55 protein-coding genes (1 of these 55 running past the window's edge) are annotated in these 55,943 nt (G+C 64.4%); 22 read left to right on the top strand and 33 right to left on the bottom strand.

Going from position 1 to position 55,943, the window contains the following annotated elements:
* Positions 1-57: the beginning of a DUF4229 domain-containing protein gene (locus tag KNN17_RS12080; RefSeq protein ID WP_241709319.1), read on the bottom strand. The gene continues 252 nt to the left of window position 1, outside the view; the window shows 57 of its 309 coding nt (coding positions 1-57); the start codon lies at positions 55-57; its stop codon lies beyond the left edge, outside the window.
* 81 nt (positions 58-138) lie between these two features.
* Between KNN17_RS12080 and KNN17_RS12075 the strand changes: the two genes are divergently transcribed.
* Positions 139-516: a PLD nuclease N-terminal domain-containing protein gene (locus KNN17_RS12075; RefSeq protein WP_241709318.1), complete on the top strand. Its 378-nt coding sequence runs from the start codon at positions 139-141 to the stop codon at positions 514-516.
* A gap of 76 nt (positions 517-592) precedes the next feature.
* On the opposite strand, the gene ccsB is transcribed toward KNN17_RS12075, so the two are convergent.
* From ccsB to KNN17_RS12050, 5 genes are read right to left on the bottom strand one after another with little or no spacing between them, the layout of a single operon-like run.
* A complete protein-coding gene (ccsB, locus tag KNN17_RS12070; RefSeq protein WP_241709317.1) occupies positions 593-1,657 on the bottom strand; it encodes a c-type cytochrome biogenesis protein CcsB in 1,065 nt (354 codons plus the stop codon).
* On the bottom strand, positions 1,657-3,360 hold the full coding sequence (gene resB, locus KNN17_RS12065; RefSeq protein WP_241709316.1) for a cytochrome c biogenesis protein ResB: 1,704 nt from the start codon (positions 3,358-3,360) through the stop codon (positions 1,657-1,659). The genes ccsB and resB overlap by 1 nt, the downstream gene beginning before the upstream one ends.
* Positions 3,360-4,115, bottom strand: a complete 756-nt coding sequence (locus KNN17_RS12060) for a cytochrome c biogenesis CcdA family protein (RefSeq protein WP_078107682.1) — start codon at positions 4,113-4,115, stop codon at positions 3,360-3,362. The genes resB and KNN17_RS12060 overlap by 1 nt, the downstream gene beginning before the upstream one ends.
* 14 nt (positions 4,116-4,129) lie before the next feature.
* Complete coding sequence (locus KNN17_RS12055) at positions 4,130-4,780, bottom strand: TlpA family protein disulfide reductase (protein ID WP_139359661.1); 651 nt, start codon at positions 4,778-4,780, stop codon at positions 4,130-4,132.
* A gap of 2 nt (positions 4,781-4,782) precedes the next feature.
* On the bottom strand, positions 4,783-5,445 hold the full coding sequence (locus KNN17_RS12050; protein ID WP_241709315.1) for a histidine phosphatase family protein: 663 nt from the start codon (positions 5,443-5,445) through the stop codon (positions 4,783-4,785).
* A 203-nt stretch (positions 5,446-5,648) separates the two neighbouring features.
* On the opposite strand from KNN17_RS12050, the gene KNN17_RS12045 reads away from it, so the two are divergent.
* The 3 genes from KNN17_RS12045 (at position 5,649) to KNN17_RS12035 (ending at position 8,120) form a co-directional block, all read left to right on the top strand.
* Positions 5,649-6,197: a YceI family protein gene (locus KNN17_RS12045; protein WP_078107679.1), complete on the top strand. Its 549-nt coding sequence runs from the start codon at positions 5,649-5,651 to the stop codon at positions 6,195-6,197.
* Positions 6,198-6,381: 184 nt separating this feature from the next.
* Positions 6,382-7,044 carry a hypothetical protein gene (locus KNN17_RS12040; protein WP_241709314.1) on the top strand — a complete coding sequence of 221 codons (663 nt, stop codon included), beginning with the start codon at positions 6,382-6,384 and terminating at the stop codon, positions 7,042-7,044.
* A 233-nt stretch (positions 7,045-7,277) separates the two neighbouring features.
* On the top strand, positions 7,278-8,120 hold the full coding sequence (locus KNN17_RS12035; RefSeq protein WP_241709313.1) for a hypothetical protein: 843 nt from the start codon (positions 7,278-7,280) through the stop codon (positions 8,118-8,120).
* A gap of 67 nt (positions 8,121-8,187) precedes the next feature.
* On the opposite strand, the gene KNN17_RS12030 is transcribed toward KNN17_RS12035, so the two are convergent.
* Together KNN17_RS12030 and KNN17_RS12025 are read right to left on the bottom strand one after the other, a co-directional pair.
* Positions 8,188-8,895 carry a redox-sensing transcriptional repressor Rex gene (locus tag KNN17_RS12030; protein WP_078107676.1) on the bottom strand — a complete coding sequence of 236 codons (708 nt, stop codon included), beginning with the start codon at positions 8,893-8,895 and terminating at the stop codon, positions 8,188-8,190.
* A gap of 51 nt (positions 8,896-8,946) precedes the next feature.
* Complete coding sequence (locus tag KNN17_RS12025; protein WP_241709311.1) at positions 8,947-9,201, bottom strand: glutaredoxin family protein; 255 nt, start codon at positions 9,199-9,201, stop codon at positions 8,947-8,949.
* Positions 9,202-9,278: 77 nt separating this feature from the next.
* Between KNN17_RS12025 and KNN17_RS12020 the strand changes: the two genes are divergently transcribed.
* Positions 9,279-10,097, top strand: coding sequence for an HAD family hydrolase (locus KNN17_RS12020; RefSeq protein ID WP_241709310.1), 819 nt, complete (start codon positions 9,279-9,281; stop codon positions 10,095-10,097).
* 130 nt (positions 10,098-10,227) lie between these two features.
* Here the strand turns inward: KNN17_RS12020 and KNN17_RS12015 are convergent, their stop codons facing one another.
* From KNN17_RS12015 to KNN17_RS12005, 3 genes are all read right to left on the bottom strand, one after another.
* On the bottom strand, positions 10,228-10,326 hold the full coding sequence (locus tag KNN17_RS12015; protein ID WP_003792170.1) for a 30S ribosomal protein bS22: 99 nt from the start codon (positions 10,324-10,326) through the stop codon (positions 10,228-10,230).
* 173 nt (positions 10,327-10,499) lie between these two features.
* Positions 10,500-10,712, bottom strand: coding sequence for a helix-turn-helix domain-containing protein (locus tag KNN17_RS12010; RefSeq protein ID WP_078107672.1), 213 nt, complete (start codon positions 10,710-10,712; stop codon positions 10,500-10,502).
* A 158-nt stretch (positions 10,713-10,870) separates the two neighbouring features.
* On the bottom strand, positions 10,871-12,013 hold the full coding sequence (locus KNN17_RS12005) for a 3-deoxy-7-phosphoheptulonate synthase (RefSeq protein ID WP_241709309.1): 1,143 nt from the start codon (positions 12,011-12,013) through the stop codon (positions 10,871-10,873).
* 328 nt (positions 12,014-12,341) lie between these two features.
* Here KNN17_RS12005 and KNN17_RS12000 point away from each other — a divergent pair, with 328 nt between their 5' ends.
* Positions 12,342-13,355 (top strand): LacI family DNA-binding transcriptional regulator, encoded by a 1,014-nt coding sequence (locus KNN17_RS12000; protein WP_078107670.1) that lies wholly within the window; start codon positions 12,342-12,344, stop codon positions 13,353-13,355.
* On the opposite strand, the gene KNN17_RS11995 is transcribed toward KNN17_RS12000, so the two are convergent.
* Positions 13,345-14,049, bottom strand: coding sequence for a FadR/GntR family transcriptional regulator (locus tag KNN17_RS11995; RefSeq protein ID WP_241709308.1), 705 nt, complete (start codon positions 14,047-14,049; stop codon positions 13,345-13,347). The genes KNN17_RS12000 and KNN17_RS11995 overlap by 11 nt on opposite strands.
* A 79-nt stretch (positions 14,050-14,128) precedes the next feature.
* Between KNN17_RS11995 and KNN17_RS11990 the strand changes: the two genes are divergently transcribed.
* The gene (locus tag KNN17_RS11990; RefSeq protein WP_274619712.1) at positions 14,129-15,433 is read left to right on the top strand and encodes an alpha-hydroxy acid oxidase; all 1,305 of its coding nucleotides are present in this window, start codon (positions 14,129-14,131) and stop codon (positions 15,431-15,433) included.
* A gap of 89 nt (positions 15,434-15,522) precedes the next feature.
* Here KNN17_RS11990 and gdhA read toward each other — a convergent pair whose 3' ends face one another.
* The 3 genes from gdhA to KNN17_RS11975 all read right to left on the bottom strand — a co-directional run bounded on the left by gdhA (position 15,523) and on the right by KNN17_RS11975 (position 18,950).
* Positions 15,523-16,860, bottom strand: coding sequence for an NADP-specific glutamate dehydrogenase (gene gdhA / locus KNN17_RS11985; RefSeq protein ID WP_241709307.1), 1,338 nt, complete (start codon positions 16,858-16,860; stop codon positions 15,523-15,525).
* 198 nt (positions 16,861-17,058) lie between these two features.
* On the bottom strand, positions 17,059-17,643 hold the full coding sequence (locus KNN17_RS11980; RefSeq protein WP_241709306.1) for an ArsR/SmtB family transcription factor: 585 nt from the start codon (positions 17,641-17,643) through the stop codon (positions 17,059-17,061).
* A gap of 95 nt (positions 17,644-17,738) precedes the next feature.
* Positions 17,739-18,950 carry an acetoin utilization protein AcuC gene (locus KNN17_RS11975; protein ID WP_241709305.1) on the bottom strand — a complete coding sequence of 404 codons (1,212 nt, stop codon included), beginning with the start codon at positions 18,948-18,950 and terminating at the stop codon, positions 17,739-17,741.
* A gap of 110 nt (positions 18,951-19,060) precedes the next feature.
* On the opposite strand from KNN17_RS11975, the gene KNN17_RS11970 reads away from it, so the two are divergent.
* Positions 19,061-20,494, top strand: a complete 1,434-nt coding sequence (locus KNN17_RS11970; protein WP_241709304.1) for a TrkH family potassium uptake protein — start codon at positions 19,061-19,063, stop codon at positions 20,492-20,494.
* A gap of 40 nt (positions 20,495-20,534) precedes the next feature.
* On the top strand, positions 20,535-21,173 hold the full coding sequence (locus tag KNN17_RS11965) for a potassium channel family protein (RefSeq protein ID WP_171983496.1): 639 nt from the start codon (positions 20,535-20,537) through the stop codon (positions 21,171-21,173).
* A 30-nt stretch (positions 21,174-21,203) separates the two neighbouring features.
* On the opposite strand, the gene proC is transcribed toward KNN17_RS11965, so the two are convergent.
* The 7 genes from proC to KNN17_RS11930 form a co-directional block, all read right to left on the bottom strand.
* Positions 21,204-22,034, bottom strand: coding sequence for a pyrroline-5-carboxylate reductase (proC, locus tag KNN17_RS11960; protein ID WP_241709303.1), 831 nt, complete (start codon positions 22,032-22,034; stop codon positions 21,204-21,206).
* 253 nt (positions 22,035-22,287) lie between these two features.
* Complete coding sequence (locus tag KNN17_RS11955; RefSeq protein ID WP_241709302.1) at positions 22,288-23,124, bottom strand: sugar phosphate isomerase/epimerase family protein; 837 nt, start codon at positions 23,122-23,124, stop codon at positions 22,288-22,290.
* A 1-nt stretch (position 23,125) separates the two neighbouring features.
* Positions 23,126-24,190, bottom strand: a complete 1,065-nt coding sequence (locus KNN17_RS11950) for a Ppx/GppA phosphatase family protein (RefSeq protein ID WP_171983495.1) — start codon at positions 24,188-24,190, stop codon at positions 23,126-23,128.
* A gap of 71 nt (positions 24,191-24,261) precedes the next feature.
* Positions 24,262-24,744: an SseB family protein gene (locus KNN17_RS11945; protein ID WP_241709301.1), complete on the bottom strand. Its 483-nt coding sequence runs from the start codon at positions 24,742-24,744 to the stop codon at positions 24,262-24,264.
* Between the two features lie 145 nt (positions 24,745-24,889).
* Positions 24,890-27,616, bottom strand: coding sequence for a type I DNA topoisomerase (gene topA / locus KNN17_RS11940; RefSeq protein ID WP_241709300.1), 2,727 nt, complete (start codon positions 27,614-27,616; stop codon positions 24,890-24,892).
* Between the two features lie 120 nt (positions 27,617-27,736).
* Positions 27,737-28,378, bottom strand: coding sequence for an ArsR/SmtB family transcription factor (locus KNN17_RS11935; RefSeq protein WP_241709299.1), 642 nt, complete (start codon positions 28,376-28,378; stop codon positions 27,737-27,739).
* 36 nt (positions 28,379-28,414) lie between these two features.
* The gene (locus KNN17_RS11930) at positions 28,415-30,088 is read right to left on the bottom strand and encodes a DUF7059 domain-containing protein (RefSeq protein ID WP_241709298.1); all 1,674 of its coding nucleotides are present in this window, start codon (positions 30,086-30,088) and stop codon (positions 28,415-28,417) included.
* A 115-nt stretch (positions 30,089-30,203) separates the two neighbouring features.
* Here KNN17_RS11930 and KNN17_RS11925 point away from each other — a divergent pair, with 115 nt between their 5' ends.
* Both KNN17_RS11925 and KNN17_RS11920 read left to right on the top strand, forming a co-directional pair.
* Positions 30,204-30,641 carry a hypothetical protein gene (locus tag KNN17_RS11925; RefSeq protein WP_241709297.1) on the top strand — a complete coding sequence of 146 codons (438 nt, stop codon included), beginning with the start codon at positions 30,204-30,206 and terminating at the stop codon, positions 30,639-30,641.
* A 49-nt stretch (positions 30,642-30,690) separates the two neighbouring features.
* The gene (locus KNN17_RS11920; protein WP_241709296.1) at positions 30,691-30,954 is read left to right on the top strand and encodes a hypothetical protein; all 264 of its coding nucleotides are present in this window, start codon (positions 30,691-30,693) and stop codon (positions 30,952-30,954) included.
* Between the two features lie 6 nt (positions 30,955-30,960).
* Here KNN17_RS11920 and trhO read toward each other — a convergent pair whose 3' ends face one another.
* Positions 30,961-31,854 carry an oxygen-dependent tRNA uridine(34) hydroxylase TrhO gene (trhO, locus tag KNN17_RS11915; RefSeq protein WP_078107651.1) on the bottom strand — a complete coding sequence of 298 codons (894 nt, stop codon included), beginning with the start codon at positions 31,852-31,854 and terminating at the stop codon, positions 30,961-30,963.
* Positions 31,855-31,979: 125 nt separating this feature from the next.
* Here trhO and KNN17_RS11910 point away from each other — a divergent pair, with 125 nt between their 5' ends.
* Both KNN17_RS11910 and KNN17_RS11905 read left to right on the top strand, forming a co-directional pair.
* Positions 31,980-32,675 carry a GNAT family N-acetyltransferase gene (locus tag KNN17_RS11910; protein WP_078107650.1) on the top strand — a complete coding sequence of 232 codons (696 nt, stop codon included), beginning with the start codon at positions 31,980-31,982 and terminating at the stop codon, positions 32,673-32,675.
* Positions 32,676-32,780: 105 nt separating this feature from the next.
* Positions 32,781-35,105 (top strand): DEAD/DEAH box helicase, encoded by a 2,325-nt coding sequence (locus tag KNN17_RS11905; RefSeq protein ID WP_242598767.1) that lies wholly within the window; start codon positions 32,781-32,783, stop codon positions 35,103-35,105.
* Here the strand turns inward: KNN17_RS11905 and KNN17_RS11900 are convergent.
* The 7 genes from KNN17_RS11900 to ssd form a co-directional block, all read right to left on the bottom strand.
* Positions 35,102-35,479 (bottom strand): Rv3654c family TadE-like protein, encoded by a 378-nt coding sequence (locus KNN17_RS11900; RefSeq protein ID WP_241709294.1) that lies wholly within the window; start codon positions 35,477-35,479, stop codon positions 35,102-35,104. The two genes, KNN17_RS11905 and KNN17_RS11900, sit on opposite strands and share 4 nt — an antisense overlap.
* A complete protein-coding gene (locus tag KNN17_RS11895) occupies positions 35,476-35,994 on the bottom strand; it encodes a TadE family type IV pilus minor pilin (RefSeq protein WP_372489671.1) in 519 nt (172 codons plus the stop codon). The genes KNN17_RS11900 and KNN17_RS11895 overlap by 4 nt, the downstream gene beginning before the upstream one ends.
* A 38-nt stretch (positions 35,995-36,032) precedes the next feature.
* Positions 36,033-36,383 (bottom strand): DUF4244 domain-containing protein, encoded by a 351-nt coding sequence (locus KNN17_RS11890; RefSeq protein WP_241709292.1) that lies wholly within the window; start codon positions 36,381-36,383, stop codon positions 36,033-36,035.
* 762 nt (positions 36,384-37,145) lie between these two features.
* Positions 37,146-37,778, bottom strand: a complete 633-nt coding sequence (locus KNN17_RS11885) for a type II secretion system F family protein (protein ID WP_241709291.1) — start codon at positions 37,776-37,778, stop codon at positions 37,146-37,148.
* Entirely contained in the window at positions 37,778-38,194 is a 417-nt protein-coding gene (locus KNN17_RS22545) for a type II secretion system F family protein (protein ID WP_308196803.1), read from the bottom strand. Before KNN17_RS22545 ends, KNN17_RS11885 begins: the two co-directional genes overlap by 1 nt.
* 395 nt (positions 38,195-38,589) lie before the next feature.
* Positions 38,590-39,873, bottom strand: coding sequence for a TadA family conjugal transfer-associated ATPase (locus KNN17_RS11875; RefSeq protein WP_241709289.1), 1,284 nt, complete (start codon positions 39,871-39,873; stop codon positions 38,590-38,592).
* The gene (gene ssd, locus KNN17_RS11870) at positions 39,870-40,889 is read right to left on the bottom strand and encodes a septum site-determining protein Ssd (protein WP_241709288.1); all 1,020 of its coding nucleotides are present in this window, start codon (positions 40,887-40,889) and stop codon (positions 39,870-39,872) included. Before ssd ends, KNN17_RS11875 begins: the two co-directional genes overlap by 4 nt.
* Positions 40,890-41,341: 452 nt before the next feature.
* On the opposite strand from ssd, the gene KNN17_RS11865 reads away from it, so the two are divergent.
* From KNN17_RS11865 to KNN17_RS11855, 3 genes are all read left to right on the top strand, one after another.
* Positions 41,342-43,036 carry a bifunctional 3'-5' exonuclease/DNA polymerase gene (locus tag KNN17_RS11865; protein ID WP_241709287.1) on the top strand — a complete coding sequence of 565 codons (1,695 nt, stop codon included), beginning with the start codon at positions 41,342-41,344 and terminating at the stop codon, positions 43,034-43,036.
* A 44-nt stretch (positions 43,037-43,080) separates the two neighbouring features.
* Positions 43,081-43,944 carry a CHAD domain-containing protein gene (locus tag KNN17_RS11860; protein WP_241709286.1) on the top strand — a complete coding sequence of 288 codons (864 nt, stop codon included), beginning with the start codon at positions 43,081-43,083 and terminating at the stop codon, positions 43,942-43,944.
* Positions 43,945-44,183: 239 nt separating this feature from the next.
* Positions 44,184-44,384 carry a YegP family protein gene (locus KNN17_RS11855; RefSeq protein WP_078107639.1) on the top strand — a complete coding sequence of 67 codons (201 nt, stop codon included), beginning with the start codon at positions 44,184-44,186 and terminating at the stop codon, positions 44,382-44,384.
* 57 nt (positions 44,385-44,441) lie between these two features.
* Here KNN17_RS11855 and KNN17_RS11850 read toward each other — a convergent pair whose 3' ends face one another.
* Genes KNN17_RS11850 through KNN17_RS11840 form a run of 3 tightly spaced genes read right to left on the bottom strand, consistent with a single transcriptional unit; the run spans position 44,442 to position 47,148 of the window.
* Complete coding sequence (locus tag KNN17_RS11850; RefSeq protein WP_241709285.1) at positions 44,442-45,122, bottom strand: NUDIX hydrolase; 681 nt, start codon at positions 45,120-45,122, stop codon at positions 44,442-44,444.
* On the bottom strand, positions 45,119-45,910 hold the full coding sequence (nth, locus tag KNN17_RS11845; protein WP_241709284.1) for an endonuclease III: 792 nt from the start codon (positions 45,908-45,910) through the stop codon (positions 45,119-45,121). The genes KNN17_RS11850 and nth overlap by 4 nt, the downstream gene beginning before the upstream one ends.
* A gap of 11 nt (positions 45,911-45,921) precedes the next feature.
* Complete coding sequence (locus KNN17_RS11840; RefSeq protein WP_241709283.1) at positions 45,922-47,148, bottom strand: hypothetical protein; 1,227 nt, start codon at positions 47,146-47,148, stop codon at positions 45,922-45,924.
* Positions 47,149-47,575: 427 nt separating this feature from the next.
* Here KNN17_RS11840 and acs point away from each other — a divergent pair, with 427 nt between their 5' ends.
* From acs to KNN17_RS11810, 6 genes are all read left to right on the top strand, one after another.
* Positions 47,576-49,621, top strand: coding sequence for an acetate--CoA ligase (gene acs, locus KNN17_RS11835; protein WP_241709282.1), 2,046 nt, complete (start codon positions 47,576-47,578; stop codon positions 49,619-49,621).
* Between the two features lie 195 nt (positions 49,622-49,816).
* On the top strand, positions 49,817-51,133 hold the full coding sequence (locus KNN17_RS11830) for an ABC transporter substrate-binding protein (protein ID WP_241709281.1): 1,317 nt from the start codon (positions 49,817-49,819) through the stop codon (positions 51,131-51,133).
* A gap of 14 nt (positions 51,134-51,147) precedes the next feature.
* On the top strand, positions 51,148-52,152 hold the full coding sequence (locus tag KNN17_RS11825; RefSeq protein ID WP_241709280.1) for a carbohydrate ABC transporter permease: 1,005 nt from the start codon (positions 51,148-51,150) through the stop codon (positions 52,150-52,152).
* Positions 52,149-53,060: a carbohydrate ABC transporter permease gene (locus tag KNN17_RS11820; protein WP_241709279.1), complete on the top strand. Its 912-nt coding sequence runs from the start codon at positions 52,149-52,151 to the stop codon at positions 53,058-53,060. The genes KNN17_RS11825 and KNN17_RS11820 overlap by 4 nt, the downstream gene beginning before the upstream one ends.
* A 6-nt stretch (positions 53,061-53,066) precedes the next feature.
* A complete protein-coding gene (locus KNN17_RS11815) occupies positions 53,067-55,121 on the top strand; it encodes a beta-galactosidase (RefSeq protein ID WP_241709278.1) in 2,055 nt (684 codons plus the stop codon).
* 29 nt (positions 55,122-55,150) lie between these two features.
* Positions 55,151-55,930 (top strand): DeoR/GlpR family DNA-binding transcription regulator, encoded by a 780-nt coding sequence (locus tag KNN17_RS11810; RefSeq protein ID WP_241709277.1) that lies wholly within the window; start codon positions 55,151-55,153, stop codon positions 55,928-55,930.
* Positions 55,931-55,943: the final 13 nt, after the last annotated feature.

The raw sequence follows: 55,943 nt of genomic DNA, 5'->3' as shown, positions 1-55,943 counted from the left end.
GACGAAGAGCGGCACGAAGAGCGCCAAGCGGATCAGGGAGTATTTGAGGAAAGCCACGGATCAAGTTTAGCCTCACAGCCTGATCGCACTCTGTGCGCGCAGCTATCACCGGACCGCGCGGAGACTAGACTTGACGTTATGCTCCGCGTTGTTGCAGTTGTGGCCGTCCTGCTCGTATTCGTCTATGGGCTGGTGGATGCCATCCGCACCGACCGCCGCGCCACCCGCGGGATTTCCAAAACCGCGTGGATCGTGGTGATGATCCTGCTGCCGGTTCTCGGCGCGGTTCTTTGGTTCCTCATCGGCCGCCCGTACAACATCGGCCCCGCCCCGCAGCCCGCGAGCCACCCCACTGCACCCGACGACGACCCCGACTTTCTCCGCAACCTCGAGGCCCGCCGTCGCAAGCAGGCAGAAGCCGAACGGCTGAAGAAGCTCAAGGCCGAGCTCGAAGCGAAGGAACGCAAGCTCAAGGGCGAGTCCAAGGCCGACGACAGCGGCGACGTCAACAGCTGACGTTCCCTGAGCCATGGCACGAGCGGGCGTCCGGTGATGCCCGCGGACCCGGCCCGCGGACTTCAGCACGTTGAACTTACTGCGGGAGCCCCGAGTACGAGTGCAGGCCGTTGAAGAACACGTTGACCACGGTGAAGTTGAAGATCACGCACAGGTAGCCCGCAATCGACAACCAGGCTGCGCGGGTTCCTGTCCAGCCGCGGGTGGCGCGTGCGTGCAGGTATCCGGCATAGACCACCCAGATCACGAACGTCCAGACTTCCTTCGTGTCCCAACCCCAGAAGCGGCCCCAGGCTTTCTCGGCCCAGATGGCGCCGAACATGAGGGTGAAGGTCCAACCCACGAATCCCACGGTGTTGATGCGGTAGGACAGGTTCTCCAGGCTCAACGCGTTCGGTACGAGCCGCATGAAGCCCAGCCTGTCCACACCGCCGGCAGCCAGGGTCTTCTGGCGGTGTGATTGCAGCAGCTGCAGGGCTGACATGGCGAACGTCAAGGTGAACAAGGACGCGGACATCACTGCGATGGAAACGTGGATGACCAGCCAGTAGCTTTGGAGTGCAGGAACCAGGTGGCCCACCGGGGTCCAGTACGTCACCGATGCCGCCACCATCATGATCACGGCGAGGCCCAGCACGAAGGTGCCCAGGAAGCGCAGGTCGCGGCGGATGAGCGAGAGCAGGAAGACAGCCACCACCAGGAAAGCGCCGGTGGTCAGGAACTCGTACATGTTTCCCCACGGCACGCGGCCTGCGCCGAGCGCACGGGTGATGACCCCGGCACCGTGGATGACCACGCCGATGATCGCCACTGCCACCGCGACGCGGGCCGGAATGCGGCGCTCGGCGGCGTACTTCATGTCACCGCCGGCGGTCTGGCTGACGGAGGTGATCGCCGACGTCGGGCGCTCGGTACGGCCCGCAGGTCCCCCGACGTCGTTTCCACCGGCACGGCCGGCGGCGACCGGAACCTTGACCTCGGCTGCCACCGAAGAGGCCGCTTTCAGGTCCACCGCTTTCAGCATCTTGCTGCTCTTGGCGAGGTCCCACGCGAAAGCGATGAACGCCACCGTGTAGGTACCGGCCGCGAGCAGCATGAAAAGCTCGCTGTACTGGCCCATGGTTTCGTTGATGGGGAGCATTACTGGTCCTTCGAGGTTGAGGAAGAAACGGTTTCGGTGGACTGTTCGGTGGTGAGCAGCCATTCTCGTTGCAGCAGTTCGCGGATCGCGGCAGCCTCGCCGGCGAGCCTATGGTCCTCGCCGCGGGCAAGAAGGCCGTACTCCACCATTGTGCGCCCGTCCTCGTGGGTTCCGGTGCGGACCCAGACGCGGCGGCGGTTCAGGTAGAGGGAGAGAATCAATCCGGCGACCGCCAACAGGGCGAACACGAGCGCGGTGGCCTGCCCGGGATTGTGGTGGATGTCGACGCCAACGTACTTCTTGACGCCGTCGAAAGTGATGCTGCCCTTGCCGTCCGGAAGCGTGTATGTGCCTCCGGGCGCGATCGCGATGGCCTTGTTAGCCATTCCCCGGCCGTTGAGCGGGGTCAGCTTTGCGACGTCGAGCTCGAAGACGTTCTGCGGGGCACCCTTGTTCAGGCCAAGGTCGCCGTAGTACGAGTTGAGGTTCAACTGCGGGTTGATGAGCGAAGGATCGCCGCTGTAGGCGAGACCCTTGTCCGTGACCATCGCCGTGGGCAGGAAGAACCCCGCGAAGCCGAGCTGATCGGGCTTGGCATCGGGAACCTTGATGACCACCGACGAGTAGTAGTTGTCACCTTGCAGCTTGGCTACCACCGGCCCCTGCATGGCGATGTTTCCGGCGCCGTCGCGGACGGTGACTACTGGAGCGTAGCCGTTGCCCGTGAGGTAAATGCTGGTGTCGCCCAGGGAAACGGGATAGTTGACCTTGAGGACCTGCTTCTTGGCGGGCGAGTCCGGGGTTTCCTTGGTGGTGACGTCCGCCGTGAAGTCGATCGGCTGGCCGAAGTGCGCCGGCGATTCCCGGTCGAACTGGACGTCGAACTTGTCCAGCTGGATGGAGTACGGCTGCAGCCAGCTGCTCTGGAAGTTGGTGCCCGGACTGAATTGGTCATAGCCCACCAAGGTGTTGACGAAGGTATCGCCCTCAACGAGGATGCGCTGGCCGCTGTAGCCGAACAGTCCGCCGACCGCCACCGAAACCAACACTCCGATCAGCGAAGCGTGGAACACCAGGTTGCCCACTTCCTTGAGGAAGCCCCGCTCGGCGCCGAGGGAGGGCATGGCGCCGTCGGCGTCGCGCACCTCCACGCGGTAGCGGCGCTTCTTCAGCACGGCGGCGGCGTCCGCGATAGCCTTCGACGCCGGGATCCCGGCGTCGGCGGGCAGCACCAGCGTGCCGTATTCCGGGAGGCGGGAGAGACGCTTGGGGGTCCGCGGCGGTTGGGAGCGCATTGCCTTGTAGTGGGCGATGGCCCGCGGTGTCACACAGCCGATGAGGGAGATGAACAGAAGGATGTAGATCGCCGAGAACCAGGCCGAGGAGTACACGTCGTATAGCTGCACCGAGTCCAGGAGCTTGCCGTAATCCGGGTGGTCGCTGATGTACTGCGTCACGATCGAAGGGTTCGCCGGGCGCTGCGGGAAGAGCGAGCCGGGAACCGCCGCGACGGCGAGGAGCAGCAGCAGGAACAGCGCAGTACGCATGCTGGTCAGCTGGGTCCAGGCCCAGCGCAGCATGCCCATGATCCCCAGGACAGGCAGTGCTGCCTCGGCCTTGGCCTTATTGATCGCCTTGTCAGCTCCGGCAGGCTTGCTGGCGGACTTGTTGGACTTCTTTTTACCTTGCACGGGCTCGCTCATCAGATCGGCAACTTCACATCGGTTTGGAACCAGTACTGCAGCCCGGTGACCCAGGCGCCCCACACTCCCGTGGCCATCAGGATTCCCAGGAGGATCAAGATGCCCCCGCCAATGCGCTGGATGGCCAGGCGGTGCTTGCGGAAGAAGGACATCACACCCATCCCCCGGCGGACCGCGAGGGCTATCAACAGGAAGGGAATGCCAAGGCCAAGACTATAGACAAACGCCAGGAGGGCCCCCTTCGCCGCGGACGATCCCCCGGAAAGGCTCAGCAACTGGACTGCGGAATAGGTGGGGCCAATGCAGGGAGCCCAGCCGAGTCCGAACGTGATGCCCAGCAGCGGGGCACCCCACAGCCCGGCAGGCGGCTTGGCGTGGATTTTGGCGTCACGCTGCAACCAGCCGAAGCCACCCAGGAAGACGACTCCCATGATGATCACCAACACGCCCAGCAATTGAGTGACCCACGCGTTCTGCGGGCCGGTGATGAGGGTGCCCAATTGGCCGAAGGCGCCACCGAGCAGGACAAAAATCACGGAGAATCCGAGGACGAACAGGCCGATTCCGGCGAGCATGCGCCCGCGCCTTTGCTTCTGGAGGTCGACGCCGGTCAGCCCGGTCACGTAGCCAAGGTAGCCAGGCACCAAAGGCAGGACGCACGGCGACAGGAAAGACACGAGTCCTGCCAGCAAAGCCACGGGAATGGCCAGCAGCAAGGAACCGCTCAGGATGGTCTCGGCGAAAGGACTGTTCACGCTGTCGGGGCCACCTACTCGGCAACCGCGGTGGTGATGAGTGCCTTGAGCGTGCTCTTGTCGATCTCGCCCAGGACGCGGGCGGCAACCTTGCCTTCTTTGTCCAGGACCAGGGTGGTGGGCACCGCACCGGGAGGCACAATGCCGGAGACGGACAGCAGCACGGCGCCGTCTTTGTCGTTGAAGCTGGGGTACGTGAGCTTGAACGTCTGGTCGAACGCGTCGGCCGTGGCCTTCTCGTCCCGGAGGTTCACACCGTAGAACTGGACGCCCTTGCTCTTGAACTCCTGGTGCAGTTCCTCGAGAATCGGCGCTTCAACCCGGCACGGCGCACATGCGGCGAACCAGAAGTTGAGGACGGTTACCTTGCCAAGCAGGTCCTGCGGGGTCACGGCAGTTCCGTCGAACAAAGTGCCCTTGATCCCGACGGCGGCCTTGCGGTCCGCTTTGGCGAATTCGGTCACCGAGCCGTCCCCGGCGACGTAGTTCTTGTTGTCGCCCGCTTTGGCTTGCTGGGCCAGGGCGTCTTCCTGGGCACAGGCGGACAGGCCCATGGTCAGCGCAGAGAGTGCCACTCCCCCAACGGCGAGGAAGCCACGTCGCGAGGTCAGCGCTGCATTGAGCTTCTGGCCGCTGGTCTTGCGGCTGGTGGTGTTGCGGTCCATTGTCATGCTCCGGGGGTCCTGGCGGCACCAGGCAGCAGCACGGCGGCGGGCTCGCTGTACTCCACCCGCGCAACCTTGCCGTCGTCGAACACCAGGGAAGTCAGGGACGTCAGCGTGCACTCGCGCTTGCGCGGATCGTGCCACAGGCGGCGGCCCTCGGCGCTGAGGCGCGTGGCGTAGATGGGAAGCTGATGGCTGACGAGGATGGCTTCCGCGCCGTCGCCGCCAAGTTCGATCGCCTTCAGCCGGGCGTCCTCGACGGCGGCCCGCATGCGGGTCACCTGGGCCTGGTAGGACTCGCCCCAGGACGGACGCAGCGGGTTGCGGTACTCGATCCAGTGCTTGGGCTTGATGAATTCGGAGATGTTGGCCTTGAGCCCCTCGAAGTGGTTCTCGGCTTCGATGATCCGCGGTTCCGTGTGGATCTGGAGGTCCAACGCTTGGGAAGTGGGCAGGGCGGTTTCCTGCGCGCGGGTCAATGGTGAGGAGACAAGGTAGACGATGTTCGCCCCCTGTGCGACGCGGGCAGCGAAGTGGTCAGCGAGCATCTTGGCCATCTCGCGGCCGCGTTCGGAGAGGTGGAATTCGGGCAGTCTGCCGTACAGAATGCCGTCGGGATTGTAGACCTCGCCATGGCGGAGCAGATGGACAGTTGCTTGGGGCATGTTTACCAGTTTCTCAAAGAAGGCGGGCGATCTGAAATCTTCTACGTTTCGTAGAACTGAAAGTTTCTTCAGAATGTTCCCTGAAGGTGGAATAAAAGATGCATTTGCATGTTTATACTGGACACAAGGTTCGGTTGATACTTCAACTAAGTATCGCCGAACGACCGATGAAGCTACGATCACACCTTCCCAAGGAGAACCCCATGACCCTTCCCGCAAACGTCACCACCGGCGTCTGGACCCTCGACAACTCCCACAGCGAGATCGGCTTCACCGTCCGCCACGCAGGCATCAGCAAGGTCCGCGGCCAGTTCACCGAAGCCGAAGCGACCCTTGACCTCGGCAGCAGCCTGGCCGACTCCAAGGTCGCCGCAACCATCGCGACCGCCAGCTTCGACTCGGGCGACGCCAACCGCGACGGCCACGTGAAGGGCGAAGACTTCTTCGACGTGGAGAAGTTCCCCGAGATCACCTTCGTCTCCCGCCACGTCAAGGCCAATGGCGACAGCTTCGACCTCGTGGGCGATCTGACCATCAAGGGCGTTTCCAAAGAGGTCACCATCGAGACCGAGTTCAACGGCGTCGCCGTTGACCCGTTCGGCAACACCCGCGCGGGCGTCTCCGGTGAGACCACCATCAGCCGCAAGGACTTCGGCTTGACCTGGAACGCTGTGCTCGAAGCCGGCGGCGTGCTGGTCAGCGACAAGGTTGTCATCAACCTCGAACTGGCCTTCATCGCACCTGCCGCCTAGTCCACCGTTTTTCCGGACTGACCAGCGCCTTCGGGGCTGCACGCGATCCCGTGTGCTGCCCCGGAGGCGCCGTTTTTTTGCTTGCGGAATCACCCGCCCATTGTTCTCGGAAAAGCCGATGCTTAGCGGCGAATTAGCCAAGAATTTCCTATGAATCCTTAAACCTCAGGTCTAAAGTGAAGCCATGAGTAACCCAAACGAAGCTCCGCAGCCCCAGCAGCCCGGAGCCCAGCCACCGCAGCCCGGCAATGTCCCTCCTGCGGGTTACCAGCCTCCGCAGGGATACCAGCCACCTCCCTCCTACCAAGCACCCCCGTCCTACCAGCAGCCCGCCCCCGGCTACCAGCAGCCGGGTCAGCCCGCCTTTGGCGCGCCGGCAGGTCCCAACGCCGCCCCGCCGGCAGGGCTCGGCTACGCGGCGCCGGCGCGGAACACTTTCGGACTCCACTTCAACAACGTCGCGCAGCGCTTCCGGGACACCACCGGAGTGCCGCAACAACTGTCCATCTCCTACTGGTTGTGGGTCGCGGCTGCCGCTTTGGGTGTTCTTGCCAGCTTCATCAACATCTTCACGTTGCGCGATGTCTTCGGCGGGATGATGGTGGGCGCGGGCATTGTGGGCCTGATTTTCAGCCTGGTCTTCGCAGCCCTTTACGTCTTCATTGCCATTCGGCTCAAGGAAGGCTCGCGTTGGGCGCGACTGGTCCTGACCATCCTGGGAGCGTTTGCGGTAATTTCCCTTTTGCTCCAAGTGGTTACCCTCAACCTCAACTTCATCGGATCGGCAGTAGCCGTCGCGGCCGCCGTCCTGATGTGGCTTCCGGAGTCCCGGAAGCATTTCGTCTAACAACACCGCAGAACCACGGCTGAAGGCCGCGGCAGGTCCTCGGAGGACCCCGCGGCCTTCCCTTTGTCCCCCTAGGATTCGCGGGAGATCCGCCGGACCGCGTCAAGCCAGAATTCTTGGCACGAATCCTCATCAGCGCCGCGCCGTCGGGGTACGGTGGGATTAAGCCGAGCTGGGGGCAGGGCACGATGCACCCGGCAGCCGTATCTGCAGTCGACACGCAAAGGAATGCCATGAGCACCCCTCCGTACCCGCCGTCCACTCCGGGCGAAAATCCCACACCTGAGCAGCCGAAATACGGCCAACAGGCACCCCAGCCGGGTCAGCAGCCGCAATACGGGCAGCAAGCTCCGCAGTACGGCCAGCAGACGCCGCAGTACGGCCAGCAGTCACCGCAGCAGGGTCAGCAGCCCCCTTACGGCCAACCCTCCGCACCGCAGTACGGCCAGCCTTCCGCGCCCCAGTACGGCCAGCCTTCCGCGCCCCAGTATGGGCAGCAGCCGCAGTACGGGCAGCAGGCACCTCAGCATCCGCAGTACGGCCAGTCTCCCGTCCCGCAGTACGGGCAGGGCGGCCCCACCACGTGGCCGAGCCAGCAGCCTGCTGCGACCTCCGGAGTCCCCCAGTTGGTCAACATCTCCTTCTGGCTCATGATTGCCGCCGGTGTACTGACCTTGATCGGCATTCCCTTCACTATCGCGACGCTGAACTCGCCTGCAGGCAGGAGCATGTTCGATCAGGCCTTGGCGGCGCAGGGAAACAACGCTTCCGGCGTCGACACGAGCACCTTCATCAGCATTGCGATCACCTTCCTGGTTATTTTCTCGGTGGTCTTTGCCGGGCTCTACGCGCTGGTTGCGTTCAAGGTCCGCAAAGGCAAGAACTGGGCCCGCATCCTGGGCACGGTCTTTGCCGCAATTTCCCTGTTCGGGCTGACCCAGCTCGGCATGGGCACCATCACCATCCTCCTGGGCATCGCCGCGATCGTGCTGCTGTATTTGCCGGCTTCGGCACCCTATTTCCGGAAGGCCCAGCCGTTCGCCAACCCCTACGGCCAGCCGCCGTACGGCCGATAAGCACAGCGCCGTACGGCCGATAGGCCTATAGCTAAGAAACCAACAACGGGCGCAGACCCGGCTCGGCCTAAATGGCCTGGCCCGGGGTCTGTGCCCGTTGTGCGTGGTACGCCAGGATCTGAAGCTCAGTGGCCATGTCCACTTTGCGCAGGTTCACGTAAGGCGGCACCTGCAGCAGCACCGGAGCAAAGCTCAGGATGCTGCGGATGCCCGCGCTGATCACCCGGTCGCAGACGTCCTGTGCCACCGCGGCGGGAAGGGCCAGGACAACCATGTTGGTGCCGGTCCGCTGAAGGACCGCTTCAAGATTGGCGGCGTCGCTGACCCGCAGCCAGCCGACTTCGTTCCCGATGACCATGGGATCGGCGTCGAGGATTGCCACGACGTCGAAACCTCGGGACTCGAATCCGCCGTATCGTGCCAAGGCCTTGCCGAGGTTGCCGGCGCCCACAATGGCCACTTTCCAGTCGTGGGTCAGGCCGAGCGCCGCAGCGATGTGACGGCTCAGGTACTGGACCTCGTATCCCACGCCACGCGTTCCATAGGAGCCGACATAGGAGAGGTCCTTGCGCAAAGTGGACGAGCTGACTCCCGACGCCTCGGCCAACGCTTCGGAAGAAACCCGCTCCACGCCTTCGCCCAGCAGGGAGTTCAGGGCGCGCAGGTAAAGCGTCATCCGGGCCACAGCCGCGGGCGGTATCTGCTTCGCCGCAGAGTCCTTGTCCCCGGGAACAGCTTCGGCGGACGGTTCCAGCGCAGTCACGTTCTTCTCCATTGCGTCGCTTTGTTTTCCCACTCTATTGCCAACAAAGCACCGCACGCATGTTCAGGCTGCGATGGCCTTCTTCAGGAGCCGTACCAATCGTGCCTCATCGATTTTCCAGAAATCCCGCTGGATTCCGTCCACGAAGAGCACGGGGATCTCCTCGGCGTAGCGCTCGCGCAGTACCGGGTCGGTGTCGATCGATTGTTCCGTCCACGTGAGCCCGAGGCTTGAGGTCACGCGTTCGACGGCGTCACGCGCCTCGGCGCAAAGGTGGCAGTCAGCTTTGGTGAGGAGTACAACGTCGGGATTTGGCATGGTTCAACGGTATCGCTTCCGCGTCGACGGAGCCGTCGCGAACGGCAGGAGGCCGGGCGATTGACTAGACTCATGGCATGCCCGTCGAGAAGAACGCCGTTGTGGCCACCGCGCCGGCTGCAACGCAGCAACACGGCGAAGCCGCATTCTTCGACGTCGACAACACCCTCATGAAGGGTGCCAGCCTCTTCCATGTCGCCCGCAAAATGTACGAACGCAAGGCCTTCACGCTCTCCCAAGCCGCGGGTTTTGCCTGGAAGCAGTTCAAGTTCGTGCTGCGGGGCGAAAAAATGGAGGATGTCCATTCGGTCCGGGATTCCGCACTGGTCCTCGCCGCCGGCATCAAGGTGTCCGACATCAGGGAGCTGGGCGAAGAGGTCTACGACGAGATGATCGAGTCGCGGATCTGGCCGGGTACCAAGGCCTTGGCGGAACAGCACCTGCGGGTTGGCCGGAAGGTCTGGCTCGTGACCGCGACGCCCATCGAGGTTGCCACCGTCATCTCCACGCGGCTCGGCCTGACCGGCGCCCTGGGTACCGTGGGCGAGGTTGAAGACGGTGCCTATACGGGCAGGTTGGTGGGCGAGATCCTCCACGGGCCTGCCAAAGCCGTGGCTGTGCGGCGCGTAGCGGACGAAGAAGGCCTGGACCTGAAGCGATGCTGGGCCTACAGCGATTCACATAACGACATCCCGCTCCTCACTTTGGTGGGCCACCCGGTGTGCATCAATCCAGATTCCCGGTTGCGCCGCCACGCGCGGGAGAACAACTGGCCTGTTTATGACTTCCGTTCCGGCCGTCGGGCAGCGACGCTCGGCCTCAAGGCCGCGACTGTCGGAGGCGCCGTCTACGGTTTGTGGCGGGGTTTCTCCAAGTTCCGCGGCCCGCGGGGCTAACCCCCGCTCACATATACCCGCCTCCCCGGCAACCCCCGCTCACATACGTGAGCGGGCGTTACCGGGGCGTGGACGCAAAAATGCCCGCCGCCTCGGGAGGCAACGGGCATTCACGCTGGAGGAAGTATCTCTACTTCTTATTGCGACGCTGGTGGCGGGTCTTGCGAAGCAGTTTGCGGTGCTTCTTCTTGGCCATACGCTTGCGGCGCTTCTTAATAACTGAACCCACGTAAGTTCCTTACCAAACTAGATTGAGACTCTGTCTGCTGGGTGAGGTCCTTGAACTGAGCAACAGACTTTACAACTGACAGATTCTTACAATGACGTAAAACGTTCCTTAACAGGGTACCGCTTATCGGGGGCACCCAATGACCGCCGGCCCTTTCGGGAACCAGGCAGGACTCAAGCGGTCTCCGAGTGTCCGTCGACAACCGCGCCCTTGAGGTACTGGCTCACAGCTTCCTCGGGGACACGGAATGATCGTCCGAATCGGACGGCCGGCAATTCTCCCGAGTGAACCAGACGGTACACGGTCATTTTGGAAACCCGGAGGACTTCGGCAACTTCAGCCACGGTCATGAAACGCGCGTTCGAGAAGTTAGTCTCTGCGGACATTTCTCCATATTCCTTTGCTCTCAGCGGTTAGCGGCGAACCCCAGCATTCATTACCTGGTGTGCCGATGCTGAGCCATCAAACAACCATGTGCTAGATACTCTAGAGGCTGCTGGTACCAAAGTGAAAGTCTTTCGGCGAACTGGAGACGAGGATCTCCCTAGTTGGAACCAGCCAACCGACGCTTGCGCGCCGAGGCGGCCAGCTGGTTCAGGACGGACACCGTGATGTCCCACTCCATGCAGGCATCGGTGACGCTCTGGCCGTACACCAGCTCCTGTTCCCCAGCCGACTGCCGCTCCACATCCAGGTTCTGCGCCCCACCGACAAGGAAGCTTTCCAGCATGACGCCTGCGATCGGCGAAGCAACGTCATTTTCCACCTGCGCGCCGATCTCCAACGCGACTTCCGCCTGGCGATGGTGGCTCTTGCCGCTGTTGGCATGGCTCGCGTCAACGATCAGACGCGGGTTCAGCCCCTTCGCCGCGAGCTTCTTCGAGGCAGCAGCCACCTGGTCGGCGGCGTAGTTCGGACCCTTGCGGCCACCGCGCAGGATCACATGCGCGTCGGGGTTGCCCGACGTCGCCACCAGCGCGGCGCGACCGTCGCCGTCGATCCCCAGGAACGCCTGGGGTGCCGCGGAAGCACCGCAGGCATCGATCGCGACTTGGAGGTCGCCGTCGGTCCCGTTCTTGAAGCCGATGGGCATGGACAGTCCGGAGGCGAGCTGACGGTGGATCTGGCTCTCGGTGGTTCTCGCACCGATGGCGCCCCACGCCACGAGGTCGGCCATGTATTGCGGGCTGATGGGTTCCAGGAACTCGGTGGCGGTCGGCAGGCCCAAGGCTGTGACTTGCTGGAGGAAGCCACGCGCCGCCCGGAGCCCGGCCGCGATGTCGTGGCTGCCGTCCAGGTGGGGATCGTTGATGAGGCCCTTCCAGCCCACCGTGGTGCGCGGCTTCTCGAAGTACGCCCGCATGACGATGAGCAGGTCTTCCTTGTGCTTCTCCGCCTGGCTGACCAGCCTGCGTGCGTATTCCAGGCCCGCCTTCGGATCGTGGATGGAGCACGGGCCAACAATCACCAGGAGCCGATCGTCCACGCCGTCCATGATGGCGCGGACTCCGTCGCGTCCGCGCTCGACGACGGCGGAGGCCCTCGCGTCAAGCGGCAGTTCCGTGATGATTTCCTGCGGCGTGGGGAGCGGCTCGAAGCGGCTGACGCGCAGGTTCGACGTCGACTGCGCGCCGGTATTCTCGACGTCGGCACTTACTGTGGTGGGCTCTGCGGCGATGCTGGTCATGAAAGGGGTCCTGTTCCGAAAGAGGTGCGGACCCTGCTCAGAGCCCGCCTGGAAATGGCGAAGGGCAGAGAATGATCTCTGCCCTGTTGGCTCTGAAGGAAAGTTGGATGCGTGTCAGTTAGACGCGGGCCCCTCCAGAGCCAACGAAAAATACGCATACCAACGGTTAGTCATAGCGAAACCATAGCGCCAGGCTCCGGATGCCCGCAAATCGAAATGCAACGACATCAAGGGAAACCGTTTCCCCACGCACTATAAACTTCACCTCAGGACAAACGTCCCCGGGGAGCTGGGAACACAGCGCGGCCCCAACTCCAGGAAGGAAACCATGCCAGGCAGAAGGAACACCCGGCGGGTGGGCATCGCAGATGTGGCATCCATGGCCGGCGTTTCGCATGCCACCGTTTCCCGCGTCATGAACGGTAACACCACCGTGGACGCCGACATTGCCGCCCGCGTGCGCGCAGCCGCTTCGGAGCTGAAGTACAAGCCAAACCCGGTTGGCCGCAGCCTGGCCCTGGGAAAAACGGACACTATCGGAATCGTGGTGCCGGACCTGTCCAACCCCACGTTCCAGGCCATTCTCCGCGGGCTGAGCATTGCGGCCGCCCGCGACGGCTACCGCGTGCTGATAGCGGACTCGTCCGAAGTCTCCAGCGAAGAAGCGATCCTGGCCGGGGAAGCCCGGAGGCGATGCGACGGCGTCGTTCTGTGCGCCCCCCGCATGAGCGACGCCGAACTGGAAGAACTCGCTCCCTCGCTCTATCCGCTCGTCCTCATCAACCGGACCACCGAGTCTGTACCCACTCCCAGCCTCGTGGTGGATTACGGCCAAGGCATCCAGGAACTTGCCGCCCACTTGGTTGAACTGGGCCATCGCAAACTGGCGTACCTGACAGGACCGGACCGCAGCGCGTCAAACGTGCAGCGCCTGCGCGGGCTCGAGAAGTTCACCGCCGAGTTCCCGAACGTCGAATTGCAGTTCATTCCTGGAGGCAACACGTTCGACGCCGGTTTCGAGTCGAGCGATGCCGTCGCCTCGTGCGGCGCCACCGGAATCCTCGTCTTCAACGACGTCGCCGCGATGGGCCTCTTGAGCGGACTGAGCCAGCGCGGGATCCGCGTGCCGGAAGACTTGTCGCTCACCGGCTTCGACGACATGCCCTTCGCCCGGTACACCATGCCTCCGCTGACTACCGCCGCCGTGCCGATCTCCGACCTCGGCGACCTTGCGTGGCGCCGCATGCGCGAGCAGATCCAGACCAACGACGCCGTCTCCCCCACGAACTACTTCCCGCCGCGGATTGAGCTCAGGGGAAGCACCGGACCTGTCAAGGCCTAGTTTCCACCGGGGCCTTCCCCAGCCCCGCCTCCCTGTAGTACCCCTCGATGTGCGCGGCAACGAGCGTGGCCGCCCGGCCGCCGTCGCCGTCGTTGACCGCATCCAAAATGGCGCGGTGCTCGGACCGCAGGCGATGGGCGGTGCTGTCCCAATCCGGCAGGTTCGCCGTCAGCGCCGCGGCGTATCCCTCGATCGCTTCGCGGAGCGAGCCCATGATGGTGCTCACCACCGTATTCCCCGCAGCTTCCGCCAGCGCCAAGTGGAAGGCGACATCCAAGGCGAGGAAATCGTCGACGGCGGGGCTTGCGTCCATTTCGTCCAGGAGCCTCGCTGCTTCCTCGAGTTCCGGGGCGTCGGCCTTGGCGCGGGACACCGCCCACGACTCGAGCAGGACCCGGGTTTCCACGATGTCAGCGACCGGCAAATGCTGCGTGGCCACGTGGAGGCGTAGCGCGGAGCCGAGCGCCGTGGCCGGTTCCGCGATGACCACCGTCCCTGCGTCCTTGCCAGAACCGACACCTGCCCGTACCAAGCCCATGGCCTCCAGGATCCGGATGGCTTCGCGGACGGAGGTCCGGGATACTTCCAATTGTTCGGCCAGCGCCCGCTCGGCGGGGAGCCGCCCACCAAGGACCAAGTGCCCATCGGACAATTGCTTTTCGATCCAACTCAGGACGAGCTCGTGCGTTCGCATGGATAAATAATAGTTGATGTGGTTGGACCACATAGCCTAGAGTGTGGTCTAACCACACAAGCACACGGGAGACAGCACCATGACGCAGACCGTCCAGCCGAGCAGCGCACCTTCCTTTGGGGTCCCCGCAAACGCACCCGCCGACGTCGGGCGTCCCGCTGCACTCAAGCGCCGGGTTCCCAGGTACGCGGACCTGGCGCCGCTCATGAAGTTCAAGAAGCCAGAGTTCAGCAACGCTGCGAAGTTGCGCCGCGCATCCACCATTTGGGAACTGCGGGACATGGCCAAGCGCCGCACTCCGCAGGCGCCGTTCGACTACACGGACGGTGCGGCGGAGGCGGAGATCACCCTTCGCCGGGCCCGCCAGGCGTTCCAGGACATCGAGTTCCGGCCGGGGATCCTGCGCGACGTCTCCAGGATTGATCTCAGGACCAAGATCCTGGGCAAGGAATCCAGGCTTCCGTTCGGCATCGCGCCCACGGGGTTCACTCGCATGATGCAGTCGGAAGGTGAGTACGCGGGTTCGCAGGCGGCCGAAGCCGCTGGTATTCCCTACACCCTCTCCACGATGGGCACGGCCTCCATCGAGGACGTGGCCGCGGCGGCCCCGAACGGCCGCAACTGGTTCCAGCTGTACCTGTGGACAAACAGGGACCGTTCCCTGGAACTGATCGAGCGCGCCGCAAAGGCCGGAAACGATACCCTCATGGTCACGGTGGACACCGCCGTCGCGGGTGCCCGGCTGCGGGACGTCCGCAACGGCATGACCATTCCGCCGGCACTCACCGTGAAAACCGTCCTGGATGCCTCGTACAGGCCCGCCTGGTGGTTCAACTTCCTCACGCACGAGCCGCTGACCTTCGCCTCGCTCTCCCGCTATACGGGCACCGTGGCCGAGCTCATCAACTCCATGTTCGACCCCACCCTGACCTTCGATGACCTGGACTGGCTGCGCGAAACCTGGAAGGGCAAGCTCGTGGTCAAGGGCATTCAGACGGTGGAAGATGCCCGCAAGGTGGTGGACCATGGCGCGGACGGCGTCGTGATCTCCAACCACGGCGGGCGCCAGCTGGACCGGGCACCGATTCCTCTGCACCTCGTTCCGGAGGTCTCCGCAGCACTGAAGGCGGACAACAGCGACGCAGCCGTCATCCTGGACACGGGCATCATGAGCGGCGCCGACATCGTGGCGGCCCTGGCCCTCGGCGCCGACTTCACGTTGATCGGCCGGGCGTACCTCTACGGGCTCATGGCCGGCGGGCGCGCCGGCGTGGACCGCACCATCCAGATCCTGGAGAAGGACATGGCCCGCACCATGGCCCTGCTCGGAGTCACCAGGATCTCGGAACTCACCCCGGACCACGTGCGCCTGCTGGGCGCCTAACCTAGGGCGGCCCTCCCCAACTAACTCGCATTTGTTGTCGTTTTGAGGCGTCAAAACGACAACAAATGCGAGTTAGTTGGGTGGGTGGGCTAGATGAGGCCCTGTGCCAACATGGCGTCCGCGACCTTCACGAAGCCGCCGATGTTGGCACCCAGGACATAGTTGCCGGGCGCGCCATATTCCTCCGCGGTTGCGGCACAACGATCGTGGATGCCCACCATGATTTCCGTAAGGCGTGCTTCGGTGTATTCGAAGGACCAGGAATCGCGGCTGGCGTTCTGCTGCATCTCCAACGCCGACGTCGCCACGCCGCCGGCGTTGGCTGCCTTGCCCGGGGCAAACAGGATGCCCGCGTCCTGGAAGACGGCAACGGCTTCACGGGTGGAGGGCATGTTGGCGCCTTCGGCGACGGCCAGCAGACCGTTGCTGACGAGCTTGGCTGCAGCGTCGCCGTCGAGTTCGTTCTGCGTCGCGCACGGCAGCGCAACGGTGCCGTTGACGTCCCAGACCGAGCCGCCGGCCACATAGCTGGCGCCCCGGCGCCGCTCCGCGTATTCAGTGAGGCGGCCCCGTTCGACTTCCTTGATCTGGCGGAGCAGCGCCACGTCGATGCCGGCCTCGTCAACCACGTAGCCCGCGGAATCTGAACAGGCGACCACTGTGGCGCCAAGTGCCTGGGCTTTGGCGATGGCGTAGATGGCCACGTTGCCCGAACCGGAGACCACGACGCGTTGGCCATCGAAGCACTGGCCCCGGGTCTTGAGCATCTCTTGCGCAAAGATGACCGTACCGAAACCCGTGGCTTCCGGACGGACCAAGGAGCCGCCCCAAGACATGCCCTTGCCCGTCAGCACCCCTGACTCGTAGCGGTTGGTGATGCGCTTGTACTGGCCGAACAGATAGCCGATCTCGCGGCCTCCCACGCCGATGTCGCCGGCGGGAACGTCCGTGTATTCGCCGATGTGGCGGTACAGCTCGGTCATGAAGGACTGGCAAAAGCGCATGATTTCGGCGTCGGAGCGGCCTCGGGGATCGAAGTCCGAGCCCCCCTTGCCGCCACCGATAGGCATGCCTGTCAGGGCATTCTTGAAGATTTGCTCGAAACCGAGGAACTTGACGATCCCCAAGTAGACGGAGGGGTGGAAGCGCAGTCCGCCCTTGTAGGGGCCCAAGGCTGAATTGAACTCGACGCGGAAACCACGGTTGACGTGAACGCGTCCGGCGTCGTCGGTCCACGGGACGCGGAAGATGATTTGGCGTTCCGGTTCGCACAGGCGCTCAAGGACGGCGCCCTCCAGGAACTCCGGGTGCCTGTCGTGCACCGGGCCGAGGCTTTCAAAGACCTCGGTGACGGCCTGGTGAAATTCCAGCTCGCCCGGGTTCCGTGCCAAGACGGTGTCCCGGACTGCTTCCAACCTCGAATCCATGTGACTCCCTACAACTTCTGCGCCGAGCGGCGGGTCTGCATACAATCCCGTCATGCTCGCATTAGTCGCGCGGCAGTCTCCATCCGAACCGATTACGACCGGGCAGCGCTGAGGGCAGAGGCCCGCGAAAAGCGCTGTTTCCAGGAAACATCGGCCAGGGGCGAATCACGGCCTGACCGGGATCACCCCGGCTTGCTTCTACTTCTTCCGCCCGAACTTCGGCAGGTTGGGTAGGTTCGGCAGGTTCGCCAAGAGGTCCGCAGCCTTGGTGGCGGCACGGCCAACCGTACGGCCGATCTGCTGCGGCCTGGTGTCGTCGATTCCTGCGGCGGACGCAACAGCTCCCGAGGCGGGAACTGTTTCAGGCGAGCGCTCGACGTCGGTGGTCGCCGGAGCCGTGCCCAGCGGCTCGCCGTCGGGCTGCTTCTTCGCAGTGCCCTGGCCCGCTGCTCCCGGCTGGCCCGCCGCACGTGGGCGGGGGCTGCGCGCCGGCGTCGCGGCTTCGGCCGCGGGCTTCGCGGGACCGACGTCGAACGTCTCCAGCCAGCTCGCAACACCTGCGAGCGGCTTCGGGTTCAACGCGTAATAGCGTTTTTGCCCCTGTGCGCGCATGCTGACGAGATCCGCCTCGCGGAGTACCTTCAAATGCTTTGAAATGGTGGGCTGGCTCGCTGCGAGCTCCTCCACCAGTTCCCCCACAGCCTTATCCCCAGAGCGGAGGGAAACCAGAATGTCACGCCGGGTTGCCTCAGCAATGACGGCAAATACGTCGTCAGTCACCATGCCTCCCACCCTAGCGACATATACGCCAAAAGGCATCAACTATTTCGCCTGCGCGCGCCGTTTACCCAGCCTCACGCCAGCCCGGCGAACACGCATCAGTCGAACCAGGGATCCAGACCGTACAGCGGAAAGATTTCCTTGCGGGTGGCGATGATGGTGCGGTCCACGGCGTCGGCGGGGTCATACCCGACCTCCCAGGAACGCCACCACGTGTCGGCGCCGTCGCCCATGAGTTCCGGCACCGACTCCCCGTACTTTTCGCTGACATAGCTCCGGAAAGCCTCCGGAACCGGAGCCGTCAGACGGACGGGGTGTTGGGCCACGATGCCTATCAAATGGCTCCACGTGCGCGGCACCACTCCCGTGATGTCGTACCCCCCTCCCCCGGTGGCGATCCAGCGGTTCTCGCAAAACCGGCCAGCAAGGCCCGCGACGGCGGTGGCCGCCTCGCGTTGGCCGTCCACGCTGAGGTTGAGGTGCGTGAGGGGATCGAGTTTGTGGGAGTCGCAGCCATGCTGGCTCACGATGACTTCCGGTTCGAAGGCCTGCACAAGTTGCGGTACTACGGCATGGAAGGCGCGCAACCACCCGGCGTCGCCGGTCCATGCGGGCAAGGCCACGTTGACGGCCGTGCCCAGCGCGTCCTGGCCGCCGATCTCGTTGGCGAATCCCGTCCCTGGGAACAACGAGAGCCCGCTTTCGTGCAGGGAGATCGTGAGGACCCTGGGGTCGTTCCAGAAGATGCTCTGCGTGCCGTCGCCGTGGTGGGCATCGACGTCGATGTACGCGACCCGGCGGACACCGCCGTCGAGCAGCCTCTGCACGGCGAGGGCGGCGTCGTTATAGATACAGAAGCCGCTGGCCCGCTCACGGGACGCATGATGCATGCCGCCACCGAAGTTGACGGCGCGGACCGCTGTACCGGACAGGACCGCCTCGGCCGCGAGCAACGATCCGCCGGCCAGCCGGGCGCTGGCTTCGTGCATCCCGGCAAAGGCCGGATCATCGTCGGTGCCAAGCCCGCGTTCCGGGTCCGGCGTCGTTGGATCTTCGCTTGCGCGCCGCACCGCGGCGACATATTCGGCACTGTGCACAGCCAGGAGGTCGACGTCGGACGCGACCCCGGGCGCTTGGACGGACACATGCTCGAGGTCGAAGAGTCCGAGCGCCGCGGCGAGCCTGGCCGTGAGTTCGAGCCGCGCGGGGGCCATCGGATGCGAGGGACCGAAATTATACGCGGTCATGGCGGGATCCCACGCCACCGTCGTTGGCAGCGGGGAGGGACGGAGGCCTGCCCAGGAAGTCATCAATGACAGGCTACCCGAGCGGCGGGAGCGCACTGCCCGTGACGGCGAGCGATTAGTGGTTTACTACTCAGGAAAGCAGAATCAATCGACCAGAAGCGAACAGCACCGCCATGACCCAGAGCCAGTCGAGGTCCCGAGACCCGGCCAGCTGGCAAACCGTCCAGCCGGAGCGGGGAAGCCTGTGGATTTTCACGGGCATCCGCGACTTCATCGACAACATCGCCAACTCCTCACCGGCCCGGTTGGCGCTGACGGCATATGTCTTCGCGATTCTGCTGTTCACCGGCCTGCTTTCCCTGCCCGCGGCATCGGCGGACGGTTCGGTCACTCCCATCCACCAGGCCTTGTTCACCGCTGTTTCCAGTGTCTGTGTGACCGGTCTGACGGTTGTGTCGACGGCGACGCACTGGACGTTCTTCGGCCAGCTCGTGATTCTGGTGGGCATCTTCGTGGGTGGGTTGGGAACCCTGACACTCGCATCCCTCCTGGCGCTCATGGTCAGCAAACGGCTGGGTGTGAGGGGCAAGCTCATCGCCCAGGAGGCCATGAACAACGCCGGACGCCTGGGCGAAGTGGGTACGTTGTTGCGGATCGTCATCTCGACGTCCGTGACGATCGAGGCGATCCTGGCCATCGCGATGATTCCGCGGTTCCTGACACTCGGAGAGGACTTCTGGCAGGCAGTCTGGCACGGAATCTTTTACTCGATTTCTTCCTTCAACAATGCCGGGTTCACGCCCCATTCCGACGGAATCGTGCCGTACGAGACCGATCTGTGGATTCTTGTGCCGCTCATGCTGGGAGTGTTCCTCGGCAGCCTCGGATTCCCTGTGATGCTGGTGCTTCGGCGGCACGGCCTCAATTGGACGAAGTGGAGCCTCCACACCAAGCTGACCATCCAGGTTTCCTTGATCCTGCTCATTGCCGGCGCAGTCCTGTGGGCCCTGATGGAGTGGGACAACACCAACACCATCGCCAACATGAGTGTCGGCGACAAGATCACGCATTCCATTTTCGCCTCGGTCATGACGCGCTCCGGCGGCTTCAACCTGGTTGACCAGAGCCACATGGACGCCACCACCAGGCTGCTGTCGGACGCGCTCATGTTCGCCGGCGGCGGTTCGGCATCGACGGCGGGTGGCATCAAGGTGACCACCGTCGCGGTCATGTTCCTCGCCATCGTCGCTGAGGCCCGGGGCGATCAGGACGTCAAGGTCTATGGCCGTACGATTCCCGAGGGCACCATGCGGGTAGCTATCTCGGTGATCGTCGCCGGCGCCACCTTGGTGTGCGCGGCCGCATTCTTGCTTCTGGCCATCAGCGGCGCCAGTTTGGACCGGGTACTCTTCGAAACCATTTCAGCCTTTGCAACCGTAGGCCTCAGCACGAACCTCAGCGCCGAACTCCCGCCGTCGGGGGTTTACATCCTCGCCGCGCTCATGTTCGCCGGCCGCATCGGCACCATCACCCTTGCCTCCGCCTTGGCCCTCCGCCAGCGCAGGCAGCTATTCCACTATCCGGAAGAGAGGCCGATCATTGGCTAATTCATCAGGCGTCCCCAACCGGCCGGCGCACAACGCGCCCGTGCTGGTGATCGGCTTGGGCCGATTCGGTGCGGCCACTGCCGAGCAGCTCGTCAAGCAGGGACGCGAAGTCCTGGCCATCGAGCGGGACCGCACGCTCGTCCAGAACTGGGCCTCGGTGCTGACGCATGTGGTCGAAGCGGACGCCACCAACATCGATGCCCTCCGCCAGCTTGGCGCGCAGGAATTCAGCTCTGCCGTGGTGGGCGTGGGAACGTCGATCGAATCCTCGGTGCTCATCACGGTGAACCTCGTGGACCTGGGAATCGAACACCTCTGGGTGAAAGCGATCACCGCCTCCCACGGCAAGATCCTCACCCGCATCGGCGCCAACCATGTCATCTACCCCGAGGCCGACGCCGGAGTCCGTGCGGCACACCTGGTCTCCGGGCGCATGCTGGACTTCATCGAGTTCGACGACGATTTCGCCATCGTGAAAATGTACCCGCCCAAGGAAACGGTGGGCTTCACGCTGGATGAGTCCAAGGTCCGTTCGAAATACGGCGTGACCATTGTTGGCGTGAAATCCCCGGGCGAGGACTTCACCTACGCCCGACCGGACACGAAGGTTTCCGGCCGCGACATGCTGATTGTGTCCGGCCACGTGGACCTGCTGGAACGGTTCGCGGCGCGGCCGTAGCCACCGTCCTCGTGAGCACCGTAAGTAGGACTAAGCGAGCTGCTGTGTGATTTCCGCTGCCCGGGCGGCCGCGGCGCGGGCTCCGTCGGCGATGATCGCAGGTATCCCGCCGTCGTTGAACGCAGCGATGGCGCGTTCGGTGGTGCCGTTGGGGCTGGTCACGGCAATGCGCAGCGCGGTGGGGTCGGCTCCGGGCTCAGCGAGCATGAAACCGGCGCCCGCCACGGTCTCGCGGGAAATCTTGAGGGAGAGCTCGGGATCCAGGCCAAGCTCGACGCCGGCGGCAGCCATTGCTTCTGCGAGGTAGAACGCGTACGCGGGGCCGGAGCCGCTGATGGCGGAGAGGGCATCCACCTGTTCCTCGGGGATTTCCACCACGGTGCCTGCGGCGGCGAGGATGTCCTTGGCCTGCTGGAGCTGCGCGGGGGTGCAGTTGGTTCCGGGCGAAACAGAGACTACCCCGCGGCCGAGCTTGGCGGGCGTGTTGGGCATCGTGCGGATGACCGGCTGGCCCGCCGGCAGGGCAGCTTCCAGCTGGGCGATGGACACGGCTGCGGCAACGCTGATCACAATGGTGTTCTTGGCCAGCGCTGATGAGATTTCCCGGGCAAGATCGGCAATGCCCGCAGGCTTGACGCCCAGGATGACAACCGAAGCGCCCTTCGTGGCCAGCTTGTTGTTGTCTGGTTCCTCGGCTCCGGCAATCGTCATGACATGGTGGCGCTCAGCTAGTTCCGCCGCACGTTCTGCGCGACGCACAGTGGCGACGACGTCCGACGGGTCCGTTCCGGCAGCCAGCAGGCCACCCAGGATGGCCTCGTTCATGGACCCACAGCCAAGGAATGCGATTCGGTTGCTCATGGCTCCATGATGCCAGTTCGGCCACCCCGCTGCCGAACGGATTTCGGAAGCTGTTCGAACAAGCCAGGATTCCCAGCTGGTTCCCAAGGTTATCGCAGGCTGCACCCAACATCGATCCGTAGCTTAGTAATTACCTCATTGAGGGTGCGAGTGATGAGGCGGGCATGGGGATGTCCGCCACAAGCACCGGTGGTCGAACGGGTTTCCCCCCATTTTCCCGTATCGACCGCCGGTGCTTTCTCGTTTAAGGAACCTAGATCTCGAAGGCTCCCACGAGCGGCGCCCCCAAGTGCTGGCGAGCGAAGCGCAGCGTCTCGGCGAGCCACTCCTCGCGTTCACCGGCAGCCTTGGCCTTGCGTGTCGAAATCTCGGCAACCACGGTGCCCTCGAATCCACTGGAAGCGAGATACTGCAGCGCCTCGGCGCACTGTTGGGTGCCGTAACCGGGGATCAGGTGCTCGTCCTTGCCCGAGCCCGAACCATCTGTGAGGTGGACGTGCCGCAGCTTGCTCCCGAGCGCCTGGATCGCCTCCAGGCTGTTGGCACCCGCGGTGGCGGCGTGCGAGAAGTCCCAGGTGACGTCGTCGTAATCCTGGCCCATCGGATCCCAGTGCGGAAGGTAAGCGAGCGCCTCCCGGCCGCGCACACGCCACGGGTACATGTTCTCTACGGCGATGTGCACTTGGTACATCGCCGCGATTTCGCGCACGCCGGCAGCGAAGTTCTCCGCATAGTTCGACTGCCACCGGAACGGCGGGTGGACCACCACGGTGTTGCAGCCGACTTCGCGCGCCATCTGGCAGGACATCTCGATCTTGTTCCACGCCGGACCCCAAACCTGCTGGGTCAGCAGCAGGGTGGGCGCGTGGATGGAGACGATTTGCTGGTCGTAGCGATGGCTTAGCTGGATGAGGGCATCCGGGTTCTGGCTGGTGGCGTTGTTGGTCACCATCACCTCGACGCCGTCGTACCCCAGGTCCTGGGCCACGGCAAAAGCGTCATGGACGCTGAGCGGATAGACCGAAGCGCTGGATAGCGCCACCGGGATCCTCGGCGTGTCTTCTTCGGAGTGCTCGACGTCGGTGCTCATGTTAGTTGGCCTGCCTCCCGGCGATGGGGATTGGTATGGATACTGCCGCGGGCGCGGCCTTTCCGGTGTTGGCGCCCAGGCGTGGCACGGGTACCGCGCCTCCGAGCCCGACATGCGGGGCGGGGGCCAGCGGGCCATCGAAGATCAGCTGGTCGAGCCGGCGGAGGATCAATCCCTCGCGCAAGGCCCAGGGGCAGATCTCCATGCTGGGAAACTCGAACAATTCCAATGCGGCCTCGGCGACGAGGGCACCCGCAAGGATCTGCGCTGCCCGTGCATCCGAGACGCCCGGGAGGTACAGCCGGTCCTCGACGGTCATGGCCGAGATCCGCTGCGCCCACAGCCCCAAGTCCGTGGCGTGGAGTTCGCGCTTGACGTAGGGCCCGGCGCCACTCGGGGCCGCACCTGCGATGCGTGCAAGCGAACGGAAGGTCTTGGAGGTTCCGGCCACCAGGTTGGCCCGGCCCAATTGCTTGAACTCGCGCACGACCGGCTTGAGCGTGTGCCGGATGTACTTGCGCAGCTCTTTGACGCTTTTGGCCGTGGGCGGGTCATTGTGGAGCCAATCCCTCGTCAAGCGGCTGGCGCCAAGCGGCACTGACACCGCGAGTTCGGGCAGTTCGTCCTGGCCGAACGCCATTTCGAAGGACCCACCGCCGATGTCGAGGTCCAGGATCGGTCCGGCGCCCCAACCGTACCAGCGTCGAACCGCGAAGAACGTCATGGAGGCTTCTTCACTGCCGGTCAGTTCCTGCAGGGTCACGGTGGTTTCGTGCTTCACCCGGGCGAGGACCTCGACGCCGTTGGTGGCTTCGCGGATGGCCGAGGTACAAAAAGCCAGGAGGTCCTCGGCCTTGTGGCGGGCTGCGAACTCCCAGGCTTCGAGGACGAACTCGATCAACTCGTGTTGTCCGGCGTCGTTGATGTTGCCGTCGGCGTCCAGGAACTGAACCAGCGAAAGCGGTCGCTTGTGGGAGGCAAATGCGACCGGACGTGCTCCCGGATGCGCATCCACCAAAAGCAAATGGACGGTGTTGGAACCGATGTCTAGGACGCCAAGACGCATTCTGCCATTATTCCCCGATTCGAAGCGTGTGAAGCAAGTACGACTGCCGATTCGTGCCGTCGGCTAGGCAATTAGTCCCGGGGTCCGTCGACGGGTGCATCTGCGGCAGGGGCGGTGGCTTCGCCCGTGGCTTCCTCGGCTTCGTCCGCGCGGGTGAAGTCGCGGCGGACGTTGGCGATGCCTTCCGGACCCATCTCGAAGCCGTGCTCGCTGCCGGGGTTGATCACCAGGCCCAGCTCGTCGCCGATGCTGTCCAGGATCGCCGAGCCGTGGGTGCCCAGGACGTTGGGTGCGGCCTCAAGGAAGTGCGATTCCACCCGGCTCGGGTGGCTGAACACGGCGAGGACCGGCTGGCCCTCGGAGTTGGCGAGGACAAGCGGCTCCACCGCGGCGTCAGGCTTGTCCAAGGAGTCGGTGCTCAGGATGTAGACCTCGTTGTTCAGGAAGGCCAGGATGACGTCCACAGGGTTTGCGTCGGGCTGCCCGGACTTTGCGAGCTTGGACTCAAGGTCGTTCAAGGGCAAGGATTCCGGGGCTGCCGGCTGATCTGTCATGGTTCCACTCGATCACGGTTCCCCTGCCGGAAGCAATTCCCGGTCCGCCCGGGCCGCCGTCCGGTGGCGAGATCGTGGGTGCGGGCCGTACGCTGCGTTCCGGAACGTAGTCCTCGGCCCGCACCCACGATCTCGGCAAGCAGAACTACTTCTTCGCCGTGGCCCTCTTCGCAGGCGCCTTCCGGGCCGTGGTGGTCCGCTTGACCGGGCCTTTGGCGCGCTTCTCGGCAAGGAGCTCGATTGCCTGTTCCCGGGTCAGCTCTTCCAAGGACGTGGCGCGCGGAACGGTGATGTTGGTGACGCCGTCGGTGATGTACGGCCCGAAACGGCCTTCCTTCACCACGATGTTCTTCTCCGAAACCGGGTCCGGACCGAACTCGGCCAGCGGCGGCACGGCAGCACGCGCACCACGCTGCTTCGGCTGGGAGTAGATTTCCAGTGCCTGTTCCAAGGTGATCGTGAAGATCTCTTCCTCGGATCCGATGGAACGGGAGTCCGTGCCCTTCTTCAGGTACGGCCCGAAGCGGCCGTTCTGCACCGTGATCGGGTTGCCTTCGGCGTCTGCGCCGAGGACACGAGGCAGGCTCATGAGCTGCAGGGCTTCGTCGAGCGAGATCGAGTCAACCGTCATTGACTTGAACAGAGATCCCGTGCGCGGCTTGGCCTTGACGGGCTTCTTCGGCGGCTTCGGTTTGCCGTTCTTGTAATACTCCACCGGCTGGTTGGCCAGCTGCTCTTCGGTCATTTCCGGGATGATCTCGGTGACATAGGCCCCGTAGCGGCCGTTCTTGGCTACCACGGTGTGCCCGGTGTGCGGGTCCGCGCCCAGGACACGTTCCTCAGGGGCAGCCGTTTCCATGAGCTCTACGGCCTTTGCCGCGGTCAGCTCGTCCGGCGCGAGGTCCTCGGGGACGTTGGCTCGCGCAGACTCCACGACTTCGCCGGTCTTGGGGTCGACGGTAGGGATCGAGCTTTCCAAGTACGGGCCGAACTTGCCGACTCGCAACGTGATGCCCTCGGCGATCGGCACGGAGTTGATCTCGCGAGCATCGATTTCACCGAGGTTGTTGACGATGCTCAGGAGGCCAGGATCGGCGTCTTCACCGTAGTAGAAGTGCTTGAGCCAAGCTGCACCGACGGCCTGGCCGTTGGCGATCTTGTCCAGGTCGCCTTCCATGTCCGCCGTGAATTCGTAGTCCACGTAGTCGGTGAAGTGCTGCTCCAGCAGGCGGATCACCGAGAAGGCGATCCAGCTGGGAACCAGCGCAGACCCCTGCTTCCGGACGTAGCCGCGGTCCTGGATGGTGGAGATCGTGGACGCGTAGGTGGACGGACGGCCAATGCCGCGCTTTTCCAGCTCCGCAGTCAGCGAGGCTTCCGTGTACCGCGGCGGTGGCGAGGTGTCGTGGCCAACAGCAACGATGTCCGAAGCCGTGAGGGAATCATCTTTGGCCACGTTGGGAAGGCGCCGGGCTTCGTCGGAGTCGTCGTCGCCGCGGCTCTCGTCCTTGCCTTCTTCGTAGGCCGCCAGAAAGCCCGGGAAGGTGATGACAGTGCCGGAGGCCGAGAATTCGGCATCGCGTCCGTCGTTTGCCACTGCGCCGAGGCGGATGGTGGCGGTGGAGCCCTTGGCGTCGCCCATCTGGGACGCGATGGTGCGCTTCCAGATGAGTTCGTAGAGGCGGAAAGCGTCTCCGGTCAGGTGGTTGGCCACCTGGGCCGGGGTGCGGAAGGAGTCACCCGCGGGGCGGATCGCCTCGTGGGCTTCCTGCGCGTTTGCGGCCCTATTGGCGTAGACGCGCGGAGACTGCGGCACGTACTCGGGACCGTACAGTTCGGAGGCCTGGCGGCGTGCGGCCGTGAGGGCTTCGTCGCTCAAGGCGGACGAGTCGGTACGCATATAGGTGATGTAGCCGTTTTCATACAGGCGCTGGGCGATCTGCATGGTGCTCTTGGAGGTGAAGCGCAGCTTGCGGCCGGCTTCCTGCTGAAGGGTCGACGTCGTGAACGGCGCGGCGGGACGGCGCGTGTACGGCTTGGTGTCGACCGAGCGGACGCGGAAGTCCGCGTTCTCGAGCCCGGCGGCCAACGACGTCGCGAGTTCCTCGTTGAGGTGCACTGCGTTCGCGGAGGTGAGGACGCCGTCGTCGTTGAAGTCACGGCCGCTGGCTACCTTCGCGCCGTCCACGGCGGCGAGCTTGGCCTTGAAAGTCGCGGAGCCGGTACCGAACTGGCCGGTCAGGTCCCAGTACGATGCGGATTTGAACGCCATGCGTTCGCGTTCGCGGTCAACCACCATGCGGGTCACGACCGACTGGACGCGGCCGGCCGACAGTCCGCGGGCAACCTTGCGCCACAGCACCGGGGAGATCTCGTAACCGTACAGACGGTCCAGGATGCGGCGCGTTTCCTGGGCGTCGACGAGGGCGCTGTCGACGTCGCGCAGGTTGTCCATGGCGCGGTGGATGGCTTCCTTGGTGATTTCACCGAACGTCATGCGGTAGACGGGAACCTTGGGCTTCAGGACCTCCAGGAGGTGCCACGCGATGGCCTCGCCCTCGCGGTCCCCATCGGTTGCGAGATAGAGCGCGTCAGCGTCTTTCAGCTGGGCCTTGAGTTCGGCAACCTTTTTCTTCTTGTCCGGGGACACCACGTAATACGGTTTGAAGTCGTTCTCGATGTCGACGGCGAACTTGCCCACCGAGGTCTTCTTCAGTTCTGCAGGGAGGTCCGAGGGCTGCGGGAGGTCGCGGATGTGGCCGATCGAGGCCTCGACAATGAAGCCCTCGCCCAGGTACTTGGCGATGGTCTTGCTCTTGGCCGGAGACTCCACGATCACGAGTTTCTTGCCGGTTTTTGCCTTGCTGGGCACGGTTCTCCTACAGAAAAATGAATTGCTTGGGCTCGTGCCCATATTGGCCTAGTTCACCATATTTTGCAGAATCGTGCGTTTCCATGTGCACAAGTGCTGTGGAGGAACAGTGGGTTTGGGCTAGGTTGAGGTCGGGGTCCGGTCGTCCGGAATCATTGACCACATCGTAGCGATTCGTACCGCTCCTTCGGGAATCCGGGTGGGATCTTCGAGGTCATATGACCTGATGAGGTCTTGGAACTTGGCCTTGAGATCCGTCCGCTGGTCGGGAGTCAGGTACAGCAGATCGCTGGACAGCACCATGGCGGCTGCCTCGTTCGCGGCCTCGCCGCGCAGGCGCCGCTCACCACGGGCCCGGGTGAAGGCCGTAGCCCGACGCCGGAAGGCGTCCAGTTCAAGTTCGACGACGGCGATCTCCGGGCTCGGAGCGTTGCCGCCGGATTTGATGGTGAAGTCCGAACCCGCAGCCTTCCAACGGCGTTCGCGGGCATCGCCTTCGTTGTCTGCGGCAGTCACGATCCCCCACTTCTGGAGCGCCCGCAGGTGGTAGCTCATGGCGCTCGGCGTGAGCCCGGTCTGCGCGGCGAGCTCGGTGGCCGTACGGCTCAACTGCGTGGAATACAGTTCCGAGATGACCTCAAGCCGGGCCGCGTGGGCCAGCGCACGGATCGCTTTGGGGTCGGTGATCTCCACCGTCTTGCCGGGCCGTTTCCGGCGCTTCGCGGATGCCAGCCCGGTGGATACCCCATTGTCTTCATTCACCGAAACAGTTTATCCGCCGGTACCGCCGCAAGCGCCCTACGCCGCGGGGAGCAGGAAGCCGTCGCGGACCAGGTTCCCCACATCGGAGAGCAACCCGGTGCGGAACGCGTCGTCGTCGAAGTCCTCCCCTCCACCCAGCAGGGCGGCCAGGGCGCCGATCAGCTGGCGGACGGACAATTCGCCGTCACATGCCGACACGAAGCCGGCCAGCTCGGTGCTCAACAGGTTCGTCCTGCGGAGGCCCGCGCCTTGGCGCAACAGGATGACGCCGGGGTGCTCGGCGCCGGGACGCTGGTGGCGTTCCTCGGTCACGTCCTCGGCCACCACCAGGTGGGCCTCGGAGAGCTCGTGGGCGTCCAGCCAGTCGGCGCGTTCGACGGCGGCGGCAAGGTGCGGGCCGATCGGTTGCTCGATGGGGTAGGTGATTTCTTCGAATCGGGTGGGCGCAGCTCCCGGACGCAGGGCCTCGGGCCGCCGCAGCCAGATCATTCCGAAGCCAATTGCCTCCACATTGCGGGAGGCGAAATCCTCCAGGTAGGCGGCATAGGCAGCACGGTAGAGCTCGCGGTCGCGCCCCTCGGAGGCGTCCTGCAGCCAGGTCTCCGCGTACAGCTCGGGGCTCACCTGTTCCCTCTGGATGAACCACGCCTCGGTGCCGGACCCGGCGAGCCACGACGAAGGCCGTTCGGTCCAGCCGCTGCCCGCAGGGATCTCCCAATTGCCGAGCATCTGCGCCGTGCCGCCGGGGGCGAGGACGTCGGGCAGCGTGCGGACGAGGTTGGCGACGATGTCGTCGCCGGGGAGGCCGCCGTCGCGGTACGTGAACTGATCCGAAGATTGCTCGCCGACACTTCGCGGGGTAATCACGAAAGGCGGATTGGACACCACTAGATCGAAAGTCTCGCCTGCCACGGGTTCCAGGAGCGAACCCAGCCGCAAGCTCACGCGGGACTCGAGATTGGCCGGGTCAAGGTGCAGGGCCTCGGCATTGAGCATCAGGTTGAAACGGGTGAACGCGAGGGCCCGCTCGGAGATGTCCGTCGCCGTGACGTGCTCGCTGTGGTGCAGGAGGTGGAAGGTCTGGATTCCGCAACCCGTCCCGAGGTCCAGGGCGCGTTTCGAGTGCCGCCGGATGGTGGTCTGGACAAGGGTGGTGGAGGCCTGCCCGATGCCCAGCACATGGTCGTGCCGAAGCACACCGGGCTGCTGGTGGGCGGCGAGATCACTGGAAACCCACAGTTCAGCGCCGCCGCTTCCGCTGTTGTCTGCTCCGGAGTCGCCCTCCCAACCGTACGGCCGCAAATCCACCTTGGCGGCGACAGCACCGCCGTCGTTCTTCTCCACCAAACCAAGCTCCACCAAACCCGAGGTGCGGACGCGCGGCAGGGCGGCGTCGAGCTCGGCTTCGGTTTGGGGGACGGCGAGAAGCCACAAGCGCACGACGACGGCGAGCGCGGCTTTCGCCGGGTCCGTCGCCGGGTTTCCGGCGGAGTCAGCCGGTTCGGTGACGATGAGTGCGGGGATGAGCTGGTCCCGGGCGAGGGCCGCGTGGGCGGACTGTCCCAGCAGCCCTGCCACTCCGTCCACGGTGTAGCCGACGTGTCGCAGGTCTTCGGCGAGCGCTGTGAGCAGCGCGGGAAGGTCGCTGCGGGGAGCGTCGAGGGTGGTGGGGGCGGTCCCAAAGGTGGCGGGCGTTGCGGGATCAGTCACCGTGCAAGTCTATTGGGGGCAGCGGCTGGGCGGCGTCGTGCGCGCATTCGTCGGTCCGGCGGCTGCGTCGGCTGCGACGTCGGCGGGGAGCCGATCCAGCAGGTAGCGTTGAATCATGGCATTTCACCCCTCCATTTGGCGTCGCGCTGCATTTCTGGTCCTTGGCGCAGGCATCCTTGCGGTGACGGCGTGCTCCTCCGGGAGATCTGTCTCCAACGCCGACGTCCCCGCGTGGAAGGCGACCACCATGCCCTCGGTGGCCGGAGTGGTCTTGGAGGACTCTGGAAAAATCCCGAACCGCGATCCCTTGGTCAAGAACTTCGCCAGCGTCGCTGCGGGAAGCTACATTTTGACTGTTGCGTGCGACGGCGGTGGCAAGGCCTTCTTCGACGTTTCCTCGGGTGGTACCCGGATTACCGAGGCCGGGGCAGCCTGCTTTGGCAGCCGCGAGACGTCCCGTATCAAGATTCCCTCGACCGGTCCTGTGAGCATCAGCGCAAGCAGCGTGGACGCTCCCGTGATCTACGCGTACCAACTGGTGCCGGCTTCGTAGCTGCCCCCTTCGTTCGAGGTTTCGGCCTGGCGTAGAGTCGGCTTATGGGGTGGGCGCGCGCCCTGAAGTCGTGGGCGCAGGATGTCCTTCCGGACGGCTTCCCGGGGGAACGTATGCGGTGACGCTGGCGTGCCGTGGTGCCCGCAGTGCCGATTTCACCGTTCGAAACGGAAGCGACGTCCTCGTCGGGGTGATGTTGCGGTGCGGCACCACACGGGTCAAAGTCCTGCAGCTGGAGAAGGACGCCGTCCTGGGAATGACGATCACCGCCCATTCTCCGGCGGACTTCGCGTACCGGGTGAGCCGGATCTGACCGGAGCTAGGCGGCGCAGCCTTCCGGGCAACGCAACGTTTCCGGGCTCGACGCACATTCCGCGCAATACAGAGTGAGGTTGCGGCAGCTCAGGTTGGAACAGTTCTCAAACTTGTTGGTGGGTGCCTGGCAGCGGACGCACTGGCCGATGGTCTTGGCTTCCTCACTGAATTCCAGGTGCATGCGCTTGTCGAAAACGTACAGGGAGCCTTCCCACAGCCCTTGGTCCTTGTAGGTTTCGCCGTAACGGACAATCCCGCCGTCGAGTTGGTAAACCTCCTTGAAGCCGCGGTTCACCATGAGGCTGGACAGGACTTCGCAACGGATGCCGCCGGTGCAGTAGGTGACCACAGGCTGGTCCTTGAGGTCGTCGTATTTACCCGAGTCGAGTTCCTTGATGAAGTCGTGGGTGGTGGCGACGTCGGGGACGATTGCGTCCTTGAACTTGCCGATCTGGGCTTCGAAGGCGTTGCGCCCGTCGAAGAACTTTACTTCCTGCCCACTTGCCTTCTTTTCCTCCAGGAGTGCATGGAGCTGTTCAGGCTGAAGGTGGGTGCCACCGCCGACGACGCCGTTCGCATCAACCTTCAGTTCCCCGGGGGCACCGAAGGAAACGATTTCATCCCGCACCTTGACGCTGAGCCTCGGAAAGTCGGCCGCTCCGCCTTCGGACCATTTGAAGTCGATATCGTGGAAACCCTTGTATTCCTTGGTGGTCTTCACATACTGCTTGACGTTGTTGAGTTCCCCACCGACTGTGGCGTTGATGCCGTCCCGCGAAATAAGGATGCGCCCGGTCAGGCCGAGCTTCTCGCACAGGGCACGCTGCCAGAGCCGAACGGCGTCCGGGTCCGCGATCGGGGTAAAGCCATAGAAGAGCACAATTCTGTTCAAAGCCACGTATTTAAGGGTACTTGGTGGCCCCAAACCCGTGCGCCGAGCCGCTTTCCGGCTGCCCAAAGTGTTAATGGAGCTGTTACTGACCGGCCCTGTTGATTCCCAGACCTCTGGCATAGTCTCTCTACATGAGTCACGACGCCTTGGTTGAAGACATCGCTGAGCTGCTCGAAGTCTGGGTGGCTGGCTGGTCGGGGTCCCGAAGCTACGAAACGCGTAAGGAAGGCCGGTTCCCGGCAGCACTGCGTGCGGACAAAACCGGCGACTGGGAATTCTTTGCGCACGACCCCTCCGACGCCGAGTTCGCCGCGCTGGCTGCCAAGACCGCCCAGGCGGAAACCCGTATCCTGACGATCCTCACGAACGACGTCGCGCGCTATACCCAGTTGGCGCGCGAAAACGGGCTGAACATCACCTCCGATTCCCAGACCATGATGATCGTGGACATGGGGACGCAGGATGCGGAAGATCCGTGGCTCTCGGATGACGACCTGAAGCTCACGACTTCCGAGAGCAAGGGCGTCCACTATGCGGTGGTCCATGCCGGTGAAGAGGTCGCGGCCAGCGGCCAGGTATTCGTGGTCAGGCAGACGGCGGTGTTCGACAAGATCGTCACCGAGCCCAATTACCAGCGCCGGGGACTGGGCAGTTTCATCATGAAGGCCCTCGCCGCGCAGGCATTTCAACACGATGTTGAAAGCGGCCTCCTCCTGGCTTCTCTGGACGGACAGCATCTCTACTCCCACCTTGGCTGGAAGCATGTGAGCCAGGTGCTCATGATGTCCACCAAGCCGGTCGACGAGACCGACCTGTCCGTCGCGTAGCCGGCCTTCGGCGCCGGGAGCTGCCCGCAGCGGGTCCGCGGCTGGACCGGCAACCGTTGGGTTCCGTTCCGATGACAGAATGTTCAGGTGAACGCAACTGAATCGATGATCTCCCTTCTGGGCAGGAGCCCGGACCCGGAGCAGTTGCGACATGTCCGCACTATTCCGGCGCGCCAGGCTGTCCATGAGGCATGGCCGGGCTGGGCTCATCCCGATGTGGTTGCCGCCTACGGAACCTTGGGCATCCACGAACCGTACCGGCACCAGATCGAAGCAGCGGAGCTCGCCCACTCGGGCCAGAACGTCGTCATCGCCACCGGGACCGCCTCCGGGAAGTCGCTTGCCTACCAGCTCCCCGCCCTCGACGCGATCCATCGTTCCGAGCTGCGGGTGCTGTCCGAGCCGGGCAAGATCCACGACGACGGTGCCGTCACCTTGTATCTCTCGCCCACCAAAGCGCTTGCAGCCGACCAGCTCGCAGCGATCCGCGCGCTCAGGCTCCCTACCGTCCGGGCGGAAACGTACGACGGCGATACCGACCAGTCCCAGCGCCGCTGGATCCGCGATCATGCCAACTTCATCCTCGCCAACCCTGACATGCTGCACTTCGGGATCCTGCCCAACCACACGTGGTGGGCCCGCTTCTTCCGCAGGTTGCGATACGTCATCGTGGACGAGGCCCACAGCTACCGGGGTGTGTTCGGGTCGCACGTCGCCAACCTCATGCGCAGGCTCCGGCGAATCTGCGCCTACTACGGTGCCGGCACCTCCTTTCCCGAACCGGTGTTCATTGCGGCGTCGGCGACGGCTTCAGACCCTGGGACGTCATTTTCCCGGCTCATCGGCACTCCCGTCCGTGAAGTTTCCGAGGACTGTTCACCGCATGGCTCCACCACTGTGGCTTTCTGGGAACCTGCGCTGACCGACCTGAAGGGCGAAAACGGGGCGAATTCCCGCAGGACCGCTGTGGCCGAGACCGCGGACTTGCTGGCCAATCTGGTGTCCTCCCGTGTGCGGACCATCGCCTTCATCAAATCCAGGCGCGGCGCGGAAACAATATCGTCCATCACCAAGCGCCTCCTCGATGAGGTGGACCCGAGCCTGCCGCAACGGGTTGCCGCCTACCGCTCCGGTTATCTTCCCGAGGAGAGACGGGCTTTGGAGAAGGCCTTGCGTTCCGGCGAGCTGCTTGGGGTCTCCAGCACGTCCGCATTGGAGCTCGGTATCGACATATCCGGACTGGACGCAGTGCTGGTGGCCGGCTGGCCCGGGACGAGGGCTTCCCTGTTCCAACAGATCGGACGGGCCGGCCGAGCGGGCCAGGACGCCATTGCCGCATTCGTGGCCAGCGATGATCCCTTGGACACCTACCTCGTCAACCATCCGGAGGCGATCTTTGATGTGTCGGTCGAGGCCACCGTTTTCGATCCAGGAAACCCTTACGTGCTCGGCCCCCATCTGTGTGCGGCAGCGGCTGAGCTCCCCATCGGCGTGGCCGAACTCGGCCTGTTCGGGCCAACATCCGAGTCCCTCCTGAATCAGCTGGTGGAGCAGGGTTACCTGAGGAAACGGCCCGCGGGCTGGTTCTGGACCCATCCCGAGAGCGCAGCGGCCATGGTGAACCTCCGCGCAGACGGCGGTGGCCCCGTGAGCATCGTGGACTCCGACACTGGCTCCCTGCTGGGCACCATGGACTCGCCACAGACGCATTACCAGGCGCATACAGGGGCGATCTATGTGCACCAAGGGGACAGTTACCTGGTCGAGGAACTGAACGAAGAAGACCATTGCGTGGTGGTTCGCCGAACGAACCCCGACTACTACACGACCGCGCGCGATGTGACCCAGATCGAGGTCCTGCAATCCCTCCGGACCATGGAATGGGGGGATATCGCAGTCCACTTCGGCGAAGTGAAGGTAACAACACAGGTGGTCTCCTTCCAACGTAAGGCACTGATTTCCAACGAGGTTTTGGGGGAAGAACCGCTGGAACTCGGGGCCAGGGATCTCTTCACCAAGGCGGTATGGTTTGTGGTTCACAACCGTTCACTGACCGGCGCGGGCCTTATCGAGGCGCAGTTCCCGGGTGCGCTCCACGCCGCCGAGCACGCCGCCATCGGACTCCTTCCGCTGGTCGCTTCAAGTGACCGCTGGGATATCGGCGGTGTTTCAACAGCGCTCCACGCCGACACCGGAGTCCCTACGATCTTTGTCTACGACGGCCATCCCGGCGGGGCCGGATTCGCCGAGCGTGGCTTCGAGAAAGCCAAAGTGTGGTTGACCGCCACAAGGGACGCCATCAAAGCCTGCGAATGTGACTCCGGATGCCCTTCCTGCGTCCAGTCCCCCAAATGCGGCAACAAGAACAATCCCCTGGACAAGGACGCTGCGGTCACGCTGATCGACGTGCTGCTGCGGGACGCGGTCTAGGGCGGCGGCCCGGCCCGGGAGCGGCCTGTCGCGGTCCCGAAGACTGCGCCGCGGTCCAGCTTCGTCCGGATTTCCACGATCCCACCTCCGAGTACTGTGCAAGCCGACAACGAAGCTCCGTGCCGCGCGGCCGTTTCGCTGGCGACCACGCAAGGATCTCCGGCTGTCAGTCCGCGGGCGGCGTCGGCTCCCGCGAGCGCAGCAAGATCGGCGGCAGACGCTGCCCGGTGGGCCATCGTCATAGCATGGGAAAGGGTCAACGCCGCCGCCAGGCAGGCCAACACAACGAGGCCCAGAGCAACAGCCAGGATGGTTCCCGAACCGCTTTCCGCAAAGCGATCGCCATCGCCGACGCGGGCACTACCTGCCCTCACGCCGCGACCTCTTCCACAGCGGTTTGGAGCCTCTCCATCGGCACAGCACCTCTGAAGTCCACAACGCCGTCTCCGACCTTGAAGAGAGGCGCGGTGGATGCTGATGGTTGCGGTGCCTCTCCCCTCGCCGACGCAGTCGCTGAAAGACTCCAGGGGATGAGCGAGCCAAAAGGCCCGACCACGCGGGCAGATACTGTGACCGTGATCCATTTGCCGTCTTCCGCAACGGCGGCCGACGCGGAATCTCCTGCCAGTCTTCGAACGATTCCGTCCACGGCGGCATGGCTATCTCCGCGGGCGAGGGCCCGCGCTCCCGCCCTGGCAGCTTCTTCCAGGCGCAGCTGGGTAATTCCCGCGGCCGATCCTGCGAGAAGCAAGGCCAATAGAAGCAGGACAGCAGGCAACGCCACGGCAAATTCCGCAGTGACCGCACCGTAGTCCCCCTCAGGGAAGGCCTCTTTCCGACGGTGGCTCGCCCGGCCATCAACCTTTTTCCCCGGAGCGGCCCGTCTGATCGAAGTCTCGGCGCATTGCCTTGAACCCCGCTGCCTTGTCATGGCAGGGAGAGCGCGCTACGAATGAGGTTCAGAAGGAAGCCACGTACTTCCTCGCTGCGAAGGATGACCACCAAGAGCCCGGCGAAGCCCACAGCAGCAAGCGTGGCGATGGCATACTCGGCCGTTGCCATGCCAAGCTCGGACCCCACGACCCGCTTCTTCGACCGTTTCGGAACGGAAGAGTCGTCGCGGCCTGTTTGAGCGTTGGAACGCGGATGGGTAGGCATCTGGACGGGGTTGTGTCCCGGCGAGCCCGGGAACAGTTCAAGGATCTCGGCCTCCGGCGGAAAAGGGATTGCCTGGCCGAGGGGCCTGCCGGGCCGGGCGGTGTTGATGGTTGCGTTCATTTCAGGTTCCTTTCTGCGGGCCGGCTTGGCTGCCGGACATACTTCGACTCTTCCGTCCGTCCCTGGGCTTCGAAAGGCCCCAACTCTCCTAAGTGGAAAACTCGCTCCTGACCTTTCTGCGGAGTGGAAGCCCCCTTCACGAACGTTCGCGCGGAGCGACCATCTCGCCCCTATTCGTATGGGCTAGTGGTCCTTTACAGTCAGATACGATCGAGAAGCGCCGCCGTTGGTACGTAGCGCTTTTCTTTGTGGCCGGCGGTGGCAGTTACTTTCTCATCGGAGCTCTGTCGGGGCGTGCGTTGGAAGGGGCGGCACTAAGCGCCGCCGTCTACGTGGTGATGCTGGGCATGATGTATTTGATCCTCTCTCGGCGGCGACGGAAGAGACTGCGCGAACTTTCCGAGCAGGTTCAGGTTGAGTGTTACCTTCGCCGCCCCGACGCCCCCGAAGGCGACCGTTTCCGGAAATGGAATGCTGGCATTGCAACACCAACGCCGGGACTGCTACCTTTCCAGCCTGTCCGTGGCCGAACAAGTATCGCTGGAGGTAAATCTTTCGACATTCGCATTCACGCGACTCTGGGCTCGCGCTATACCGCTTGTGGAATGCCTGACCACCCCTATGGATCGACACCAGCCATGGTGAGCCTGAGAATAGTGGCATGCCTAAAACCACATTGACAGCGCGAGCCGAAGAGTTACGGCTTGCGGCCCGCGAACTCGTCAATGCTGGGCTGACCATGCGCGCGGTAGGGGCCGCGGATTAGCCCCCTGACGGAAGCATTGCCAAGAGCACGGGGACGACGCCAAGGCAGATGAAGGCGGGCAAGGAACAAAGACCCAAGGGGATCACGAGTTTCACGCCGAGCGCGGCAGCACGCTTTTCCGCCATCCTGAACTGTTCACGCCGCAGTCGTGCTGCCTGGGCATAAAGGATGGCCGAGGATGGCGCGCCAGTCAGGGCGGCGAAGGCGAGCGCGTCCTTGAGCTTGCGCGCTTCAGCGCACTGCTGGCCCGAACTCCGCCACGCGGTCTCCCAGTCAGTTCCGATCTCGAGGGCGGCAACCACCGTGCTCAGCGTGCGGCTGAGCTGCGGGGACGCGCTTGCGGCGATCAAGTCAAGGGCCCGTCCGAGCCCCGCCCCTGAGTCGAGCATGGCGGCCACGAGCTCAAGGATCATCGGCACATTGCGCAAGCCTTCCTGGCCCCCGGGATTCGGGTGCGGGCCTACCGCCTCGCCTCTCCGTGCGTTCTTGAGTGGGCCGTTGTTCCCTGATGATTCGCGAAGCATCCGCAAGGCTGCACACCGCCGGGTTCTTCCCTGATCCGCCAGCCCAAGGATTGCCGCGAAGATCAATAGCAGGGACACTGCGATGGCAGGCCAAGCCAGGCCCATCAGTCACCGCCCACCGCGGCATGCACCAGCCGGGATGACCATATTCTGCCGGCGACGGTCAGGACGCCCCCAGCCGCCAGCGCCGCCAACCCGACCCCATTGGCCAACAGGACCCCCACTGGATCCGTCCCGAGCAGCATGCCCAACCCCAAGCCAAATACCGGCAACCATGTCAGGAGGCGCACGGTGGCTTTCGGGCCGGCCAGGGCAGTCTGGCGCGCATCACCGGCGTCGTCCTCGGCCTCGAGTTGGGCGGAAAATCGCGTCAGCACGTCGGCCAAGGGACAACCGCTCGCCTCCGCAACGTCCAAGCAGGCGGCAAGTTCTCCCCAGATTCGGCGTTCCCCGGGATTCCCGCCCTTGAGATCCTTCGCTGCAGACGTTCGTATGGCTTCGGCGACCGACGTTCCGATCATCGAGGCCGCCCTTGCCGCCGCGAGAACTTGAAGAGACCCAGACGACAGCTTGGGTAGTCCCGGGTCCTTTCCTCGCGCCTTTCCTCGCGCATTGAAACCCCCGGGGTCGCCCGAACCAGTGCGGTGGCCCCTGTCCCCATGAACCATCCAGAGTTCCTCCCAGAGCCTCGACGTCGAACGGCCTCCCCGGAGGAGTGCGGCCAACTGCTGCACGAGTACCGTGAGCGGCAACGTGTCCGGGCGAGACTGTCCTCGGGGCGTGCGCGTCGCGGGCCTGGGCCCAGCCACAACCGAGGGAGCATGAGGTAGAGCGCGCAGGACCCGTCTGCCAAGCCGCCAAGACGGTTGGAAGGTCACCCAAGAAGCGGCCGCCAGGACGAGAACCAGGAATCCGCTCACGCGGCGCCTCCAAGGTGATCCACTCCAAGATGCGCCGCCCCCAGGTGATCCGGGCGGGGATTCGGTCCTTGGGAAGCAAGCAGGAGCCCGGGATCCAGGCCAAGGCGAGCCGCGAAATCCCGCCACGCAGGACCGGGAACCGCAGCACCCGCCCGCAGCTCAACAGCAGGCACCACGGATGGGGCGGACCCGTTTTCCGACAGCACCCCAATACAGGAAACTCGCCGGCCGGCAGGCGTCCGCTCGACGTGGACTACTGCATCCAACGCCGTTGAAAGCTGCAGTTGAACGGCTTCCCGGCTCAAGCCTGCGAGCGCGCCCAACGCCACGAGCCTGGCAGGGACTGCTGCGGCAGTGTTTGCGTGGATGGTGCCACCGCCGCCTGTGTGGCCGGTATTGAGTGCCGTCAACAGCTCACGTACTTCAGCGCCGCGGCACTCGCCCACGACCAACCGGTCCGGCCGCATCCGCAGCGCCTGCCGAACGAGTTCGCCGAGGTCGAGTGCGCCCCCGCCTTCAAGGTTTCCGTGCCTCGATTCAAGGGAAACCACGTGCGGGTGCACGGGATTCAGCTCGGAAGCGTCTTCAATCAGGACAAGCCGATCATGCGGGCTGCTCAAGCCGAGCATCGTGGACAGCAACGTGGTCTTCCCGGAACCCGTGGCACCGCTGATCAGGAAGCTCAACCTGCGGTCAACCATCGCGTGCAGCGCCTGCTGGACCGGTGCTGCGAACATGCCTCCCGTACGCAGCTCGTCCATGGAGAAGACCTCCTCGCGCCGGATCCGCACTGACAACAAAGTTCCCTCAGTGGAAATCGGAGGCAGTACGGCGTGCACCCGGTATCCACCGACGAGACGGACGTCAACGCAGGGCGAACCGTCGTCCAAACGACGCCCACCGGCCGCCACCAGCCGGGATGCCAAGGCACGGATCTGGGGTTCACCGTCGAAATGCACGTGGGCCCGTTCCAGCCCCTTACCGCGATCGAACCACACCGAGTCCGGGCCATTCACGAAGATGTCCGTCACTGAGGCATCGCGGGCAAGCTGTTGGAGAGGTCCAAGTCCGCTCAATTCGGCGCTGATCGATTCAACGGCGGCAAGCGCCCCTGCGGTTCCGAGGAGCCGGCCCGTCGCATGGACGGCCGCGGCCACTCGCGACGGAGTGACCGGTCCGGCGTCGGCCATGACGGTTTCCCGCACGGTTTCAAGCAACGCGGCGTCCAAGAGTCTGGTATTGCGCCAGCGCCCGCCGCTGGGGAAGGCAGAAGCACTCATGCTGCTCCGTCGTCGAGTAGGTGAAGGACGGATTCCGCAAAGCGACGCACGGCCTTCCGTTTGCCGAATTCCAGAAGGCGTCCGAGCTCCGCCGCCGCGGCCGTACCGCGGAGTTCGGGGAGCACGCCGTTAAGGGGCAGACCCAGCGAATCGGCTACGAGGGGTCCGTCCAAGGCCGAACCGGCCGTTCCACGGATCACCAAGGCTGTGTCAACAGGCGGCAGATCCTGGAGAAGCTTGGCAGCGGCGACTGCTGCGCGGAGTTGAGCCGGTGCCACCATAAGGATCCTGTCGCACTCCCAGGCGAAGCAGCCAAGCGATTCTGTTCCGCGACCGATGTCGACAATGACCAATTCAAATCCGCGTCTCGCCGCATCGAGGACAGCCGCGACAGCGCCGGGCTCCACGTCCAGGAAACGGTCGCGACTGCCTGGCCAAGACAAGAAGGAGAATCCTCCGGCTATAGGCAGGGAGTCGCTTAGCTGCCCGGTGCCGATGCTCCCGCTGGCACCTGCAAGATCGGGCCAGCGCAGTCCCGGCGCATCTTCGGCAGCCAGGTAAAGCTCAAGCCCCCCTCCCCGGGGATCGCCATCGACCAGCAGCGTCCGTATTCCATGGACCGCCGCTTCCTGAGCCAGCCACACCGCAGCCGTGGACGCGCCCGCACCGCCGCACCCTCCTGTCACCCCGAGCAACAATCCTCCGGGGTCCGGGTCGGGGGACCGGCCGAGGTGCTCGGCCAACCAGGCTGCCGCTTCCGGCAAGACTGCCACGCGTTCGGCCCCCAGCGCCGCCCCCAATTGCCACAAAGAATCCCCTTCACCGTCGAGGCCCAGCAAGACTGAAGGCGCACGACGACGGGGCGGAAGCTCGCGGACGTCGCTGCCGAGAAGCACCATTCCCGCGGTGTCCCACATGGGTAGCGCGGCCGATAAATCGACGACTGTCCGGAGACTCGCACCGACAGCGGCAGCGATCCTTTCGGTTTCAGCTTGAAGCCGGACGTTTCCTGTCACGAGAAGGACTTCGCTGGAATCGGCAGGAACCCACGGCTCTCCATGAGACGGGCCAGGCGCCGGGCCTTGCTCCGGCCCTGGCGGTGGACCGGATCCCCCGGATCGGGCGCGACCCCCGGATCCACCGGATCCGGGGCCGCGGCGTTGAAGCACCGACGAGCCGCGATTGGTGCCGTGGTTCCGCTCCAGATGTTGCCCGCTCATGAAGCCACTCTCTCCGTTTCGCCGCGGGCAGTGAAGGCCCGTATCGGCCTATGTGGATAAGCAACGGCAACAACGCCTGTGGACGAGGAGTCCTCGTTCGAACCGCACCACCGCGAACCGCACCACCGCGAACCCCTCCACCCCGGACGGCATCACCCCGGACAGAAGTATCGCTGGCGGAAGTATCGCGGACGGCAACTGTCCGCAAAGTGCAGGGTTCCACGGAATCACAAGGCAGAATTGTCAGCATGTACCTGCTGCTCGCCGCCCATCCAGACGGCGCAGCCATTCAGGAAAGCGATGCGGCCGGAGTAGCCGTCACAGAGCCGCGCGTCGTGCGAAAGGCCGATCTGGCCGACGTCGTCAGCGTGTTGGAGAAAAGTCGTCCGCGCTGGGTCTGGAACCGGACCCAGGATTGGTACCCGGCGATGCTCCAGGCCGGGGTGGAACTGGAGCGCTGCCACGACCTCACACTCTGCCGCGCCATCCTGGTCCACTCCGAGTTCACGGCCCACACGGACTATGCCCGCAGCGCGGAAAAGCTCACGCAAGACGACGAAATGCCGGTTCCGCCGCGCATCCTCCAGCCACCCCCGCCACCCGCCGATCAGGACGCGCTGTTCGACGACCTGGTCCCGCGCAGCACCCAGCCAGGCCTGAACGAGATCCGTGCCGAATTCGCGGCCCAGCAACATGCGCTCGGCCAGGGCTCCAAGGAAGAAGGCCGGCAGCACCGACTGAAACTGCTGCTGGCGGCCGAATCCGCCGGCGCCATGATCGCCGCAGAAATGCAGTTCACGGGCGTGCCGTGGCAGGAGACGCTGCACGAAGAGATCCTTGAACGCCACCTGGGTCCCCGGCCTCCCGCCGGGCACCGGCCAGCCAGGCTGGAGGCGCTCTGCAACGAGCTTCGCGGGATTCTCCAGTCCCCGAAGTTGAATCCGGATTCACCGCAGGACCTCATGCGTGCCCTGCACCGGAACGGCATCGAAGTAAAAACCACCCGCCAGTGGGAGCTCAAGGAATCGAAGCATCCGGCCATCGAGCCGCTGCTGGAGTACAAGAAGCTCTCCCGCTTGTTCGCTGCCAACGGCTGGTCATGGCTGGACGCCTGGGTGAGCGAAAGGCGGTTCCGGCCCGAGTACGTCGTGGGGGGCGTGGTTTCCGGTCGTTGGGCGTCCCGGGGCGGCGGGGCATTGCAGATTCCGCGCCAGATCCGGGGTGCGGTTCACGCCGACCCGGGCCACAAATTGATCGTCGCAGACGCCTCCCAGCTCGAGCCCCGGGTTCTGGTGGCGCTTGCTCAGGACTCGAAAATGGCCGAGGCCGCACGGGACAAGGACTTGTACGCCGGTATAGCCGCCCAGGGTTTCGGTGGCGACCGCTCGAAGGCCAAGATCGCCCTGCTCGGTGCAATTTACGGCGCTACCACGGGCGAATCCGGACGCCTCATGCCACAGCTGACCCGGACGTATCCCCGGGCAGTCGGCTTCGTCGAACAGGCAGCCCGCGACGGCGAAGGCGGCCGCACCGTGACCTCAAGATTGGGACGCAGCAGCCCGCCGCCGTCGGAACGCTGGGTCCGCAGCCAGCAATCCACGACGGCGGAAGAGCAGCGGCGCGCGGACAGCATCGCGCGCTCGCGGGGACGTTTCACGAGGAACTTCGTGGTGCAAGGTTCCGCGGCGGACTGGGCGTCGTGCTGGCTTGCCGAACTTCGACGGCGGCTGCGCACCGCACGTGCCTGCGGCCTGCCTGCCGGGGAACTCGTGTTCTTCCTGCATGACGAGGTCATGGTCCACGCGCCTACGGAGTCGGTGGAAGCGTGCATCAAGGCCATCGAAGAGGCCGCGGCCGCAGCGAAGGAACTGCTGTTCGGGCGGGTTCCGGTCGAATTTCCGGTGAGTGTTGCCGTCGTCGATTCCTACGACAAAGCGAAGTAATCGGCGCTATTGCCCCGGGCGCAGCAGCAGAGGACGATTGCCCCGTGGGACACAAAGGCCAGGCACCGCTGGCTGCATACATCGCCTTCCAACTTACAGAGCTGGAAGGACAATTGCCGCTGATCGCAGCGGCCGACCCGGAGGCCGTACACAACGCCAGGCTTGCCCTTCGCCGGCTCCGTTCAGTGCTCAGCTGCTATCGCGGCATGATCCCTCGTCTCCCCCGGACGGCCCGGGGGGAAGTCAGTTGGCTCGCAACGTCGCTCGGCGAGTCCAGGGATGCCTATGTCCTTGCACAGAGAATACGGCTGTCCCTGGACACAAAGGACTCGTGGAAGAGCCCCGGGACCGTGCGCCTGGCCGTGGAGGAACTGGAAGCGTCCAGCGCACGGCTGGCTGCTTCCCTTGGCGGGCGCAAGCGCAGCAAACGCACCGTGAGGGCCGCAAGGGCGGCGCTGTTGGAAGTGCCCACGGCAAGGGAATACAAGCACCCGACGGCGGACCTCGCGGAGCGCCTCCAGGCCCGGTGGGAGCGGTTGCAGCAGAGCCTCGCGGAGCAAGAGGGCAACAGCGACGCGCAGGTGCGCAACGCAGCACTCCACCAGGCGCGCAAGGACGTCAAGTGCCTCCGCTACTCGGCGGAAGCAGTCGCGGACGCCTTCAGCCATCACGCCTCAGGGGTGATTCAGCCCGCCATCGGTCTGCAGCGGTTGTTGGGCGAGCAGCATGACGCCGTCGTGGCCGGCGAATGGATCAGGGAACTGGCAAAAAGCCCGGGAATTGACGCTGAAGACGCCCAAAGGCTGGAATCGATGGAGGTCCGGCGGCGGCTCAACGCAGAGGAAGAGTTCCGCATGGCGATCGCCGAGTATCCGGTGCCGGCGCCAAGGCGTGCCCTGACCTTTTGAAGCCCGGAACCATAACCGCAGGTGGTCCCGAAAGCGAGTCATATGGCGGAAACGAACCCGGCATGACCCGGGCAAGTAATGTACCCCAAAGTAACTTCAGCACTCCCCTTTGTTCTCGATAGTCTCGCCTTGTGGCGTTCGACGTGAGAAGTGCCACAGTGCAAAGACGCACCCGCTGCGCAGGTCACTGTGCTGTGCGGATCACTATGCGAGGCAGTATCCAAGGGGGAACAGCAACGATGGCTGGACGATTCGAGATTCTCAAAGACGGCGAGGACGGTTACCGGTTTCGGCTGACGGCTGCCGATGGAACCCTGGTAGCGGAATCGCCGCGGTTCAAACACCTGAAGGCCGTAGTGGCCGGCATCAACGCCGTTCGGGAGAATGCCGCCACGGGCATCGTTGTGGATCACTCCAAGACAGCCCGACGCGCGGCATAGCCCCCCGGCGCAGCGGTCGGAGCCCCCACTCGGCGTCCTGCCTGCTACGGCGGGAGACTAGATCTCGATTTCGAGCAGGCGCTCCGGGTCCCACGGAACAGTCCAGCCCAAGGCGTCAAACAGGCCGCTGAGCACCATCCCGGTGAATCCCCAGACCACGACTCCGTTGACTTGGAACACCGGGCTCGAGAAAGTCCTGCCGAGCCTCGTCAGCGTTCCGGTGTATCGGTTGTCGGGATCGAGCAGATCGCGCACCGGAACTCGGAACACTTGGGCGGACTCGCCGTAGTCCACCACCCTCACGGGCGAGGGCGACGCCCACCACGCCAGGACCGGGGTGACCACAAAATTGCTGCGGATCAGGCCAAGTTCCGGCATGACACCGAGCACCTGCACGCCTCCGCTGTCCAGTCCGGTCTCCTCCACCGCTTCCCTGAGGGCCGCCGCCACGGCCGACTCATCGCCGGGGTCGATGCTGCCGCCCGGGAACGCCACCTGTCCCGGATGGTCGTCCAGGGTGTGGGCGCGTTCCAGGAGCAAGACGTCCAGATCCGCCGGGGCCACGGGCTTCCCGGATTGGGCGGGGACGTCGTCCAGGACGCCGAAGAGCATGAGCACGGCCGCTTTCCGAGCCTTGTCCGGATCGACAGTTGCAGCTGCAATCCGCGGATCCGGGCCAGGATGGAGGCCGGAATCAATCCTGGTGATCAGGCTGACGAGATCCTCGAGCGCGGTCATGCAGGTCTCCTTTGCGATTCCATCCGAATCTCCGCCGCGCGATGCGTCTCGGCAAGCAGCTTCGCGAGAAGCGCTTCGTTGCCCGGGGCCAGTTCGTACTTGAGCAACTTGGCGGCTTCGACGGGATCCTTTTCGCCTTCGCCGTAACTCGGGCACCAATTGGCCACCGCACACGCTCCGCACGCTGGCCGGCGCGCATGGCAAACCCTCCGGCCATGGAAAACGACGCGGTGGGACAGCATGGTCCAGTCCCTGGGCTCGAACAGCTCCGCGACATCGAACTCGATCTTCACCGGATCCTCGGACGCCGTCCAGCCAAACCTGCGCGCCAGCCTGCCGAAATGCGTGTCCACAGTGATTCCGGGAACCCCGAAGGCGTTGCCGAGCACCACGTTCGCCGTTTTGCGACCGACGCCGGGAAGCGTCACCAGATCTTCCAGCCGTCCGGGAACCTCGCCGTCGAACTCGTCCACCAAGCGTGTGCTGAGCGCAAGGACGTTCTTCGCCTTGGCACGGAAGAAACCGGTGGGCTGCAGGATCGCTTCCAGCTCGGCAATCTCGGCCTCGGCCATGCTCCGGGCATCCGGATAGCGTGCGAACAGGATTTTCGTTACCTGGTTGACCAGCACATCGGTGGTCTGGGCGGACAGCACCGTAGCCACGACCAGCTCGAACGGGTTCCGGAAATCAAGCTCAGCGTGGGCGTAGGGATAAAGCTCAGCAAGCGCCTTGTTGATTTTGCGCGCACGCCGCTTCAAAGCCAGCGGGGTTTCGACGACGGTGTCCACGGCCGGCCTGGCTAGCCGCGTTCGATGTGGCTGAGGTCGCGCAGAACGCCCACTTTGCCGTCAGTATCCTGTACGAGGAATTCCTGGCCGCGGTCTTCGAGGGCCAATACCCACGCGCCCGGTTCGATGGTGAAGGCAGGGATTCCTGTGTGCTCGTCGACAACGACGCGGGGATGGGCCACGGCGAACCAGAATGCCTCGTACCGGGCGTCGTGTTCGGATTCGTCCCTTCGCGCGGCCGGATCAACGGTGGCGCCGATGGGCTCGTGTTTCCGGGGCTGATCGACCGTGCCGATGTACTGGGTGGCAGCCCCGGCTCCGGTCTCTGCGCCACCGACAATCGGCGTCGCCATGGTGGCAGCGGGCAGGTGCTTGGGTTCCTCGGGCGCGGACGCCTGCGCATCCCGCCCGCCGTCGGCAACTGCGGGCTCGGCAGGTTCCGGGCGCACGACGGCGGCGGCCTCCGTGGCGGCGGGCTCTGGGCGCACGACGGCGGCGGCCTCCGTGGCGGCGGGCTCCGGGCGCACGACGGCGGCCGCCTCGGTGGCGGCGGGCTCGGCGCGTGCAACGGCCGGGACCTCAACGGCTGCCAGGCCGGCAGGTGCCGGTTCTGGCTTGGCCGGTTCAGGCTTGGCCGGTTCAGGCTTAGCCGGCTTCGGCACGGCAGGCTTGCGCGTTGGAATGACCGATTCGCGGGCCACAACGTGGGCGGGCTGTTCGGCCCGGTCCTTGAAGTCGTCGCGGAGGAGCGGCAAATGGGGAGCCAGGACCGTCGCAGCCAGAAGACCTGCCGAGCCGATGAGTCCGACGAGCACGAACACGGTGAACGCGCCTGCCGCGGACAGGAAGAACAGGGTCAGGGCGAACGACGCCACGACGGAAGCGAACTGGTCAGTAGAAAGGGAACCGATTCGCACAACGTTCCCCGGCTGCAGGCGCCGGGAAACGAACAAAGCGGCAACAACCAGGGGAAGAAGGACGCCCAGAGCCAGAAAGAAAAGGTTGTTCAAGTTCCACAGGTTGTAGCGCCCGCCAAACATCGGCAGGAGGGACCCCACAAACATGAGCAAGGCGGAACCGAAAACGGTCACGTCCCGGATAGTGAACGGACCCAGGACGGCCTGGTACTTCGGGGAGGTCAAGCTGCCGGGCACCGGCGCCCCGGATCCAGCAGCTGCTTCAGGGGCCGATCCGGGCGCTTGCGCACCGCTTTTCGGACCTTGGCTCGTCTGGTTCATGTGCAAAATCTCCTTAGTACGGCGGTGTTCCGGACGCTGCCGCCCAAGGCTGCACCCGGTATTTTCCGGGCCGGACCGGGCGGCAAGTTTCGTGTCTCGAGACTTCTTCAGCCTATGCCACCCGTCTGACAGTCCACTAGTTGGCGCGGGGGCGGAGGCTGGGATGCCGCACCCGTAATATTGGCCCGCGTTGGGAGCCCGGCCTGGAGCCTTCGGCGCCGTTCGGCGCGGACCCGATGTCCCGCACGGTCCAGAATGTGACCGCAGACACTTGTTGTGGCCTCAAAACGCTAAGGTGGGTTCCGGAAAAGCTCTTTGCGGAATCCCGTGAGGCGCCGCAGCCCAACGCCGTGCACTTTTGGCGCGATTGGGTCGGCCTCCCCACGGGACACCCGCGCGGCAGAGATCGATGAATGAAGAGGTTCACATGTCCCAGGACGCCAATGGATCGACGACCACCGCTGCAACCGGATCCGACGAGGCAGGCAACAGCGATGCCCTCGAAAACCTTCTCCACGAAAACCGGAAGTTCGCACCCACCCCTGAGTTCGCGGCCAACGCGGTAGTCCGGGCCGAAGTCTATGAGGAAGCGAGTGCGGACCGTCCCGCGTTCTGGGCGAAGCAGGCCCGGGAACTTCTGGACTGGGACACGGACTTCACCGAAGCCCTGGACTGGTCCAACCCGCCGTTCGCGAAGTGGTTCGTCGGCGGACAGGTCAACGCCGCATACAACGCCCTGGACCGGCACGTCGAGAACGGGCTCGGGGACCGGGTGGCCATCCACTTCGAAGGCGAACCCGGCGACACCCGTTCCTACACCTACGCCCAGCTCACCGACGAGGTGAAGAAGGCCGCGAACGCCTTCGAGTCCCTCGGCGTGGCCAAGGGTGACCGGGTGGCCGTGTACCTTCCGATGATCCCCGAAGCCGTGATCACGATGCTGGCCTGCGCCCGGATCGGGGCCGTGCACTCGGTGGTGTTCGGCGGCTTCTCCGCCGATGCCTTGCGCTCCAGGATCGATGACGCCGAGGCCAAGCTCGTGGTCACCGCCGACGGCACCTACCGGCGCGGCAAGCCCAGCCCGCTCAAGCCGGCCGTGGACCAGGCCCTCGCCAAAGAAGGCCACTCGGTCCGGAACGTCGTGGTGGTCAAGCGCAACGGCGAGCCGGTGGACTGGCACGAGGGTAGGGACCAGTGGTGGGAGGACACGGTCGGCGCCGCCTCCGGCGAGCACACCGCCGTCGGGCATGACGCCGAACACCCGCTGTTCATCCTCTACACGTCCGGGACCACGGGCAAGCCCAAGGGCATCCTGCACACCACCGGCGGCTACCTCACCCAGACCGCGTACACCCACAAGGCTGTCTTCGACCTGCACCCCGAGACGGATGTGTTCTGGTGCACCGCCGACGTCGGATGGGTCACCGGCCACTCGTACGTCGCCTACGCACCGCTGGTCAACGGCGCTACCCAGGTCATGTACGAAGGCACCCCGGACTCCCCGCACCAGGGCCGCTGGTGGGAAATCGTGGAAAAGTACAAGGTCTCCATCCTCTACACCGCCCCGACGGCGATCCGGACGTTCATGAAGTGGGGCCGGGACATCCCGGGCAAGTACGACCTGTCCTCGATCCGGGTCCTGGGCTCGGTGGGTGAGCCCATCAACCCCGAGGCCTGGATGTGGTACCGGGACGTCATCGGCGGCAACGCCGGCAAGAACGGCGAAAAGAAGGAACACCCCGCCCCGATCGTGGACACCTGGTGGCAGACCGAAACCGGCGCCCAGATGATCGCGCCCCTGCCGGGCGTGACAGCGACCAAGCCGGGCTCCGCGCAAGTCCCGCTGCCGGGCATCGCGATCGACGTCGTGGACGAAGCGGGCGAGTCCGTCCCGGACGGGCACGGCGGCTACCTCGTGGTCCGCGAACCGTGGCCCGCGATGCTGCGCGGCATCTGGGGCGATCCGGAACGGTTCAAGGACACCTACTGGTCCCGCTTCGAGGGCATGTATTTCGCCGGCGACGGGGCCAAGAAGGACGACGACGGCGACGTGTGGCTCCTGGGCCGGGTGGATGACGTGATGAACGTCTCCGGACACCGGCTCTCCACCACTGAAATCGAGTCCGCCCTCGTCTCGCACCCCTGGGTGGCCGAAGCCGCCGTCGTCGGAGCCTCCGACGAAACCACCGGCCAAGCCGTCGTCGCGTTCGTGATCCTGCGTGAGTCCGCCCCGTCGGGACAGGACAGCGGCGACTCCACCGTCGCCGAGCTCCGCAACCACGTAGGCAAGGAAATCGGCCCCATCGCCAAGCCCAGGCACATCCTCGTGGTACCCGAACTGCCCAAAACCAGGTCCGGGAAGATCATGCGCCGCCTCCTCAAGGACGTCGCAGAAGGCCGCGAAGCCGGCGACGCCACCACCCTCTCCGATCCGACGATCATGGCCCAGATCGCCGAGTCCCTGAAGAAGTAGGCACTGCGCCGAACCACCCGGCGCCGAGCCCGGAAGCAAAAGCGGCGGTCCTCTCCCACGAGGACCGCCGCTTTTGTCTTAAAACCCGCTGTCGCAAGAATGTTATATTTAGTTCTTTCATGTTCTCTTTTGAGCGGTTATAGTCGAGTTCTACGTGAGAAAACTCACAAGCACCACGCTTTCAAGGGAGAGAACATGGCAGCGAATCTTGACCCGTTCCAGTCGGCCCACAATGCTGGCCCTGGACGCCGCACCATCCTGAAAACGCTCGGTATCGGTGCTGCCGGTCTCGCCGGCATTCCGCTGCTGGCCGCTTGCACCGGCGGATCCGGCCCAGCTCCGGGAGCCTCCTCGAACAGCCTGACCTTCGGCTCGGGCTCTTCCGACGATGTTCCCAAGGCCGCCTACAAAGCCGTCACCGATGCCTTCACCAAGAAGTCCGGCATCACCGTGGCCACCAACGTCGTCCCGCACAACGACTTCCAGAACAAGATCAACTCCTACCTCCAGGGCAGCCCCGACGATGCCTTCACCTGGTTCGCCGGCTACCGCATGCAGTACTACGCGGGCAAGGGCCTCCTGGCTCCCGTGGACGACGTGTGGGCAACGATCGGCAGCAACTTTTCCGACGCAATGAAGAAAGCCTCCACCGGGCCCGACGGCAAGATGTACCTCGTCCCCAACTACAACTACCCGTGGGGCTTCTTCTACCGGAAGAGCTTCTGGGCAGAAAAGGGCTACGCAGTCCCCAAGACGTTCGATGAGCTGAAGACCTTGGCCACCAAGATGAAGTCCGACGGCATCATCCCCATCGGCTTCGCGGACAAGGACGGCTGGCCGGCCATGGGCACCTTCGACTACATCAACATGCGCCTCAATGGCTACCAATTCCACGTGGACTTGACCGCCCACAAGGAAAGCTGGGACCAGAAGAAGGTCAGCGACGTCTTCGACACGTGGAAGGCCCTTCTCCCGTTCCAGGATCCTGCAGCCCTCGGCCAGACGTGGCAGGACGCGGCCAAGGCCCTCGAAGCCAAGAAGACCGGCATGTACCTGTTGGGTTCCTTCGTGACCCAGCAATTCACGGATCCCGCTGTGCTGGCGGACATCGATTTCTTCCCCTTCCCGGAAATCGCAGTGGAAGGCACCGACGCAGTCGAAGCCCCCATCGACGGATTGCTCCTCTCCAAGAAGGGCGGCGACAACAAAGCGGCGCACGACTTCCTGGCGTTCATGGGATCCGCCGAAGGCCAGAACGCCTACTCAGCCGTGGACGGCTCCAATATCGCCACCGTCAAGGGCGCCGACACCTCGAAGTTCACCCCGCTGAACAAGAAGTGCGCGGACACCATCGCCAATGCCAAGTACATCAGCCAATTCCTGGACCGGGACGCCCTCCCTGCCATGGCCAACAACGTGATGATTCCCGCGCTGCAGTCCTTCATCAAGGACGGCACCGTGGACGTCAAGAACCTTGAAGCGCAGGCCAAGACCCTTTACGCAGCCCAGTAGCTGAAGGAATCCCCATGAGTACTACCGCCGAGAAACCGGCCGCCCCGGACAGCGAGCCCGGCGCGGCCGGGCGAACCATGGCCGGCAAAAGCCAGCCCGGCGCCGGCAGGCGGACCGGCAAAGCGGGCAAAGTCCGCCGCCTCACCCGCCGTGACAAATTCATCCTCGCGATCATGGTGGGCCTGCCAACCCTGATCCAACTGCTGCTGGTCTGGCTGCCCACGCTCTTCTCCATCGCGCTGAGCTTCACCCGCTGGAACGGCCTGGACCTGAAGGACATCAAGGCCGCAGGAGCCGACAACTACCGCTATGTGGTCCAGGACTATCCCCCGTTCTGGCCCGCAATCCAGCACAACGTCCTGTGGCTCGTCTTCCTGGCCCTGATCGCGACACCCCTTGGCCTGCTGCTGGCCGTGCTCCTGGACCAGAAGATCCGCGGCAGCAAGATCTACCAGAGCATCTTCTTCACACCCGTCATGTTGTCCCTGGCCCTCATCGGCATCATCTGGCAGCTGTTCTACAACCGGGACAGCGGACTCCTGAACTACCTCCTGGGCACGGCGGGCACGCCTCAGGCCGTGGACTGGTTCGGCGATTCCAATGTCAATATCTGGGCGGCCATGATTGCGGCCACCTGGCGTCACGCGGGCTACGTGATGATCCTGTATTTGGCCGGGCTCAAGGGCGTGGACCCCTCGCTGCGGGAAGCCGCGTCGATCGACGGCGCCAATGCGGCGCAGACGTTCTTCCGCATCGTCTTCCCGGCAATGCGCCCCGTGAACATCGTGATCGTGGTCATCACGATCATCGAGTCGCTCCGTGCCTTCGACATTGTGTACGTGATCAACCGAGGGACCAACGGCCTTGAACTGATCAGCGCCCTGGTGATCCAGAACCTGATCGGCGAAGGCCAGGTGATCGGAGTGGGCTCGTCCCTCGCGGTGATTCTCCTGGTCATCTCGCTGATCCCCATCGTCTTCTACCTCATCCGCACCTTCGGCAAGGAGAGCAAGGCATGAGCACCCTCGCCAATCCCATCCCGCGCACACCAGCAGCCTCAGGCACAAGCCGGAATTCCGGCAAGCGCCACTACGGGACCCATATCTTCCTGACCGTCATGGCAATCATGTGGCTGATTCCGTTGGGTTGGTCCTTGTTCACAGCCTTGCGTCCCAAAGCGGATACGGACAAATACGGCTACTTCAGCCTTGGCGGCACCTTCAATTTCGACAACTTCATCACGGCATGGACCCAAGGCGGATTCTCGAAGTACCTCCTGAACTCGGTGATCATCACCGTGCCCTCGGTGCTCCTGACCTTGTTCTTCGCCTCGATGATGGCGTTCGCCGTCTCCCGGGTGAGCTGGAAGTTCAACGTCACCCTCCTGATCATGTTCACGGCCGGCAACCTGCTGCCCCCGCAGGTCCTTGCGGCCCCGTTGTTCGAGATGTTCAAACATGTCACACTGCCCTACTCCTTCAGCGATTCCGGCAACCTGCTCAACACCTACATCTCGGTGATTGCCGTGGACACGGCGTTCCAGATCGGTTTCTGCACTTTCGTGCTCTCCAACTACATGAAGGCCCTCTCGTCCGACCTGACCGAGGCCGCCCTGGTGGACGGCGCCGGGATCTGGAGGCAGTACTGGAACATCATCCTGCCGCTGTGCCGCCCCGCACTCGCGGCGCTCGGAACCCTGGAAGTCATCTTCATCTACAACGACTTCTTCTGGCCGCTGCTCTTCATCCAAAGTGGAAACCGGCTGCCGATCACCACCGCCATCAATAACCTGCAGGGCGAGTTCCTCAGCAACTACAACCTGCTGGCGGCTGGCGCCACCATCACCGTGATACCCACCCTGATCATCTACCTCGTGCTGCAGCGCCAATTCGTGGCCGGTCTCACGCTCGGTTCCAGCAAAGGATAAAAACGCATGGCAATGGACTACATCGTCGACAAGCTGGGCGGCCGCATCGCGTTCGGCGGCGACTACAACCCCGAACAATGGCCCGAAGAGGTCTGGAAACACGACGTCGCCCTCATGAAGGAAGCGGGAGTGAACCTGGTCAGTGTCGGCATCTTCAGTTGGGCGCTTCTGGAGCCCGAAGAAGGCCGGTACGAATTCGGCTGGCTGGACAGGATCCTGGACCTGCTCCACGGCAACGGGATCAGTGTGGATCTCGCGAACGCGAGCGCATCTCCCCCGCCGTGGTTCAGCCGCAAGTACCCCGATTCGCTCCCGGTGGATGCCGACGGCGTCCGGCAAAGTTACGGTTCGCGGCAAGCCTTCGCGGCCTGCTCACCCGACTATCGCCGGGCGGCAGCAGCCCTGACGACGGCGATCGTGCAGCGCTACGCCGGGCACCCCGCCGTCGTGATGTGGCATGTCCACAACGAATACGGCTGCCACAACCAGCCGGATTTCGGCCCCCACGCGGAGCGTGGCTTCCAAGAATGGCTCCAGGCCAGGTACGGGAGCCTTGACGCGCTCAACCAGGCCTGGGGCACGGCCTTCTGGTCCCAGCATTACTACGACTGGGCCGAAATCCTGCCCCCGCGCCGCTCGGGAACGTGGGTGAACCCCACGCAGCAACTGGATTTCGCGAGGTTCTCCTCCGACGCCCTCCTTGAATGCTTCATCGCAGAGGCAGACATCATCAGGGCGCATTCGAAGCACCCCGTGACCACCAATTTCATGGGCTTCAACATGGGCCTGAACGCTCCTGTTGATTACTGGCGCTGGTCCGGGCACATGGATGTGGTGTCCAATGACCATTACCTGATTGCCGCCGACGAACGGAACTTCCAGGACCTGGCCATGACGGCCGACCTCACCCGCGGGTGGGCGCTGGGCAAACCCTGGCTCCTGATGGAACACTCCACCTCGGCAGTCAACTGGCAACCCCGCAATGTGGCCAAGGCCCAGGGAGAAATGCTGCGCAACTCCCTGCAGCACGTGGCCCGCGGAACCGACGGAGTCTTGTTCTTCCAATGGCGCGCCTCCCGCGCCGGGGCCGAAAAGTACCACTCCGGATTGGTCCCCCATGCCGGCCGCGACAGCAAAGTGTGGCGCGAAGTGGTGGAGCTGGGCCGTGCGCTCGGGAGCATTTCCGAGGTGGCCGGCTCCACCGTCCAGGCCGACGCCTGCATCATCCACGACACCGACGCCCGCTGGGGCACCGAACTGGACTCGCACCCCAGCGAGGACGCCCGGAACCTCCCGGAAACGCGGCGCTGGCATGACGCCCTCTACCGGGCAGGCGTCACCACCGACATCCGACAAAGCACCGACGACCTTTCCGGCTACAAATTGGTGATCGCGCCCATGCTTTACCTCGTCACGGACGAGACCGCCACGAAGCTCCACGAATATGTCGAAGCCGGCGGAACCCTCGTGATCACCTATTTCTCCGGAATCGTCGACGAGAACGACCACATCCGGATGGACCCGGTCAACGGCGGCGGTTATCCAGGGGCCTTCTCCGAACTGTTGGGCGTGAGCATGGAGGAATTCTTCCCCCTGCGCTCGGGCGCTGCCGTGGGCTTGAGCCGCTTCGGCGCCGGGACGGTCTGGAGCGAGCTGGGGAAGGCAACCGGGGCGGAGGTTCTTGCCACGTTCGACGGCGGTGCAGCCGCGGGCGGGTCCGGCGTCGACGGTTCTCCGGCGGTGACCCGCCGGGCGGGATCCACCGGACGCGGCGCCGCCTACTACGTGGCCACGAGCCTGGGCCGCGAGGGGCTGGCAGAACTGGTCCAGCTCCTTTGCTCGGACGCCGGGGTGGAGCCGGTCCTGGGCGTCCGGCCTCCCGAAGACGTGGAAATCGTCCGCAGGAGCAACGGCACCAAGGACTGGACCTTCGTCATCAACCACAGTGCACAGGACGCGCAGGTGCCGCTCGACGGCGTCGAACTCCTGAGCGGGACGCCCACCGGAGGTACGCTGAACCTTACTGCCGGGGGCGTCGCCGTCGTCGCCACTCCCGCCTAGCCACCCGCCGTCCCTCCAGAAAGGCTCCGATGCTTCAGGCAGCCCGCCACACCGCCATTGTCGACGCCGTCCAGCGCGAACGGGTTGTCCGCGTCTCGGATCTCGCGCAACTGCTGGGAGTCTCGGCCATGACCGTTCGGCGCGACATCGAGTCGCTGGAGGAGTCCGGACTCGTCGAGCGCATCCACGGCGGGGCCAAGATACCCGGCGATGCCCGGACGCATGAACCCGGCTTTGAGCTGAAATCCACCCAGTTGATCGAGGAGAAGCACGCGATCGCGGTCGAGGCGGCCACCTTGGTCCATGAGGGGATGGCCGTGGGCCTGAGCGCCGGAACCACCACCTACGAACTCGCCAAGGTACTGCTGGAAGGCCCGCGGATCACGGTGGTGACGAACTCCATCAGGATCGCGGATCTCTTCCACAACGCCTCAGGTTCCCGGGAGGGTTTCCCGGTCATCGTGACGGGCGGCGAGCGCACGCCGTCGGACGCTTTGGTAGGCCCCATCGCCACGGCCGCGCTGAAGCAATTGCACCTGGACACCCTGTTCCTGGGTGTCCACGGCATGGATGCGGACGCCGGATTCACCACGCCGAACCTGCAGGAAGCCGAAACCAACCGGGCCTTCATCAGTGCGGCCCGCAACGTGGTTGTCCTGGCGGATCACAGCAAGTGGGGAACCGTTGGCATCGCCTCGATCGCCCAGCTGGAGGATGCCGACGTGCTTGTGACGGACTCGCAGCTCGGCGAGGATGCCCGGCGCATCCTCGCCGACGGCGTGGGGAAGCTCCGGATCGCCGCACCTTAGCCAGTGGGAGACC

The organism is Arthrobacter bambusae, from assembly GCF_022606295.1.
GTDB lineage: Bacteria > Actinomycetota > Actinomycetes > Actinomycetales > Micrococcaceae > Arthrobacter > Arthrobacter bambusae_A.
The sequence above is the reverse complement of the archived record's forward strand: the minus strand, read 5'-3'. Positions and strand labels throughout refer to the sequence as shown.

Excerpts from the sequence above, each read along its gene's own strand:
- KNN17_RS12075 (WP_241709318.1), top strand. The coding sequence starts at position 139 with ATGCTCCGCGTTGTTGCAGTTGTGGCCGTCCTGCTCGTATTCGTCTAT.
- ccsB (WP_241709317.1), bottom strand. The coding sequence starts at position 1,657 with ATGCTCCCCATCAACGAAACCATGGGCCAGTACAGCGAGCTTTTCATG.
- resB (WP_241709316.1), bottom strand. The coding sequence starts at position 3,360 with ATGAGCGAGCCCGTGCAAGGTAAAAAGAAGTCCAACAAGTCCGCCAGC.
- KNN17_RS12055 (WP_139359661.1), bottom strand. The coding sequence starts at position 4,780 with ATGGACCGCAACACCACCAGCCGCAAGACCAGCGGCCAGAAGCTCAAT.
- KNN17_RS12050 (WP_241709315.1), bottom strand. The coding sequence starts at position 5,445 with ATGCCCCAAGCAACTGTCCATCTGCTCCGCCATGGCGAGGTCTACAAT.
- KNN17_RS12045 (WP_078107679.1), top strand. The coding sequence starts at position 5,649 with ATGACCCTTCCCGCAAACGTCACCACCGGCGTCTGGACCCTCGACAAC.
- KNN17_RS12040 (WP_241709314.1), top strand. The coding sequence starts at position 6,382 with ATGAGTAACCCAAACGAAGCTCCGCAGCCCCAGCAGCCCGGAGCCCAG.
- KNN17_RS12035 (WP_241709313.1), top strand. The coding sequence starts at position 7,278 with ATGAGCACCCCTCCGTACCCGCCGTCCACTCCGGGCGAAAATCCCACA.
- KNN17_RS12030 (WP_078107676.1), bottom strand. The coding sequence starts at position 8,895 with ATGGAGAAGAACGTGACTGCGCTGGAACCGTCCGCCGAAGCTGTTCCC.
- KNN17_RS12025 (WP_241709311.1), bottom strand. The coding sequence starts at position 9,201 with ATGCCAAATCCCGACGTTGTACTCCTCACCAAAGCTGACTGCCACCTT.
- KNN17_RS12020 (WP_241709310.1), top strand. The coding sequence starts at position 9,279 with ATGCCCGTCGAGAAGAACGCCGTTGTGGCCACCGCGCCGGCTGCAACG.
- KNN17_RS12010 (WP_078107672.1), bottom strand. The coding sequence starts at position 10,712 with ATGTCCGCAGAGACTAACTTCTCGAACGCGCGTTTCATGACCGTGGCT.
- KNN17_RS12005 (WP_241709309.1), bottom strand. The coding sequence starts at position 12,013 with ATGACCAGCATCGCCGCAGAGCCCACCACAGTAAGTGCCGACGTCGAG.
- KNN17_RS12000 (WP_078107670.1), top strand. The coding sequence starts at position 12,342 with ATGCCAGGCAGAAGGAACACCCGGCGGGTGGGCATCGCAGATGTGGCA.
- KNN17_RS11995 (WP_241709308.1), bottom strand. The coding sequence starts at position 14,049 with ATGCGAACGCACGAGCTCGTCCTGAGTTGGATCGAAAAGCAATTGTCC.
- KNN17_RS11990 (WP_274619712.1), top strand. The coding sequence starts at position 14,129 with ATGACGCAGACCGTCCAGCCGAGCAGCGCACCTTCCTTTGGGGTCCCC.
- gdhA (WP_241709307.1), bottom strand. The coding sequence starts at position 16,860 with ATGGATTCGAGGTTGGAAGCAGTCCGGGACACCGTCTTGGCACGGAAC.
- KNN17_RS11980 (WP_241709306.1), bottom strand. The coding sequence starts at position 17,643 with ATGGTGACTGACGACGTATTTGCCGTCATTGCTGAGGCAACCCGGCGT.
- KNN17_RS11975 (WP_241709305.1), bottom strand. The coding sequence starts at position 18,950 with ATGACTTCCTGGGCAGGCCTCCGTCCCTCCCCGCTGCCAACGACGGTG.
- KNN17_RS11970 (WP_241709304.1), top strand. The coding sequence starts at position 19,061 with ATGACCCAGAGCCAGTCGAGGTCCCGAGACCCGGCCAGCTGGCAAACC.
- proC (WP_241709303.1), bottom strand. The coding sequence starts at position 22,034 with ATGAGCAACCGAATCGCATTCCTTGGCTGTGGGTCCATGAACGAGGCC.
- KNN17_RS11955 (WP_241709302.1), bottom strand. The coding sequence starts at position 23,124 with ATGAGCACCGACGTCGAGCACTCCGAAGAAGACACGCCGAGGATCCCG.
- KNN17_RS11950 (WP_171983495.1), bottom strand. The coding sequence starts at position 24,190 with ATGCGTCTTGGCGTCCTAGACATCGGTTCCAACACCGTCCATTTGCTT.
- KNN17_RS11945 (WP_241709301.1), bottom strand. The coding sequence starts at position 24,744 with ATGACAGATCAGCCGGCAGCCCCGGAATCCTTGCCCTTGAACGACCTT.
- KNN17_RS11925 (WP_241709297.1), top strand. The coding sequence starts at position 30,204 with ATGGCATTTCACCCCTCCATTTGGCGTCGCGCTGCATTTCTGGTCCTT.
- KNN17_RS11910 (WP_078107650.1), top strand. The coding sequence starts at position 31,980 with ATGAGTCACGACGCCTTGGTTGAAGACATCGCTGAGCTGCTCGAAGTC.
- KNN17_RS11905 (WP_242598767.1), top strand. The coding sequence starts at position 32,781 with ATGATCTCCCTTCTGGGCAGGAGCCCGGACCCGGAGCAGTTGCGACAT.
- KNN17_RS11890 (WP_241709292.1), bottom strand. The coding sequence starts at position 36,383 with ATGAACGCAACCATCAACACCGCCCGGCCCGGCAGGCCCCTCGGCCAG.
- KNN17_RS11885 (WP_241709291.1), bottom strand. The coding sequence starts at position 37,778 with ATGGGCCTGGCTTGGCCTGCCATCGCAGTGTCCCTGCTATTGATCTTC.
- KNN17_RS22545 (WP_308196803.1), bottom strand. The coding sequence starts at position 38,194 with ATGATCGGAACGTCGGTCGCCGAAGCCATACGAACGTCTGCAGCGAAG.
- KNN17_RS11875 (WP_241709289.1), bottom strand. The coding sequence starts at position 39,873 with ATGAGTGCTTCTGCCTTCCCCAGCGGCGGGCGCTGGCGCAATACCAGA.
- KNN17_RS11865 (WP_241709287.1), top strand. The coding sequence starts at position 41,342 with ATGTACCTGCTGCTCGCCGCCCATCCAGACGGCGCAGCCATTCAGGAA.
- KNN17_RS11855 (WP_078107639.1), top strand. The coding sequence starts at position 44,184 with ATGGCTGGACGATTCGAGATTCTCAAAGACGGCGAGGACGGTTACCGG.
- KNN17_RS11850 (WP_241709285.1), bottom strand. The coding sequence starts at position 45,122 with ATGACCGCGCTCGAGGATCTCGTCAGCCTGATCACCAGGATTGATTCC.
- KNN17_RS11840 (WP_241709283.1), bottom strand. The coding sequence starts at position 47,148 with ATGAACCAGACGAGCCAAGGTCCGAAAAGCGGTGCGCAAGCGCCCGGA.
- acs (WP_241709282.1), top strand. The coding sequence starts at position 47,576 with ATGTCCCAGGACGCCAATGGATCGACGACCACCGCTGCAACCGGATCC.
- KNN17_RS11830 (WP_241709281.1), top strand. The coding sequence starts at position 49,817 with ATGGCAGCGAATCTTGACCCGTTCCAGTCGGCCCACAATGCTGGCCCT.
- KNN17_RS11825 (WP_241709280.1), top strand. The coding sequence starts at position 51,148 with ATGAGTACTACCGCCGAGAAACCGGCCGCCCCGGACAGCGAGCCCGGC.
- KNN17_RS11820 (WP_241709279.1), top strand. The coding sequence starts at position 52,149 with ATGAGCACCCTCGCCAATCCCATCCCGCGCACACCAGCAGCCTCAGGC.
- KNN17_RS11815 (WP_241709278.1), top strand. The coding sequence starts at position 53,067 with ATGGCAATGGACTACATCGTCGACAAGCTGGGCGGCCGCATCGCGTTC.
- KNN17_RS11810 (WP_241709277.1), top strand. The coding sequence starts at position 55,151 with ATGCTTCAGGCAGCCCGCCACACCGCCATTGTCGACGCCGTCCAGCGC.